Origin of the sequence: Herbaspirillum sp. Sphag64, assembly GCF_014192645.1 — a bacterium.
GTDB lineage: Bacteria > Pseudomonadota > Gammaproteobacteria > Burkholderiales > Burkholderiaceae_D > Herbaspirillum.
Genome location: NZ_JACHYE010000014.1, coordinates 1 through 57671, shown reverse-complemented (window position 1 = coordinate 57671; position 57671 = coordinate 1). Strand labels below are relative to the sequence as shown.

55 protein-coding genes (1 of these 55 running past the window's edge) are annotated in these 57671 nt (G+C 55.3%); 33 read left to right on the top strand and 22 right to left on the bottom strand.

Features of this window, described 5'->3' with window-relative positions:
- On the top strand, positions 1-108 hold the final stretch of the coding sequence (locus FHW66_RS17855) for a CaiB/BaiF CoA-transferase family protein (protein ID WP_183381182.1). 1101 nt of this gene lie to the left of the window's left edge; 108 of the gene's 1209 nt are visible here — the last part of the coding sequence; its start codon lies beyond the left edge, outside the window; its stop codon occupies positions 106-108.
- 63 nt (positions 109-171) lie between these two features.
- Here the strand turns inward: FHW66_RS17855 and FHW66_RS17850 are convergent, their stop codons facing one another.
- A complete protein-coding gene (locus FHW66_RS17850; protein ID WP_183381181.1) occupies positions 172-1365 on the bottom strand; it encodes an acyl-CoA dehydrogenase in 1194 nt (397 codons plus the stop codon).
- Between the two features lie 130 nt (positions 1366-1495).
- Complete coding sequence (locus FHW66_RS17845; protein WP_183381180.1) at positions 1496-2386, bottom strand: LysR family transcriptional regulator; 891 nt, start codon at positions 2384-2386, stop codon at positions 1496-1498.
- A 404-nt stretch (positions 2387-2790) separates the two neighbouring features.
- Here FHW66_RS17845 and FHW66_RS17840 point away from each other — a divergent pair, with 404 nt between their 5' ends.
- The gene (locus FHW66_RS17840) at positions 2791-3126 is read left to right on the top strand and encodes a hypothetical protein (protein ID WP_183381179.1); all 336 of its coding nucleotides are present in this window, start codon (positions 2791-2793) and stop codon (positions 3124-3126) included.
- Between the two features lie 94 nt (positions 3127-3220).
- On the opposite strand, the gene FHW66_RS17835 is transcribed toward FHW66_RS17840, so the two are convergent.
- The 4 genes from FHW66_RS17835 to FHW66_RS17820 form a co-directional block, all read right to left on the bottom strand.
- Positions 3221-4147 carry a LysR substrate-binding domain-containing protein gene (locus FHW66_RS17835; protein ID WP_183381178.1) on the bottom strand — a complete coding sequence of 309 codons (927 nt, stop codon included), beginning with the start codon at positions 4145-4147 and terminating at the stop codon, positions 3221-3223.
- 62 nt (positions 4148-4209) lie between these two features.
- The gene (locus FHW66_RS17830) at positions 4210-5133 is read right to left on the bottom strand and encodes a DedA family protein/thiosulfate sulfurtransferase GlpE (RefSeq protein WP_183381177.1); all 924 of its coding nucleotides are present in this window, start codon (positions 5131-5133) and stop codon (positions 4210-4212) included.
- Positions 5134-5236: 103 nt separating this feature from the next.
- Positions 5237-6535 carry an MFS transporter gene (locus FHW66_RS17825; protein ID WP_183381176.1) on the bottom strand — a complete coding sequence of 433 codons (1299 nt, stop codon included), beginning with the start codon at positions 6533-6535 and terminating at the stop codon, positions 5237-5239.
- Between the two features lie 69 nt (positions 6536-6604).
- Positions 6605-7075, bottom strand: coding sequence for a MarR family winged helix-turn-helix transcriptional regulator (locus tag FHW66_RS17820; protein ID WP_183381175.1), 471 nt, complete (start codon positions 7073-7075; stop codon positions 6605-6607).
- Positions 7076-7204: 129 nt separating this feature from the next.
- Here FHW66_RS17820 and FHW66_RS17815 point away from each other — a divergent pair, with 129 nt between their 5' ends.
- Positions 7205-7678: a MaoC family dehydratase gene (locus FHW66_RS17815; protein WP_183381174.1), complete on the top strand. Its 474-nt coding sequence runs from the start codon at positions 7205-7207 to the stop codon at positions 7676-7678.
- On the opposite strand, the gene FHW66_RS17810 is transcribed toward FHW66_RS17815, so the two are convergent.
- From FHW66_RS17810 to FHW66_RS17790, 5 genes are all read right to left on the bottom strand, one after another.
- Complete coding sequence (locus FHW66_RS17810; RefSeq protein WP_183381173.1) at positions 7629-9602, bottom strand: bifunctional diguanylate cyclase/phosphodiesterase; 1974 nt, start codon at positions 9600-9602, stop codon at positions 7629-7631. The genes FHW66_RS17815 and FHW66_RS17810 overlap by 50 nt on opposite strands.
- 389 nt (positions 9603-9991) lie before the next feature.
- Positions 9992-10645 (bottom strand): maleylacetoacetate isomerase, encoded by a 654-nt coding sequence (gene maiA, locus FHW66_RS17805; RefSeq protein WP_370543485.1) that lies wholly within the window; start codon positions 10643-10645, stop codon positions 9992-9994.
- Between the two features lie 45 nt (positions 10646-10690).
- Positions 10691-12064: a fumarylacetoacetase gene (fahA, locus tag FHW66_RS17800; protein ID WP_183381171.1), complete on the bottom strand. Its 1374-nt coding sequence runs from the start codon at positions 12062-12064 to the stop codon at positions 10691-10693.
- Positions 12061-13422 carry a homogentisate 1,2-dioxygenase gene (gene hmgA / locus FHW66_RS17795; protein WP_183381170.1) on the bottom strand — a complete coding sequence of 454 codons (1362 nt, stop codon included), beginning with the start codon at positions 13420-13422 and terminating at the stop codon, positions 12061-12063. The genes fahA and hmgA overlap by 4 nt, the downstream gene beginning before the upstream one ends.
- Before the next feature lie 48 nt (positions 13423-13470).
- Positions 13471-14787 (bottom strand): MFS transporter, encoded by a 1317-nt coding sequence (locus FHW66_RS17790; RefSeq protein ID WP_183381169.1) that lies wholly within the window; start codon positions 14785-14787, stop codon positions 13471-13473.
- 198 nt (positions 14788-14985) lie between these two features.
- On the opposite strand from FHW66_RS17790, the gene FHW66_RS17785 reads away from it, so the two are divergent.
- The 3 genes from FHW66_RS17785 (at position 14986) to FHW66_RS17775 (ending at position 19642) form a co-directional block, all read left to right on the top strand.
- Positions 14986-15894 (top strand): LysR substrate-binding domain-containing protein, encoded by a 909-nt coding sequence (locus FHW66_RS17785; protein WP_183381168.1) that lies wholly within the window; start codon positions 14986-14988, stop codon positions 15892-15894.
- A 34-nt stretch (positions 15895-15928) separates the two neighbouring features.
- Positions 15929-16786 (top strand): alpha/beta hydrolase, encoded by an 858-nt coding sequence (locus FHW66_RS17780; protein ID WP_183381167.1) that lies wholly within the window; start codon positions 15929-15931, stop codon positions 16784-16786.
- 231 nt (positions 16787-17017) lie between these two features.
- Positions 17018-19642 (top strand): PepSY domain-containing protein, encoded by a 2625-nt coding sequence (locus FHW66_RS17775; protein ID WP_183381166.1) that lies wholly within the window; start codon positions 17018-17020, stop codon positions 19640-19642.
- A gap of 25 nt (positions 19643-19667) precedes the next feature.
- On the opposite strand, the gene FHW66_RS17770 is transcribed toward FHW66_RS17775, so the two are convergent.
- From FHW66_RS17770 to FHW66_RS17750, 5 genes are all read right to left on the bottom strand, one after another.
- Entirely contained in the window at positions 19668-20027 is a 360-nt protein-coding gene (locus FHW66_RS17770) for a hypothetical protein (RefSeq protein ID WP_183381165.1), read from the bottom strand.
- Positions 20028-20149: 122 nt separating this feature from the next.
- Positions 20150-22354, bottom strand: a complete 2205-nt coding sequence (locus FHW66_RS17765) for a bifunctional diguanylate cyclase/phosphodiesterase (RefSeq protein WP_255459046.1) — start codon at positions 22352-22354, stop codon at positions 20150-20152.
- A 269-nt stretch (positions 22355-22623) separates the two neighbouring features.
- Positions 22624-22869, bottom strand: coding sequence for a hypothetical protein (locus FHW66_RS17760; protein ID WP_370543483.1), 246 nt, complete (start codon positions 22867-22869; stop codon positions 22624-22626).
- Positions 22870-23053: 184 nt separating this feature from the next.
- Positions 23054-23437, bottom strand: coding sequence for a response regulator (locus FHW66_RS17755; RefSeq protein ID WP_183381163.1), 384 nt, complete (start codon positions 23435-23437; stop codon positions 23054-23056).
- 209 nt (positions 23438-23646) lie between these two features.
- Positions 23647-25173 (bottom strand): acetyl-CoA hydrolase/transferase family protein, encoded by a 1527-nt coding sequence (locus tag FHW66_RS17750; RefSeq protein WP_183381162.1) that lies wholly within the window; start codon positions 25171-25173, stop codon positions 23647-23649.
- Positions 25174-25386: 213 nt separating this feature from the next.
- Here FHW66_RS17750 and FHW66_RS17745 point away from each other — a divergent pair, with 213 nt between their 5' ends.
- A complete protein-coding gene (locus FHW66_RS17745; RefSeq protein ID WP_183381161.1) occupies positions 25387-26280 on the top strand; it encodes a LysR family transcriptional regulator in 894 nt (297 codons plus the stop codon).
- A 127-nt stretch (positions 26281-26407) separates the two neighbouring features.
- Entirely contained in the window at positions 26408-28540 is a 2133-nt protein-coding gene (locus FHW66_RS17740) for an FUSC family protein (RefSeq protein ID WP_183381160.1), read from the top strand.
- 7 nt (positions 28541-28547) lie between these two features.
- Here FHW66_RS17740 and FHW66_RS17735 read toward each other — a convergent pair whose 3' ends face one another.
- From FHW66_RS17735 to FHW66_RS17720, 4 genes are all read right to left on the bottom strand, one after another.
- Positions 28548-29477 carry an HDOD domain-containing protein gene (locus tag FHW66_RS17735; protein WP_183381159.1) on the bottom strand — a complete coding sequence of 310 codons (930 nt, stop codon included), beginning with the start codon at positions 29475-29477 and terminating at the stop codon, positions 28548-28550.
- Between the two features lie 182 nt (positions 29478-29659).
- Positions 29660-30634: a DMT family transporter gene (locus tag FHW66_RS17730; protein WP_183381158.1), complete on the bottom strand. Its 975-nt coding sequence runs from the start codon at positions 30632-30634 to the stop codon at positions 29660-29662.
- 81 nt (positions 30635-30715) lie between these two features.
- Positions 30716-33826, bottom strand: a complete 3111-nt coding sequence (locus FHW66_RS17725) for an EAL domain-containing protein (protein ID WP_183381157.1) — start codon at positions 33824-33826, stop codon at positions 30716-30718.
- On the bottom strand, positions 33823-34797 hold the full coding sequence (locus tag FHW66_RS17720) for an ABC transporter substrate-binding protein (RefSeq protein ID WP_183381156.1): 975 nt from the start codon (positions 34795-34797) through the stop codon (positions 33823-33825). The genes FHW66_RS17725 and FHW66_RS17720 overlap by 4 nt, the downstream gene beginning before the upstream one ends.
- Before the next feature lie 392 nt (positions 34798-35189).
- Here FHW66_RS17720 and FHW66_RS17715 point away from each other — a divergent pair, with 392 nt between their 5' ends.
- The gene (locus FHW66_RS17715) at positions 35190-36146 is read left to right on the top strand and encodes an endonuclease (RefSeq protein ID WP_183381155.1); all 957 of its coding nucleotides are present in this window, start codon (positions 35190-35192) and stop codon (positions 36144-36146) included.
- On the opposite strand, the gene FHW66_RS17710 is transcribed toward FHW66_RS17715, so the two are convergent.
- Positions 36029-36838: a YceI family protein gene (locus FHW66_RS17710; RefSeq protein WP_183381154.1), complete on the bottom strand. Its 810-nt coding sequence runs from the start codon at positions 36836-36838 to the stop codon at positions 36029-36031. The two genes, FHW66_RS17715 and FHW66_RS17710, sit on opposite strands and share 118 nt — an antisense overlap.
- Before the next feature lie 72 nt (positions 36839-36910).
- Positions 36911-37546, bottom strand: a complete 636-nt coding sequence (locus FHW66_RS17705; protein ID WP_183381153.1) for an SRPBCC family protein — start codon at positions 37544-37546, stop codon at positions 36911-36913.
- A gap of 258 nt (positions 37547-37804) precedes the next feature.
- Here FHW66_RS17705 and FHW66_RS17700 point away from each other — a divergent pair, with 258 nt between their 5' ends.
- The 24 genes from FHW66_RS17700 to FHW66_RS17585 all read left to right on the top strand — a co-directional run bounded on the left by FHW66_RS17700 (position 37805) and on the right by FHW66_RS17585 (position 57290).
- Entirely contained in the window at positions 37805-38860 is a 1056-nt protein-coding gene (locus tag FHW66_RS17700) for a 2-oxoadipate dioxygenase/decarboxylase family protein (protein ID WP_255459045.1), read from the top strand.
- A complete protein-coding gene (locus FHW66_RS17695) occupies positions 38841-40259 on the top strand; it encodes an FAD-binding oxidoreductase (RefSeq protein WP_370543484.1) in 1419 nt (472 codons plus the stop codon). The genes FHW66_RS17700 and FHW66_RS17695 overlap by 20 nt, the downstream gene beginning before the upstream one ends.
- Positions 40260-40329: 70 nt before the next feature.
- Positions 40330-41214, top strand: a complete 885-nt coding sequence (gene gcvA / locus FHW66_RS17690) for a transcriptional regulator GcvA (RefSeq protein WP_183381152.1) — start codon at positions 40330-40332, stop codon at positions 41212-41214.
- A gap of 344 nt (positions 41215-41558) precedes the next feature.
- Complete coding sequence (locus tag FHW66_RS17685) at positions 41559-43070, top strand: aldehyde dehydrogenase family protein (protein WP_183381151.1); 1512 nt, start codon at positions 41559-41561, stop codon at positions 43068-43070.
- A 99-nt stretch (positions 43071-43169) separates the two neighbouring features.
- A complete protein-coding gene (locus tag FHW66_RS17680; RefSeq protein ID WP_183381150.1) occupies positions 43170-44243 on the top strand; it encodes an ABC transporter ATP-binding protein in 1074 nt (357 codons plus the stop codon).
- Entirely contained in the window at positions 44236-45114 is an 879-nt protein-coding gene (locus FHW66_RS17675; protein ID WP_183381149.1) for an ABC transporter permease, read from the top strand. Before FHW66_RS17680 ends, FHW66_RS17675 begins: the two co-directional genes overlap by 8 nt.
- A gap of 11 nt (positions 45115-45125) precedes the next feature.
- A complete protein-coding gene (locus tag FHW66_RS17670; protein WP_183381148.1) occupies positions 45126-45923 on the top strand; it encodes an ABC transporter permease in 798 nt (265 codons plus the stop codon).
- A complete protein-coding gene (locus tag FHW66_RS17665) occupies positions 45920-46231 on the top strand; it encodes a (2Fe-2S)-binding protein (protein ID WP_183381147.1) in 312 nt (103 codons plus the stop codon). The genes FHW66_RS17670 and FHW66_RS17665 overlap by 4 nt, the downstream gene beginning before the upstream one ends.
- Positions 46228-47658 carry an NAD(P)/FAD-dependent oxidoreductase gene (locus tag FHW66_RS17660; protein ID WP_183381146.1) on the top strand — a complete coding sequence of 477 codons (1431 nt, stop codon included), beginning with the start codon at positions 46228-46230 and terminating at the stop codon, positions 47656-47658. Before FHW66_RS17665 ends, FHW66_RS17660 begins: the two co-directional genes overlap by 4 nt.
- Positions 47655-48782 carry an FAD-binding oxidoreductase gene (locus tag FHW66_RS17655; protein ID WP_183381145.1) on the top strand — a complete coding sequence of 376 codons (1128 nt, stop codon included), beginning with the start codon at positions 47655-47657 and terminating at the stop codon, positions 48780-48782. Before FHW66_RS17660 ends, FHW66_RS17655 begins: the two co-directional genes overlap by 4 nt.
- A 56-nt stretch (positions 48783-48838) precedes the next feature.
- The gene (locus tag FHW66_RS17650; RefSeq protein WP_183381144.1) at positions 48839-49879 is read left to right on the top strand and encodes an ABC transporter substrate-binding protein; all 1041 of its coding nucleotides are present in this window, start codon (positions 48839-48841) and stop codon (positions 49877-49879) included.
- A gap of 77 nt (positions 49880-49956) precedes the next feature.
- Positions 49957-51171, top strand: a complete 1215-nt coding sequence (locus tag FHW66_RS17645) for a PLP-dependent aminotransferase family protein (RefSeq protein WP_183381143.1) — start codon at positions 49957-49959, stop codon at positions 51169-51171.
- 475 nt (positions 51172-51646) lie between these two features.
- Positions 51647-52039: a VOC family protein gene (locus FHW66_RS17640; protein WP_183381142.1), complete on the top strand. Its 393-nt coding sequence runs from the start codon at positions 51647-51649 to the stop codon at positions 52037-52039.
- A gap of 300 nt (positions 52040-52339) precedes the next feature.
- Positions 52340-52591, top strand: a complete 252-nt coding sequence (locus FHW66_RS17635) for an AbrB/MazE/SpoVT family DNA-binding domain-containing protein (RefSeq protein ID WP_183381140.1) — start codon at positions 52340-52342, stop codon at positions 52589-52591.
- Between the two features lie 60 nt (positions 52592-52651).
- Entirely contained in the window at positions 52652-53005 is a 354-nt protein-coding gene (locus tag FHW66_RS17630) for a site-specific integrase (protein ID WP_183381141.1), read from the top strand.
- Positions 53006-53176: 171 nt separating this feature from the next.
- Positions 53177-53428, top strand: a complete 252-nt coding sequence (locus FHW66_RS17625) for an AbrB/MazE/SpoVT family DNA-binding domain-containing protein (protein ID WP_183381140.1) — start codon at positions 53177-53179, stop codon at positions 53426-53428.
- Positions 53422-53772: a type II toxin-antitoxin system ChpB family toxin gene (locus tag FHW66_RS17620; protein WP_183381139.1), complete on the top strand. Its 351-nt coding sequence runs from the start codon at positions 53422-53424 to the stop codon at positions 53770-53772. Before FHW66_RS17625 ends, FHW66_RS17620 begins: the two co-directional genes overlap by 7 nt.
- Before the next feature lie 152 nt (positions 53773-53924).
- Entirely contained in the window at positions 53925-54206 is a 282-nt protein-coding gene (locus tag FHW66_RS21280; protein WP_183381138.1) for a SymE family type I addiction module toxin, read from the top strand.
- A 507-nt stretch (positions 54207-54713) separates the two neighbouring features.
- The gene (locus FHW66_RS21045) at positions 54714-55010 is read left to right on the top strand and encodes a DUF3800 domain-containing protein (protein WP_183381212.1); all 297 of its coding nucleotides are present in this window, start codon (positions 54714-54716) and stop codon (positions 55008-55010) included.
- Between the two features lie 97 nt (positions 55011-55107).
- Positions 55108-55389: a SymE family type I addiction module toxin gene (locus FHW66_RS17605; RefSeq protein WP_183381137.1), complete on the top strand. Its 282-nt coding sequence runs from the start codon at positions 55108-55110 to the stop codon at positions 55387-55389.
- 302 nt (positions 55390-55691) lie between these two features.
- The gene (locus tag FHW66_RS17600) at positions 55692-56069 is read left to right on the top strand and encodes a type II toxin-antitoxin system RelE/ParE family toxin (protein WP_183381136.1); all 378 of its coding nucleotides are present in this window, start codon (positions 55692-55694) and stop codon (positions 56067-56069) included.
- Positions 56059-56382 (top strand): DNA-binding transcriptional regulator, encoded by a 324-nt coding sequence (locus tag FHW66_RS17595; protein WP_183381135.1) that lies wholly within the window; start codon positions 56059-56061, stop codon positions 56380-56382. Before FHW66_RS17600 ends, FHW66_RS17595 begins: the two co-directional genes overlap by 11 nt.
- Positions 56383-56662: 280 nt before the next feature.
- Complete coding sequence (locus FHW66_RS17590; protein ID WP_183381134.1) at positions 56663-57154, top strand: hypothetical protein; 492 nt, start codon at positions 56663-56665, stop codon at positions 57152-57154.
- Positions 57141-57290, top strand: coding sequence for a DUF4113 domain-containing protein (locus FHW66_RS17585; RefSeq protein ID WP_183381133.1), 150 nt, complete (start codon positions 57141-57143; stop codon positions 57288-57290). The genes FHW66_RS17590 and FHW66_RS17585 overlap by 14 nt, the downstream gene beginning before the upstream one ends.
- Positions 57291-57671 lie beyond the last annotated feature (381 nt).

Genomic DNA, 57671 nt, shown 5'->3' with positions numbered 1-57671 from the left:
CGCAATGCACCGCCGCAATTAGGTGCCAGCACGGCAGAGGTGCTGGAATCCTTGCTCGGCTATTCGTCTGAAAAGGTTGCCGCGCTCAAGGCGGGTGGTGTGGTGTGAATGATATGTGGCAATGCAATGACTAACCGCTTCCGTACAGGAGGCGGTTAGTCGCTACCTTGCTTAGTTGGAGAACGCAGCAATACCGGTAATGGCGCGACCGATGATCAATGCATGCACATCATGCGTGCCTTCATAGGTATTGACCACCTCCAGATTGACCAGATGACGGGCCACGCCAAACTCGTCACTGATGCCATTGCCACCCAGCATGTCGCGCGCCATGCGGGCAATATCCAGCGCCTTGCCGCAGCTATTGCGCTTCATGATTGATGTCAGTTCCACGGCCGCATTACCGGCATCCTTGAGTTGACCCAGTCGCAGACAACCCTGCAAACCCAATGCAATCTCGCTGAGCATGTCGGCCAGCTTCTTTTGCACCAGTTGGTTAGCTGCCAGTGGACGACCAAACTGTTGCCGGTCCATCGTGTATTGACGCGCCCGGAAGAAGCAATCTTCGGCCGCACCCAGCGCCCCCCAGGCAATACCGAAACGGGCGCTGTTGAGGCAGGTAAAAGGTCCTTTCAAACCGCGCACGTCAGGGAAGGCGTTTTCCTCAGGGCAGAACACTTCATCCATCACAATTTCACCGGTCACGGATGCACGCAAACCCACCTTGCCGTGAATCGCCGGGGTCGACAAACCCTTGGCGCCTTTCTCCAGAATAAAGCCGCGAATTTCACCGGCATCATCCTTGGCCCAGACCACAAACACATCCGCAATCGGGCTATTGGTGATCCACATCTTGCTGCCGCTCAGGCTGTAACCACCCGGCACCTTGCGCGCCCGTGTCACCATGCTGCCCGGATCGGAACCGTGATTGGGTTCGGTCAGGCCAAAGCAGCCAATCCATTGGCCCGAGGCCAGCTTGGGCAGATATTTCTGCTTTTGCGCTTCGGTACCGAACTCGTTGATCGGCGTCATCACCAGTGAGGATTGCACACTCATCATCGAGCGATAGCCAGAGTCGATCCGCTCCACTTCACGCGCTACCAGCCCGTAGCTGACATAGCCCAGACCGGCACCGCCATAAGCTTCAGGAATGGTCACACCCAACAGCCCCAGTTCGCCCATCTCACGGAAGATACCGGCATCGGTGGTCTCATGCCGGAACGCCTCCAGCACGCGCGGTGCCAGGCGATCCTGACAATACGCCTGCGCCGCATCACGCACCTGCCGCTCCTCATCGCTGAGTTGCTGGTCCAGCAGCAAAGGATCGGCATAGTTGAAGGTAACGCGATGGTGCGATGTCGTCATGACAGCCTCTTGGTCAAAAGAAAGACAAAATATAAAGATTCCTGCTGAGGCAGACAAACGACTTGCCTGCATAGCATTGTGCGTAAAACGCACTTCAAACGACGCACTTCAAGCAACGTACTTCAACGCATCAGGTCGCCGTAGCCTGCTGTACCAGCCAATGTTGAAACGTGCGTAACAAAGGCCGCTCGGCCCGCCCCTCCGGGTAGATCAGGTAATACGACTGCGCGCTCAGATATTCATGCTCCACCGCCACCACCAGCAAACCGCGCCGTAGCTCATCCTCGATCAGAAAGCGCGGAATCAGCGCCACGCCCATCCCCAGAATCGCCGCCTCGGTCAACATCGAAAACAGCTCCATCTGCGGACCGACCAGATCATTTTCTGCCTGTATTCCCTGCGACGCCAACCATTGCCGCCAGACATACGGGCGCGTGCTTTGCTGCAACAGCGGATAGGCCAGTAGCGCATTGGCAGTCAAGGAACGATGCGGCGCAATCAGCGCCGGACTAGCGACCGCCACCATGCTCTCGCGCATCAGGAAGATGCCCTCGGTACCGGGCCAACTAGCCTGCCCGGCGTAGATTGTGGCATCCAGACTGGTTTCATCGAACAGAAAAGGCCGGGTGCGCGGCCGCAGATTGACCGTCACATCGGGATGCGCCTGTAAGAATACCTTCAGGCGTGGCAACAGCCATTTGGTGGCAAAGGTCGGCATCACACCAAGCTCCAGCGTATCGCCATGACCTTCCCGCGCCATCAACTGCAGCGCATCGCGCTCAATCTCATCAAGCCGCACACTTACCTGCTGGCTATAGCCGATACCGGCATCGGTGAGCAACACACCACGCTTGGTGCGCCTGAATAGTTTAAGACCGAGGAAGTCTTCCAGACCGGCAATCTGCCGACAGACTGCACTCTGCGTGACCGCCATTTCTTCAGCGGCCTTGGTAAAACTCTGATGCCGGGCAGCGGACTCAAAAACGGCCAGTGCCTGGGTAGAAGGGATTTTTCTGCGCATGGAGTGAATAAGCTACAGGAATGACTTTAATGCACATGGTAGTGCATATTGGGCCTGCAGGGGTGCGCTTGGGGTGGGGTAAATGCGGGAGCGGGTCAGACGAGGGGCCGTCGCGATTGTTACCGGTGAAAATCGCTTGACGCTCCTCCTTCAAAAAGTAAATACTTCGTTCGTCCCTGATAAAGAGGGGACCAGGTATGAGAGCCTGAATTACCTACTACGCATGAGCGGTGCAATGCCGTTTTTCGTGCGTGCACGCCATTGTTGCCCCGTCTACGGGCGGCAGTGTCGGGGAGGCTTCGGCCTGCCGGGTGCTGTAGGTACCGGTCTCTCAACCCTGTCATTTGCCGCCCACCCCCGTTTGAGAGCGGGGAGCGGCTTAACCGCTACCTACGGAGGCTCATATGCCTAGTTCCACCACGTCTGACCAAAAAACCACTCCCCCCAACCACGAAGATTTCCACTGGATTTCCGGCCCCGGCCGCGAGGAAAGTTTCGCCAGTTTTGTCGAACTCGCACGCGACATCAGTGCAGGCATCAGCTCCTGCATGCAGATTATCTACACCCGTGATCTGGTCAATGAGGTCAATGAAGATGGCGATCCAGAGCAGGTATCTGCGCCTTCCATCGGCAAATCTGACAGCGCCAATCTATATCGTCTGTCGATGGCCGCAGCAGGCTTGCTGCGCCATGTGTCGGATGAACATATTGCGCGGATGAACAAGTTCTGGGACGAGTAACCAAGTCGGTTGCCCGGGCTATCCTTTAGCAGATAGTCCGGTCATTACTCACCACAACCTTAGGCAAGGAACGATCATTTAACGCATGATGGGTCTATCCCCCTCCGCGCACCATCTCCGCTAACAACCGCTGCAACACATCCCCCTCCCGCAGCCGCTGCAACCACCACTTGAGTGCTGCGCCATCCTCCCCTACCCGCCAGGCCAGCGAGAAGGTCTCATCCAGACGCTGCTCCTCAACCTCTTTCTGCACCAGCGCACCGGAGGCTAGCGCAGCTCTGGCCAGTGGCTCGGGCAAGAAACCAAAGCCGACCCCGGCGACCTGTAGTGCATATTTGCTGCGCATGTCGGGTACCGTCAATGTGTCCTGACCAAATAACAGCCCGACCGTGCGCGAGCTCAGGCGACGTGCTGAATCGGCAACAGTGATGGCGCGGTAGGGATGCAGATCCGCCTTGCTGAGTACCTTGTCCATGGCGGCTAGCGGATGGCTGGGCGCGACCACGAAGACGAAGCGTACGGTACCGATCGGCTCGGCAATGTAGCCACCGCCCGCGGGGCCGGTGCCGGGGACGGCAATCAATAAATCAACACGGCGATCCAGTAATGCCTCCCAGTTGCCGTCGAGGGATTCATGCAGGATGCGCAGCCGGGTCTTGTCGGCGACCTGATAGAAGGCGGCAATGTCTGCCTGCAGCCAGTCAGCCGGGAACATCGAGTCGAGGCCGATGCTGAGCTCGGTCTCCCAGCCGCTGGCGACGCGCCGTACGCGTTGCTCCAGATCGTCGGCCGCGCGCAGCAGGTAGCGCCCTTCCTTGAGCAGCTCGGTACCGGCTTTGGTCAGGATCACCTTGGGACCCTGACGCTCAAATACCTGCACGCCAAGGTCTTGTTCCAGCTTGGAGACGGTGTAGGAAATGGTCGAGGGCACGCGGTGCAACTCGGCACCAGCGGCTGAAAAGGACCCGCGCCGGTCAATCGCATCCAGGATCAATAGCGCATCAAGACTGATTCTGAACATCGCAGCGTTCCGCAGAAATGGAGGATGAGTGGTTGGTGGCGTTGATCGATGAGCGTCGCACGTTAATGCTCAACGGTATGCCCTGCCGCTTTCCAGGCGTCAATACCACCGGTCAATGGACGCACCCGGCGGTAGCCACGGCGCATCAATTGCTTGGCGACCATGGCGGCCGAAGCTTCGTTGGGGCAGGCGCAGTAGACGACAACTTCGCCATCGATCGGGGCATCAAAGTCAAAGGTATCGATCTCGCGGTGGGTAATCGTCTTGGCACCGGGAATACGCCCCAAGTCTTGCAGGTCGGTGGCGCGCACATCGATGATGTTCGGCTGCTGACCACTCTGCAACAGTGTGTTGAGCTCGTCCACCGAGATACGTGCCATCTGTAGCGACTTGCGAAAGCGCAGGCGTTGCCACCATTTGTAGGCAATGAAAATACCGAGCGCGATAACGATCAGCAATAATCCGAACTCGCCCAGCTCGGCCAGCACAGTGAGCACGTCATCGATGGCATCGTTGAACAATGCACCAAGAAAAATGGCGAGGCCTGACCATAACGCAGCGCCGATACCGTCGTAGATCAAGAAGCTGGTACGCGATGTGCCAACCGAGCCTGCCAGCGCACTGGCAATCGATGCAAAGCCAGGAATGAATTTGGCCAGCAGCAACGAGCGTGCGCCCCAACGGGCGTAGATGGATTCAGTCTGGCGAACGCAGGAATCAGGAGAAAGGGAGATGCGGCATAGCGTGGACATCACACGCCGGCCAAACCGGCGGCCGGCGAGAAACCAGATATAGTCGGCAATCAGGGCTGCAGCAACGGCCACCGGTAGCAGCAAGGCTAACGGATATTGACCACGGTAGGCAAAAGCACCGGTGATGACGAGCGTAGGGTAAGTTGGTACCGGTGCGCCAAGTTGCCCTGCCAGCACGTTGGCGAAGACGATCAGCAGACCGTACTGTTCTATCAGATGGTACAAATAATGCATCGTCGCCCCGTTCGCCCTGCGCTTGTTGACTGCTGTTGATCCGTTTTCCCCGGCCGCTATTATAGGGTTGAACGGCAGCAGTCACAGGCGCATTGCGCCAGTTTTATGCGGCAACCGGTACCGGTGTGGCGTGTTGGTCACCGCGAATACGCAGCACCAGCACCGCGCCAATCAGACAGGCACAGCCCATGAGCACCGACGACAGCGTGTAGTTGCCCAATGTCGAGCGCAGGTAGCCGGCAATCGTGGTAGCGGTAGCCGCCCCCAACTGATGGCCTGCAACAATCCAGCCAAATACGATCGGTGCCGCCAAACGGCCGAATACATCATTGGCCAGACGTACCGTGGGCGGCACGGTGGCGATCCAGTCAAGACCGTAGAACACGGCAAAGATGGTCAGACCGAAATACTGCAAGCCAAATGCATACGGCAGGAAAATCAGTGCCAGACCGCGCAGACCGTAATACCAGAACAGCAAGACACGGGGATTGAAGCGGTCTGACAGCCAGCCTGACAAGGTGGTACCCACCAGATCAAGCATGCCCATGGCGGCCAGGATACTGGCACCACCGACTTCGTCGATGCCATAGTCATTGCACATGGCGATGAACTGGGTGCCGATGTAACCGTTGGTGCTCAAGCCACAGATGAAGAAGCTGAAGAACAGCAACCAGAAGTCAGGAATTCGCACTGCACGGCGTAGGGCATCAAACGCGATGACCAGCGGATTGCGATTGGCAACGGCGGCCTCTACCGGTGCGTCAGGGGCTTCACCATAGCGGCGCAGGCCAACGTCGGAGGGGCGCTCCGGCAGGAACAGGAACACCAGCGGTATCGCCAATGCGGCTACAGTGGCCACCAGGAAGGCGACGGAGCGCCAGCCGAAGTGCCCGACCATGGAGGCCATCAGGGGCAAAAACACCATCTGGCCGGTGGCCGCGCTGGCGGTCAGCAAGCCCATGGCGAGCCCGCGGCGCTGCTCAAACCAGCGACCGACAATGGTGGCACCCAGGGTGTTGGCAGCCACACCGGTGCCACTGCCAACCAGCAAACCCCAGCTCAACAGCATATGCCAGGGCATCGTCATGAGGGTACTTAACGCCGTACCGATTGACAGTAATGCCAGCGCGCCAATGACCACCGGCCTAATACCAAAACGCTGCATGGCAGCGGCCGAGAAAGGTCCGATCAGGCCATACAGGGCGATATTGAAGGAGATCACCAACGAGATCGTTGAGCGGTTCCAGCCGAATTCGTGCTCCAGCGGCAAAATCATCACCGAGGGTGTGGCGCGGATGCCCGCTGAAGTCAGCAACACCAGAAAGATGAGGCCCACCACAATCCAGGCGTAACTGAAGCGCTGGCTGGTGCGGGCGGCGATGGCTTGTGTGAGTTTTTGCATGACCTGGCCGGTGAAAGTTGAAAAATGAATGTTGTAGGTAAAGAGAAAAAGGAACGGCGAACGAGAATTTCAAGCCACAGAAATGTCTTCGACTTGCAATTTCCCGTAGGCATCTTCAATGATGCCGATCAGCGATTTTTGTGTCTGGTCGCCCAGCAGGGTATTGATTTTTTGTTGGGCCGCTTGCCAATGCGGATAAGCGGCTGCGCGCTTGGCCTTGCCTGCCTGGGTCAACACCAGCGCAAAGGAGCGCTTGTCGAGCCGTTCTGCGGCAGGTAAATCAGCGGTCTCAACCCAGCCAGCCAGCATCAGTGGCTTCAGGTTGCGGCTCAAGGTGCTGCGCTCCATCCCCATTTCGGTAGCCAGTCGTAGATTGGCAATGGGCCCCTGCCGCCCGATCCATGACAGCAGCGAATATTGACTAATGGTGATCTCATCGACTGCCAGATGATGGTCGTAAATGGCGGTAATCCGCCGGGTAAGCCGCCGTAGCGGCGAACAGGCGCACTGCATCAGCAGAGGATCCGTGTTGCTTTTCATGCCATCAACCGGTTGATTGGTAAAAATAGTGCATATACATCGATGCATATGCATGCTAATCTTCATGTCCCACCCTGTCAAGCAACAGGTGTTGCATTCCATCACCTGCAACAACATCGAGGAGACACTATGACAAACAGCACCCCACGCTTGCTTTATCTGGAAGATTTCAGCGCCGGACAGATTTTTCACTTTCAGTCTGATGAACCGGTCAGCGCTGCAGCTATCAAGGAATTTGCCAGTGCTTACGATCCTCAGCCATTCCATCTGGATGAAGCCGCAGCGGCCGCCAGTTTTTTTGGCGGACTGGCCGCCAGCGGCTGGCATACGGCGGCATTGACCATGCGCATGCTGGTCGACACCTTGCCCATACAGGGCGGGATCATTGGTGCTGGTTTTGAGGAATTTCGCTGGCCGCGACCGACGCGGCCTGGAGATGTCTTACGGCTGGAGGCTGAAGTGCTGGACTTGAAGTTTTCTCAATCGAAGCCGCAGCAGGGATTTTTGAAGCACCGCCTGACCACCTTCAATCAGGACAATCAGCCGGTGTTGATCATGACGGGTAACTTGCTTGTGCCGCGACAGCCTCAGTCGGCACAATGATGTGATCGAACATGAACTGGGTTGCCTTGTCGGACGGTAACGGCCTGGCATACAGGTAACCCTGAATCTGATCGCAGCCCCAGCGATGCAGTAACTCACGCTGGGCCTCCGTCTCCACCCCTTCGGCAATCACAGACAGACCAAGGTGATGCCCGAGATTGATCACGGCCTGCACAATAGCGGCGTCCTCGGTTTCGGGACGCAGGTGCCGTACGAAGGATTGATCGATCTTGAGCTTGTCGATAGAGAAGCGTTTCAGGTAGGCCAGACTTGAATAGCCGGTACCGAAGTCATCAATTGACAGTGCCAATCCCCGGGCGCGCAGATCCTTGAGCAGTTCGATGGTGCGCTCGACATCGCGCATGACGATACCCTCGGTGATTTCGAGTTCGAGGAAAGAGGGATCGATCCGGCTTTCATTCAAGGCCTTGGTCACACGCCGCAGGAAAGAGGGATGGTGGAACTGGCGTGGCGAAATGTTGACTGCGATCACAAATTTTTGCGTTGACTCGATACTCCATACCTTGGCCTGACGGCAAGCCTCGGCCAGTACCCAATCGCCAATCGGCACAATCAAACCACACTCTTCGGCCAGTGGAATGAACTCGCCGGGCGGAATCAGTTCTCCGTTACGACGCCAGCGTACCAGTGCCTCAAAGCCGACCAGTTGATTGTCTGACAGACGTTGTTGTGGCTGGTAATGCAGTTCAAGCTCATTGCGTTCGATCGCATGACGCAATTGCGCTTCCAGCGTGAGACGCTCCTGAGCGCGGGTATTGAGATCATTCGAGTAGCTGATGTAGCAGTCACCACCGGCATCGCGGGCGGCCTGCAAGGCAGCATTGGCATTTTGCAGAAGATCACTGGGTTGTGCACCATCGCGTGGATATTCAGCACCACCAAGGCTCATGCTGGAAAAAATTTCATGCTGACCAAACTCGAAAGGACGCCGCATGTGCTCCTGCAGATTGGTCAACGCCTCATGAAAATAAGGATTGTCGCCACGTGCCTGATAAAGGATAGCGACATTGGCACCATCGAGACGGAAGACTTCCCCACCATCACGCTCGACCACCTGTTTGATGCGATTGGAAAACTCCAGCATCAGGCGATCACCGAAGGCATGTCCCAGCCCACCAATGACGCGTTCGAAGCGGTCAATCATGCCTAACACCACGACATGTGGCTGCCCGGCCAGATTGCGCAGACGCCATTCAAAGGTACCGCGATGGGCCAGCCCGGTCAGCGGGTCGTGGGCCGCCTGATGGGCCAGCTGATTCTCGGAGCGAAACCGCGCCCACACGTGATACAGCATGAACAGTGTCACGCTGACCATGCCGACGCAATACAACTTGATCAGCAGCGAAATACGGTCAACGCCAGCATCAATGGAGGCGCTGACCTCGTCGCGCGATACATCCAGATCCTGGGTAATCTGGTCGAGCAGTTCGTGAATATTGTTGGTGCGCAGATTCAGCTCTGCCAGCACCGCACGCACACGGTCATGCGTAGCACCACCTGTAGTGATGATCTGTTCGATGGCAGGTCCAATGCCCAGGATGGCCTGATAATTACCGACCAGTGCCTGCCATTGCATGCCTTCTGGCACGTCATGACGCAGTAGATCAAAACCCTGGTTCAGCTGGGTTAGCTGCGTCAGCGTCTGCGTTTCCAGTGAGGGTGGATTGGTACTGTCGGCGGCCAGAACATAGCTGTTCAATGCCACTTGATAACGCAGCAAGACGCTGTCAAAACTGGCAGCATGGCGCAACGTGGGAATATTGCTCTTGAGCAGTGGCTCAGCGGCGTTACGAATCTGGCGGGTAGAGCTTGAGAGTGCGAAAAACAAAAAAACCCCCGCCGCTAGCACCAGCAGCAGCAAGGCATAGATTGCCCAACGATAAGGACGGCCAACAACTTGCATAGTCAAATCCTGGAAAACAAAGCGCCTTATCAAAACAGCTACGAACAATATTTACTGCCAAAAAATAATATTGTTGACCGACGACCATGGGCCGCCATCCCTGATTATATTGCGTGATGATGTTGCCAGAATGTTCAGTTTTGCAATCGGCCCTCAATGATCGCCGTGCACGATGCAGTGCAACATAAGGACCAATGAAAGGAGCTTATCGCAAAAGCGCCGAGGACTGAAGCCGCGTACGTTTGTATTATTTCATGAGTTGCAAAAAACGACAGTAGGCACATCATCCTTTTCGGTAGGATGATGTGCCCTTGATGCTTTTACGGTGTGAAGATTGGTCGTTGGCGACTGATACACGGCGCCGACGCCCCCCTCGGGGCTTGTCGCTGTCAGGCGGCATCCGGCTGAGCGCCCGGTGCAGCCAGACGGAAAGCGTCCAGCGCTTCACAGGCTTGTTCGATACTCACCAGAGTTGGATAGGGTGTCATATCTACTTCAAAGCGACGCGCATTGAATATTTGCGGAATCAGGCAGCAATCGGCTAATCCCGGCGTATCGCCGACACAAAAGCGGCCGCGCTGCATATCAGCGGTGCCTGCTGCCAGTTGCTGCTCCAGCGCGGCGAATCCGAGCTTGATCCAGTGCGCTATCCAGGCATTCTTTTGCGCTTCCGCGATCTCCAGATCCCTTTTGAGATAGCGCAAGACCCGCAGATTGTTCAGCGGATGGATATCACAGGCGATTTCCAATGCCAGCTGCCGCACCCTGGCGCGTTGCAATGGGTCGGCGGGCAGCAGCGCAGGAGTTGGAAAGCGCTCTTCCAGATATTCCAGAATTGCCAATGACTGAGTCAGGTGATGACCATCCTCCTCCAGTACCGGCACCTGCGATTGTGGATTCAGCGTGCTGAACTCCGGCAAGAACTGTTCTCCGCCCTGATTGAGTAAATGCACCGGCACTGTCTCGTAGGTCAATCCTTTGAGATTGAGTGCAATGCGCACCCGGTACGACGCGGAACTCCGGAAATAGCTGTACAGATGCATGGTCATGGGTTTGGTCTCCTTCAGCTTGGCATTCCAGCCTTTTATTTAAGCCTGAACGTTCCGGGCTGGCAAAATGCTTCCTGCGACTTCACCAAAGCCGATACGCGGCAATCCCGGAGCCTGTGCCCAGCCACGCATGATGATGGTATCGCCATCCTCAAGGAACAAGCGAGTCTCACCGCCAGGCAAATTGATTGACTGCTTGCCGCCCCGCGTCAACTCCAGCAACGAACCGGCAGCCTCTGGTTCAGGGCCGGACTGGGTCCCGGACCCAAGCAGGTCACCGGGACGCAGATTGCAGCCTCCCACGGTGTGATGCGCGACCAGTTGCGAGACGGTCCAATAGGAATCCCGGAAGTTCGACAGCGACAGTGAATGTGGCGCCAGGCCAGCAGCACGCATGGCTGGCGTTTGTATCAGCACCTCAAGCTGGACGTCGAAGGCGCCGCTGGCGCGCAGACTTGGCGAGTCGAGATAGGGCAACGGTTGCGGATCGCCGGCATCACGGCTCCAGGGGGCACGGTAAGGTGCCAGCGCCTCAAGCGTCACGATCCAGGGCGAAATGGTGGAGGCAAAATTCTTTGCCAGGAATGGCCCCAACGGTTGATATTCCCAGGCCTGTACATCACGTGCCGACCAGTCGTTCAACAGGCACAGCCCGAAGACATGGGCTTCAGCCTGCGCGATGCCGACTGCATCACCAAGCGCATTGCCGGTACCGATGAAGACACCGACTTCCAGTTCATAATCGAGCCGCTTGCACGGACCGAATACCGGTACGTCGGCATCAGCAGCTTTGGTCTGGGCGACGGGACGGCGAAATTGCTGGCCGCTCACCGCAATCGAAGAAGCCCGGCCGTGGTAGCCGATTGGTACCCATTTGTAATTCGGCAGCAGTGGATTATCGGGACGGAACAGCTTACCAACCGCAGTGGCGTGGTGGATCGAGGTATAGAAATCAGTGTAGTCGCCAATCTGTGCTGGCAGCGCATATTCTGCTTCGGCCTGGGAGACCAGACAATCCTGCAACTGGGACTGATGCACCGAGTCTTCCCGCAGCAGCAACGACAGCGCCAGACGCAAGGCTGACCAGGCGGCGCTATCGAGCGCCATCAACGGATTCAGACTGGGGCCCGCCGTAGCTGCTTTGATGGCACGATGCGTCGGCTCACCAAAACCACCGAAGGCACCACTGGCAAACGCTTCTTCCAGATCAAGGATCTGGTCACCAATAGCAACACCCGCGCGGAACGCTTCTGCACTACCGGCGCGACGAAAAATACCATACGGCAGATTCTGGATCGGGAACGGATGGTTGCTCTGATTGGCCGAGGTGACCCAACTGAGTAATTCAGGGGCGTGGGTCTCGTTGAGCCCGACGGCGACGATGCCGGCGCCGGGATTGCTGGGGTTACTCATACTTGCTCCGGGTTGAAATGTTTCTTGATGTCCATCCAGCACTGATAGTAATTCTTTTGCAGTGTCGGTGACGACAAGGCAAAACGGGTCGGTTTGATGACATCACGGGTTTCGAACATGAAGGCCATGGTGTCCTCGACCTTGTGTGGTTTGCTGGTATCGATCTGGCTGGCCTTCTCGAAGGTTGCCCCATCCGGACCATGACCGATCATGCAATTATGCAGGCTGGCGCCGCCAGGGCGGAAGCCATCGGCCTTGGCGTCATATGCACCATGAATCAGCCCCATGAATTCGCTAGCTACATTGCGATGAAACCACGGTGGACGGAAAGTATTTTCTGCTGCCAGCCAGCGCGGCGGGAAGATCACGAAGTCCAGCGTATCGACACCAGCAACGGCGCTCGGTGATTGCAAGACGAGAAAAATCGATGGATCGGGATGGTCGTAGCTGATCGAACCAATCGTATTGAAATGGCGCAGGTCATATTTGTAAGGCGCATAGTTGCCGTGCCAGGCGACGACGTCCAAGGGAGAATGATCAATCTGGGCCTGCCACAGCTTGCCGCCAAACTTGGTGATCAGGGTGAAGTCGCCTTCGCGGTCTTCGTACCAGGCATGCGGCGTCAGAAAATCACGCGGGTTGGCCAGACCGTTGGAGCCCAATGGTCCCAGATCCGGCAAGCGCAAGAGTGAACCGAAGTTCTCACATACATAGCCCTGCGCATGGCCATCCGGCAGGCGTACCTGAAAGCGCACACCACGGGGAATCACAGCAATTTCCTGCGGTTCGATGTCGATCAGGCCCATTTCTGTGAACAACTGCAAGCGCCCTGCCTGCGGTACGATCAACAATTCACCATCCGACGAATAGAAGTAGGAATCTGTCATCGAGCGATTCGCTGCATACAGATGAATCGCACATCCGCTTTGCGCCTCTGGCGAGCCATTGCCTGCCACAGTCGCCAGACCGGCCACGAAATCGGTCGGCGTGGCAGGTAATGGTTGCGGATCCCAGCGTAACTGGTTTGGCGGCGCCTCCACCTCATTGAAATGCTCGGCAATCAACCCGTTATCGATACGGATAAATGGCTCATGCATGGCGGCGGGACGAATCCGATACAGCCAGCTACGACGATTGTGGCTACGCGGTGCAGTAAAGGCGGTGCCTGAAACCTGCTCCGCATACAGCCCATAGGGAGCGCGCTGCGGGGAGTTTTGGTTGGCGGGCAAAGCACCAGGCAAGGCCTCGGTGGCAAACTCATTGGCAAAACCGGACTGGTAACCAGTTGCCACCGAGGCAACCAAGGCAGCTGTCGTCTTACCGGGTTGCACAACAGCGATATCTGCAAGCGTATTCATGATGCGTCCTTCAACAAACAGAGAGTGACGAAAAGCGGTTTAATTGATTCAGCGTGGACGATAGGCATGCAAACGCACCACGGTCAGCGCCGAGATCACAGCCGGTACAGCTGCCGCCATGAACAGTGCGCTATTGGCCCATTGCAATGCAATCAGCTGGCCACCGATCACCGGCCCCAGTACCGAGCCGATACGGCCGATGCCGAGCGCCCAGCCAATGCCGGTCGAACGCAGTGTCGTGGGATAGTAGGTACCCGCCAGCGCATTGACTGCCGGCTGACCACCGACCACACAAAAACCGGCAACCACCACGCACAGCAACAACAATGCCGGCATCGTCGCAACATGGCCGATCAGCGCAATAAAGACGCAAGCTGTCACGAAGCAGCAACCCAACACTTTGGTAAAACCAAAGCGATTGATGAACCAGCCCAACGTCAAGGTACCGACAATACCGCCGACCTGGAGCGATGTTCCAATCAATACGGCAGTACCGGTGGAGTAGCCTGCATCCTTGATCAGGGTTGGCAGCCAGTTGGAGAGAAAATACAGATTAATCAGATTCATGAAGCTGATCAGCCACAGCAGCATGGTGACGCCAGCACGACCCGCGCGGAACAACTCCGCCACCGGCATACCATCGTTACGCTGCTCCTTGACCACGATATTGCTGTCGCTACTGATCTGCAGACCTGGCTGCAATTTGGACAACCAGCGCGCTACTTGGGCTGCTCCACGCTTGCGCAAGATCAGGAACTGAATCGACTCGGGCAACCAGAGCAGCATGGCCAAACCCAGCGCTGCAGGTACCAGACCACCGACCAGAAATACCGACTGCCAGCCAAAAGCCGGGATCAGCGCGGCACTGACAAAGCCGCCAACCGCTGCACCGACAGTAAAACCACACGACACCAGCATCATGCGCGTCACCCGCGCCCCGGAGGGGCTGAACTCACCGACCAGCGCCATCGCGTTGGGCATGATGCTGCCCAGACCAAGGCCGGTGATAAAGCGCAGCACCAGTAATTGATCGATGCTGGTGACCTGGGTGGTCAGCAACATACAGAGCGCAAAGAAAAAGGTCGAGGCGATCAGCACCGGACGACGGCCGAACTTGTCGCCAACTGGTGTCAGGCTCAGTGAGCCCAGCAACATCCCGAATAAGCCTGCTCCAAACACCGGACCAAGACTGGCCTTGCTGACATGCCAGTCGGCAATGATGGCCGGTGCCACATAACCCATCGCCTGAATATCGAAGCCATCGATAATCAGGCAGGCGCCGCATAGCAACAGCAAACCGATTTGAAAGGCGCCAAGTCGGCTTTGCTCCACGATCTGATCGACATTAATGGTGTCGGATGTCATTTGTCTTCCTCCTGATTGAGTCTGGGGCGCACAGGTCCGGATTGCCGGCTATGCCTATTGATGCGGCACCGCAGCAAGGATCAGGATGCGATCGCAGATTTTTTTATTGATCGTCACTGTAGTGCAATGCTTGATTTTTTACGATATAAATACTGAAATACATATCATTGATTTCATGAATAAAGGTAGAAGCACAGCATGATTGAACCACATGACATTGATCTGAATTTGCTGGTGGTATTTCAGGAAGTGTTCCAGGAGCGCCAGATTTCTGCCGTGGCACGTCGTCTCAAGCTGTCACAGCCTGCGGTCAGCAATGCACTGGCACGCCTGCGCCGGACCTTCGATGATGAATTGTTTGTGCGCACCTCACAGGGTATGCAACCGACACCATTGGCCTCGCAACTGGCCGAGCCGGTGGCTGCCGCGCTGGCCCATGTGTCGCAGGCATTAAACCGGCAGGAAGCCTTTACGGCGGCCAATAGCGAACGACATTTCACGATTGCCATGACCGATGTCGGCGAGGTGTATTTCATGCCAGGCCTGATTGAGAAATGCCGCCGACTGGCACCCGGCATACAGATCAGCACGGTACGTGCCGGTAATATCGATATCAAGGCAGATATGGAGTCTGGCCGGGTTGATCTGGCTATCGGGGCCTTTGACAATGTCTCTGGCGCGCTATATCAGCGACGGCTGTTCCGGCAAAACTACGTGAGCATGTTCCGGCGCGGCCATGCCTTGTCGGGCAAGAAGGTAACCGGCAAGGACTTTCTGGCGGCGCAACATCTGGTCGTATCTTCCCGCGAGAGCCCGTATGACCGCATCAATCAGTTGCTCGAAAAGGCCGGCATACGAACCAGTTCTCAATTCAGCGTCCCGCATTTTACGGCGGTACCCTATATCGTCAGCACCACGGATCTGGTAGTCACCGTGCCGCAAAAGCTGGCCGATAGCGCGGCCGCGCCATTCAATCTAGAATACATCCGCCCGCCATTACGTTTGCCGTCGCTACAGACCAATATATTCTGGCACCGGCGCTTCAATCAGGATCAGGGCAATCAGTGGTTACGCGGCTTCATTTCTGAACATTTCGCCGAACAATGAGAAACGTTGGCGAAAACATACGGAGGCAGTGGAGATGACACAGTACCTGCACTACGATCGCGATCAGCTAGACCGTCAATACAATGTACGCGCCGCCATCCCTAAAGTGCAAGACGTCTTTGAACGCTGGCGCAACCACGCCGAGCTGTATTGCGCAGAGCATCCTGCGCGCCTGAATCTGCGTTACGGCAGCCATCGCCTGCAAACGCTCGATTATTTTCCGGCGGAGAAAAGTGGCGCTGCGCTGCTGGTTTTTATTCATGGCGGCTACTGGCGCTCGCTGGACAAGAGTGACTTCAGCCATCTTGCCGGTCCATTGCGCCAGGCCGGTATCGCTACAGCGATAGTCAATTATCGGCTAGCCCCCGAAGTGGATATGGCCGCCATCGTTGCCGATGTGCGTGCGTCATTTACCTGGCTGGTACAGGAGGCATCCAGACTTGAATTTGATGCTGGCAACATCGTTGTGGCTGGTCATTCAGCAGGCGGTCAACTCGCGGCATTACTGGCGAATACCGACTGGCGCGAGACCAATGTGCCGGAGGATGCCATCAAGGGTCTATGCGGCCTCAGCGGCGTCTACGATCTGGAGCCGATCCGACTCTGCTATCTCAACGATGCGCTTCATCTGGATAGTGCACAAGCCGCACAGTTCAGCCCGCTGCAACATCTGCCCCACACCAAGATACCAGTGTTGCTTAGTGCCGGCCAAGGCGAGTCGACAGAGTTTCACCGTCAACTGGCGGCCTATGCGCGACGTTTGCTAACTGAAGGCTATCCAGTGCGCCCGATTGCGCTGGGCAATGGCCACCATCTCGATATCATCGACCAGCTGGCAGACGCCAACAGCACCTTGACCCAATCGCTGATTGCAATGATCAAGGGACAATAAGACAACAAAGCAGGAGCAGTTTGCTCCAGCCTCAGTGCGCTTCGGGCAAGTCCTGAGGCACATTCTTGCCTGCCCCAAGGGCACTGTACGTGACCATCTTTCAGGCTACAAAGCAGATACAAATTAAACTTAATAATAACGATTCTCATTAGCATTATAATTTATAATGCATCGCTTCCGACTTTGACTTCTTCACGCCGCAAGGTGCCCCACGCCACGGCGATCCACAACATGTTCAAAAAAATCTGGTTCCAGGTGCACTGGTTCATTGGCATTACTGCCGGCACCGTCTTGATGGCGATCGGCGTGTCCGGAGCGATCCTCTCCTTCAGTGATGAGATCATTGACTGGATCAATCCCGGCATCGTCCATGTCACCGTCCAGCAATCCCCCATGCTGACACCTCCGCAACTGTTGGCGCAGCTGCAAGCGACATTACCGGAACGCCGCGTCAGTATGGTCACGGTGTATGCTACACCCGGCGCGTCGGCGCGCATCATGTTTACGCCGCCGCCTGGCGTCCGCCGCGGCGAAATGCGTTACGTTGACCCTTACAACGGTACGCTGCTGGCAGCACCACAGGGCGCTGCCTTCTTTCAGTTTATAGAACGCTTCCATCGCTGGCTGCTGCTGCCGGTCGAAACCGGCAAGATCATCAGCGGCAGTTTGTCGCTTTGCCTCTTGTTGCTGGCGCTGTCGGGGTTGTACCTGCGCTGGCCGCGCCGTATCGGCAATTGGCGCGCCTGGTTCAAGCTCGATTTTGGCTTGTCGGGACGCTCCTTTTTGTGGAATCTGCACTCGGTCGTCGGCACCTGGTTACTGGTGATGTATGTGATTTTCGCTGGTACCGGTGCGTACTGGAGCTTTGACTGGGTCAAGCTCGGTGTTAATACGCTGGCCGGTGAGAGTATGCCCAAGCGCCCGGGTGAAGGTAATGGTCGAAAGCAATCTGCGGGTGAGCGCGGCGATAAGCGCAACAACCCTGCTGAGACTGCACCCGTCCCAGATCTCAACGTAGCGTGGAACAGCTTCGTCACCGCTGCCGGCCCTACCACCATGGTCAATCTGCGCATACCTGACAAAGCCGGTGAACCAGTACAGTTTAACTATCTGACCGATCAGTCGCCGCATGAACGTGCCCGCAATCGTATGAGTATCGCGGTGCAAAACGGCGAGATCAAACAAGTCGAACTATATGCCGACAAGTCGCGCGGCAGCCGTTTCGTCGGCGCTATCTATCCTCTGCATATGGGCAGCTATTTCGGTCTGCCTGGACGTATCATTATGACGTTGGCAGCACTGCTGATGCCCTTGTTTGGCATCACTGGGTGGATGCTGTATCTGGATCGCCGTCGCAAGAAAAAAGCCATTCGCGCGCAACGTGCAAAGCTGTCGCCGTCACGAGTCAACAACCCGGACAATCAAGCATCGGACGTGCTGCTGGCCTATGCCAGCCAGTCTGGCCATGCAGAGCGACTAGCGCTGCAAACTGCTGCCATGCTGCAGCAGACCGGGGTGGCAATCCGCGTACGTTCACTGGCAACGCTGGAGTTGACTGAACTGGCTAGCTTCCGACGTGCGCTGTATATCATCAGTACCTTTGGCGAGGGAGAACCACCTGATCCCGCGCGCCCGCTTGCGGCAAAACTGTCAGCAGCAATCAAGGGTAACAAGGCGTCACCACCAGCGCAGCTGCATGATCAGCAATTTGCCGTGCTGGCATTGGGCGACCGTGGTTATCCATGTTTCTGCGGCTTTGGGCATCAACTGGATAACAGTCTGCGTGAACTCGGTGCAACTCCTCTGTTTCCGCTCATTGAGCTTGACGGTGAGGATCCTGCTGCGCTGGCACAATGGCAACAGGCACTGACTGTCTTCAGTGACGGACGGACATTAACGCCGGTGACTCAGCAACTGGATTCGTCCACCTCATTCATGCCGTGGACGCTTCGCAGCCGTAGTGTGCTCAACCCCGGCAGTTGTGGCCAGCCGCTTTACCATCTGGAACTGGAAGCAGACGCCGGTATTACTCCACACTGGCACTCAGGCGCATTGGCCGAGATTGCGCCGCGCCATCGCCGCGAGCGCGTTAGCAACTGGCTGCTGCAAGCCGGGCTTGATGGCGCGTTACCGGTACATCTCGGTGGTGAGCAGATCTCGCTGGCGGAGGCATTGGCACGCAGTGAACTACCACCGGTATCGCCTTCAGTCGACACGCTGCCGCAAGGCATCGTGGATCAGCTCAAACCATTGGGAACACGACGCTATTCGATTTCCTCGATTGCCTCGGATGGCCGCCTGCATCTCCTGGTACGTCAGGTTCGCCAGGCTGATGGCGTGGAACTGGGAGTAGGCTCAGGCTGGCTGACAACCGGTATCGACATCGGCGATCAAGTCGCGCTGCGTATCGTTGAAAATCCACAATTTTCACTGATAGCCAATCCGGCTCCAGCGATTTTTATCGGCAATGGTTCCGGTATGGCCGGATTGCGCGCCCACTTGCGGGCACGTGCAGCGCAAGGACATCAAAGTAACTGGTTGCTGTTTGGCGAGCGCCAGCGCGCCTGCGATTTCCTGTATCAGAACGAAATTACTGCCTGGCAGAACGATGGCACGCTCAATCGCGTCGATCTGGCATTTTCGCGTGATCAGCCAGAGCGTATTTACGTGCAGGAAAAGCTCCGACACGCTGCAGACCAGTTACAGGCCTGGCTGCACGAGGGTGCCGTGGTCTATGTCTGCGGCAGTTTGCAAGGTATGGCCGCAGGCGTGGACGCTGTGCTGACTGACATCATCGGTGCAACTGGTGTGCAGGAGCTGATTCGTCAGGGCCGTTACCGACGTGATGTTTATTGATGCGTACTGCGGTGGTGAAGACTAATTAGTGGGCGGTGCCCGGCAGGCCGAACTCGGCCTGCGGAAGCGCTGACATCACCGCATCAATCAGGGTTGAGATGGCAAACAATGGCACCGACAGACGTAACTGCATGCGCCGCGCATGATCGAGCGGTGACAGGCGCATCAGATTCACACTGGACCCGCAGCTTTGCATGATGACCTGACGCAGATGCGTGACATCGGCACGATCGACGGTAATGAGCATGGTCTGTTCACGCGTGTCGCTGAGCGACGCGTTTGCATTCGGATGACGCATGACAGCGGCGGAGGATCCCGGCATGATCTGCGGGAACAGACATTGATGTATCAGTGCCGAACATGCTTTCCAAGTGATCTGTTTCATGATGCGCCCGTGACGTTGATTGGGAGAGCTCAGCTTATCCGTGGTGGCATCAAGCTAGTCTAAAAAGATCAGGTGGCGGCATAAAAACTGCATAAACAAAGCAGACGAAGAAGCAACAACAATCAGCTCTCCGCCTGATTCCCGCCAAGATACCAGCGACTCTCGATTTCGCTCGCGGGCAAGGCTTGTGCGTGCAGGTAACCTTGCACGACATCGCAGCCAACCTCCTGCAGGAAGCGTTGCTGCTCTGGCAACTCCACCCCTTCGGCCACTACCCGCAACTGCAGTTTATGCGCAATCGCAATGATCGCCTCAGTCAGCGCGGTGTCGTGACCATCATGGGGAATACCTTGAATGAAACTGCGATCAATCTTGAGCGTATCCAGCGGATATTGCTTGAGACTGGCCAACGACGAATAGCCGGTACCGAAATCATCGACCGAAATACTCACCCCCAGGCGTCGCATGCGTTTAAGCAGCACTGCAGCATCCTGTGGATTCTGCATGATGGCACCCTCGGTGATTTCCAGCTCCAGCATGGTCGAAGGCAAACCACTTTCGGCCAGCGCATCATCGATGGTGCGCAACAGATCCCCGGCAGAAAACTGACGTGGCGACAGATTCACAGCAATCCGGCCGAAGTGATAACCCCGATCCAGCCACATTTTGCCCTGACGACACGCTTCGCGCAGCACCCAGGCACCCAGCGGCACGATCAGACCAGTCTGTTCCGCGAGCGTGATAAACATGCCCGGCGCGACCAGTCCACGGGTGGGATGACGCCAGCGCACCAGGGCCTCGACGCCACAGACCGTGCCATCGTTTGCCGCAAACTGTGGCTGATAGAAGAGCTCAAATTCCTTGCGCTCAACCGCATGGCGCAAACTGTTTTCCAGCAGCATCTGCTCCAGCGCGTGCTGGCTCATTTCCTGATTAAATAACTGGAAGGCATTCTTGCCACCATCCTTGGCACGATACATGGCAATGTCGGCATTTTTCAGGATACTGACAGCGTCATCGCCATGCTCAGGAAAGGCTGCGCTGCCGATGCTGGCGCTGATGAACATCTCATGCCCATCAATCACGAAGGGCTGGGCAATGCTGTTGATGAGTCGCTGTGCCAGCGTCGCGATCATTTCCTGTGGTGGCGAACCATGCAGGACCACCACAAATTCATCCCCGCCAAAACGCGCCAGCACATCGGTAGGTCGCAATTGCTGGCGCAAGCGCTCGGCAGCAGCGACCAGCAACTGATCACCCGCGTGATGCCCGAGCGTGTCATTGACGGTCTTGAAGCGATCCAGATCGATGAAAAACACGCCCAGTCGCTCACCCCGCTCCCGCGCTTGCGCGATCTGCTCCGACAGCGATCGCATGAGACTGCTGCGATTCTGCAGTCCGGTCAGACTATCGTGATCGGCGAGAAAGGCGAGTTTGGTTTCGGCTTCCTTGCGAATGGTGTTGTCGGTAAACACGCCGACGTAGTGTGAGATACCATGCTCAGGGTCACGAATTGCCGAGATCGCCAGCCAGGCCGGATACCAGTTGCCATCCTTGCGCCGGTCCCGCATTTCGCCCTGCCAATGACCATCAGCCGCCAGCCGTTGCAGCATGCCGCGGTTGATCTCGGCCTGCGCTGCCGGTCCGGTGAGCATGCGTGAGCGCTTGCCCATGGCTTCTTCAACACGATAACCGGTGATCCGGGTAAAGGCCGGATTAACTGCCAGAATACGAAATTCCTGATCCGTAATCAGAATGCCTTCACTGGTTGACTCAAACACCCGATCGGCCAGCCGGGATTGCCATTCGGACTGCACCTGACGGTTCACATCAAGCAGCATTTCCACCAGCAAGGTCGCACCTTCCAGACCCGGGCGCCAGTCTTCACAGACGCTACCCTGCACCTGTACCCAGCGCTGGCTGCCGTCCTGACGCTGTAACCGGCAGCTATAGCTCACCTGCTGTTGTTGTTTTAATAAACGTTGATGGTGCTGATGTTCAACCGCCGCCAGATCGTCGGCAGCTATCAGCTCATGTAATGCCATACCCTGCAAGGCATCGCCATGATTGAGCCCAAGCATCTGCGCCATCTTGTCGTTGGCCTGCACGATATGGCCGCTGCCGTCGAGCAGGTAGACACCAATCAGCGATTGTTGCATCAGATAGTCAACGCCACCTCCCGGCTGTGCCGGCAAGCTGACTGGTGGTGGCTGTACACTGGAACGCAGAGTACGCTGCGCAAGCCGTTGCGGCGACAGACGTCGGTAGCGCGACTGTGCGGCGACTGCCACATACGATAGGCGTCTTTGCAATGCTCTCAAAGTCATGTCCATGTCAGGCAGGACCGGTACGCTGCGGCGCCGGTCAGGGGTGAGCGGCTGCGGTGTGCGTCAATACTGCCTGTGTCTCCGTCATCAATGAATTTTCCGGTATCCGGAAATATCCGCGTGGCAATTTATTTATATTGCCTGTCTTCTACCAACACTATTTTTTATGGTGATTTTTATGCAGGCGGTAGAGTAGCATGCCGCCCGGAGAACGGGCGCGGTTTGCGCAAAAAACCCCGCAATTCAAACATTAATCTTGTTGCCTGACATCAAGTTGTACTTGCTGCTACGGGTGCGGGTGGCGCAGCCGCTTCCAGATCTTCCTGGGTCAAGACGATATAGGGCACCAGTTTGCCCTGCGCCAGCTTGCGCTTGACCGCCTCGGCGATGCGCGGCCGATGTTCTGTGTACAGCGCGACGATATTGTTGCTGGTCAGCCCACCCACGGCAATTAGACTCTTGCGCGCCACAAAGCCAGGTAACACGGTGCCATTGCTACGAATAAGGAAGCTCACGCGGTCATCACCGGTGTCCTTTGGGCTCTCAATCAAAAACTGTTTCAACATGCGACAAATTAAACAAGACGGGGACAAAGGAGGATGGCGAGTGCCATCAAGGGGCGGCATCGTAGCACACCGAGGCGGGGGACGGGTTAAGACAGCGCTGCTCCTGATGATGTTTTCGACGAAGCTGCTTTAATCAGCCGGGCGGCTGCAACATGTGCATGATCTGTTGCGGCAGTTTGTCCAGATAGTCTTCGGTCTTGGATAAAATCTCCGTAATGCCTTGCTGCCGGGCCTCATTAGCATGCGCTTCATCCGAAAAGCCGCTGCACATGATCGCTGGAATATCACGTCCCTGCGCGCGCAGTTCAGCATAGAAATCGAGCCCGGTCATATTGCTATCGAGCTGATAATCAATCACCAACAGATCAAAATAACTGTTATCGAGCAAGGCGCGTGCCTGTTCGATACTGAGCGCACCACTGACAGAGAAACCACGGCGCTGCAAGTGACGACACGCCAGCATCAGCAAGCCTTCATCGTCATCAACAACCAGGATGGTCAATGCGTTGCTGGTCATGGAAACCTGACGCTCCTTTCCTGTCTTTTACTGACTTTTATGCAGAGGAAGCGACTTCCTGAAAATGAAACAATATGGCTCTGCCGACTCAGGTCATCCTCTCATAACCAATTTCAAATCGCTAATATTTTCTCGATGCAAATATCGTATGGTCAACAAACAGCAACGCGGCGAAAAATCCTTCCCGGTTTGTTAAATAGAAAAACTAATCAGGCCACTCGCATACGCTTGGTTACGCTGTAGTTGACGTGCCAGGACAAGGCTTCGGCCATGACATGCGGTGTATGGCCACCCTGTGTGCAGGCGCGTGCAAAGTAGTCGCGCAAGGCGGGCCGATAGTCAGGATGGACGCAGTGCTCGATGATCAACGGTGCACGTTCACGCGGGGCCAGTCCGCGCAAATCAGCGAGACCGAATTCGGTCACCAGCACATCAACATCATGCTCGGTATGATCAACATGCGACACCATGGGTACAACGCTCGAGATATCACCATCCTTGGCAGTTGCCTTGGTCACGAAAATGGAAATCTGCGCATTGCGCGCAAAATCCCCCGAGCCGCCGATGCCATTCATCATGTGCGTACCACCAACATGGGTGGAATTGACATTGCCGTAAATATCAAACTCTAGCGCGGTATTGAGTGCAATGATGCCGAGCCGGCGCACCAGCTCCGGATGATTGCTGATCTCTTGCGGACGCAACACCAAGCGTGAACGGTAACGCTCAATGTTACGCAAAAAATGCGCATTCATCGCTTCAGAAAGCGTGATCGAGGAGGCCGACGCAAACGCCAGTTGGCCAGAGTCCAGTAACTCGATGGCGCTATCTTGCAGTACCTCGGAATACATCGTCAGATCGCGGAATGAAGAGTCAATCAAGCCATGCAGGACGGCATTGGCGATGGTGCCGATACCCGCCTGCAATGGCGCCAGATTGGTCGGCAGACGTCCAGCTCGGACTTCGCCTTCGAGAAACGCAATCACATGCGTAGCGATTGCATCGGTTTCGGCATCGGCGGGCAAGATAGTCGAAGGGCTATCCGGCTTGTTGGTGGCGACAATGGCAACGATGCGTCGTGGATCGATCGCAATCGTACTGCTGCCAATCCGCTGATCAGGACGGGTCAGCGCAATGGGCTGACGTGCAGGCCGGACCTCTGGCAAATAGACATCATGCAGTCCGCACAACTCCAGCGGCACGCTGGTATTGAGCTCAATAATGACTTGTCGGGCCTGTTCCACGAAACTGGCAGAGTTACCAACCGACATGGTCGGGATGATGCCCTCTTCGGTAATCGCAGCCGCTTCAATCACGGCGATATCGATGGCAGCAGGGCATTGGGAGCGCAATTGCTCAACCGTCTCCGACAGATGCTGGTCAATAAACATGACTTCACCGGCATTGATTTTTTTACGCAATACGTTATCAACCTGAAATGGCAGACGACGTGCCAGCAAGCCAGCCTGCGCCATCAATGCATCACTGCCATTGCCCAGTGAAGCGCCAGTAATGACGGTGAGCTGAAACGGTTCACCTGTGGTGCCTTTAATGGCTGTTGCACGCTCGGCCAGTGCTTGCGGTAAAGCCTTGGCATCACCAGCGCGAGTAAAACCGCTGAGGCCCACGGTCATGCCATGTCGAAACAGATTCGCAGCCTGCTCGGCGCTCATGACTCTGTCGGCCAGTGCGGGGGGAATACGGCTCAATACTGACTGTTGTGGATGTCGTTCCATGGCTGCTCCTGCTCCTATTCCTGTTTTACGCTCTTCAAGATGAGATCGATTGGCTCTGTGGCTGGCTGGTCAACCCGAGCGGCTGCCAGTTTTTTGAATCAAGTATAGAATCGCAAAATCATGCGAAGTATGATTTAAACAGCGATCATTCATTCCTTTTATTCATACTTCCCACACCCCTTAATACTTACCTTTTCTTCCGGGATGCACTCCATGGATATCCGTGCGCTACGTTACTTCTCTGAAACAGTGCGACTCAACAGCTTTAGCCGTGCCGCCGATTTATTACATGTGACGCAATCAACGGTCAGCAAAATGGTGCGTCAGCTGGAAGACGAGATTGCCTCGCCGTTGTTGATCCGCAATGGGCGCAATCTGGAGCTGACCGATACCGGACGCGTGGTCTATGACCAGGCGCAACAGATTCTGGCCAGCGTACAGCGTCTCAACAGCGAAGTGCATCACACCCGCACCCTGCGTCAGGGCCATCTGGAAATCGGCATTCCCCCCATGATCAATATCCTCTGCACACCGGTACTGAAGACCTTCCGCGAACGCCATCCCGATATCACCTTGACCTTGCATGAAGACACCGGCCCGCAGATAGAACAGCGAGTAGCAACAGGAGCGCTAGAGATCGGGATGACTATCCTGCCGGCTGACCCTGCACTGGAATTGACATTGCAGCCGGTGGCAAGTTATCCGATCTGGGCCGTGGCGCGACGCGGACGTTTCCAGAAGCAGCGTGCGACGCTGCCCTGCAAGGCATTGGCGGAGATGCCCCTCTTGTTGCTAAACAATGAATTCGGCCTCACCCGCAGTGTGCGTAATATGTTCCGCCAATGTGCCATTACGCCGCAGATCGTGGCACAAAGCAGTCAATGGGATTGGCTGGTCGGAATGGCATTGGCGGACATGGGCGTAGCTTTGTTGCCGCAGCCGTTTGTCGGCCGCCTGGCCAGCGACCAGTTGCATGCGGTTCGGCTAGTGGAGCCAGAAGTCCCCTGGCAGGTAGCCTATGCGATGCGCCCGGCTTATCTCTCCCATGCGGCAAAAGCCTGGCTGACATTGAGTGAAGAATTATTCGCAGGCGGTCTTCCATCATGAATTTTACGACTTAATTCACAGCAATTAAGTCATACCAGCACTGCAGGGCAATTTCTATACTGTGGCATTGATCGGTATCGATCGTATTCCAACGTTCCATCTCATCTGCCGCCAGCAGCCCGCCAGCATGCCACCGAGCTCTACCCTTGCTCCCTCCCCCGGTCCTATCCAGGCGCTATTACGCTGGGGTCGTGGCTTGCCATTGCGACATGCTAGTCTGTCCGAGGGCTTACGCGCAGCCTGTGGTGCCGGCACCATGCTGCTGTTGGGCGAATTACTGCACAACCCCTTGTTTTCTTGGGCGGCGGTGGGTGCCTTCCTGACTTGCCTGGCCGATAGTGCGGGCTCCAATCGCGCCCGACTGGTATCGATGGGTGGCTTTGCACTGGCCTCGACGCTCGCTGGGTTATTTGCGGCAAGCCTTGCTGGTGACGGTCATCTGGCGGGCTTGCTGGCCATCATGCTGTGTGCAGGCATTGCCGGTTTTGCCCGGATCTATGGTGCGGCGACCGGGCTGGTACTGATGCTGGCAGCCGGTGTGTCGGCGATTCTGGCGGATTTTCCCATCGTATGGTGGCCGTGGCAGGACAGCCACATCCTGATTTATTTTGCTGGTTGCGCGTGGGCCACGCTGCTCGGTCTGACGGCATGGCGTATCCATCGTTTCGGCCCGGCGCGCCAGGCCATCGCGCGGGTCTATGCAGCGCTTGCCGAGCTGGCAACACAAGCGGCAAGTTCGCGTGACGAAGCCGCCGCTGTTACGCGTGCTCATGTGCGCAGCGATATTGCCAATGCCCGCACGATCCTGATACGTATCGCTGCACGTGCAGATATTCGCCACGTCTACGAAAATCTGCTGATCAAACTGGCACGCGCTGATGACCTGTTGCATACCATCACGGTGCTGGGTGATCTGCGCTTGGGCCAATATCAGCACGCCACGGCACATCGTCGCATTGCACGGATACTCGATGGCTTCGCGCTCCTGCTGCAGGATATCGCCCGCGCTGTCAGCACCAATACGAATGACAGCAATGTCGAAGATGCCAAAGTAACGCTACGCTTGCGCCAATTGATCGGCCGCCTTCCGACGCTGGCAGCGCAACAATTGACGCTACCTGAACTGCAAATGGATAGCATGGCGCATCAAGCCTTGCTGGCAGAGTGGAAGCGTTCGGTCCATCCTGCGACCGTGACATCCGGATTGATCATAACTGCTCTGGAGCATCTGCGCACCGCCGTCGCACACTTGCAGAGCGGCTCGGCAGAAGTCCGTCATGGCTTGCGCTGCGCCGTTGCCGCTGGCACCACCTACCTTCTGCTCCATCTGCTGAATCTGCCCTTTGGTTATTGGGCCACCATGGCAACTATGCTGGTGATGCAGCCTTCCATTGCCGATAGCTGGACGCGTTGCATGGAGCGTGCGCTGGGCAGTATCGTCGGTGGCGTTCTGGCCGTCCTGTTATGCCTGTTCATTCACACGCCGCTGATGCTGGCCTTGCTGGTGTTCCCGCTAGCGGCGCTGGCAATGGGGTTAAGGCCCGTGAGCTACGGCTTGTATTCCACGTTCCTGACACCGGTCTTTGTGCTGGTCGCTGATGTCGCCAGCACGCCACAACAGCAGTTGAGCAACGCCTTGCTGCGTGCCGGTGACAATGTCATCGGCGTACTGGTGGCGATTGTCGCCAGCTATCTGCTGTGGCCACGACCGCATCAGGTCAATCTGCAGCAGGACGTTTCACAACTGCTTACCCGCCATCTCGATTATGTGCGCAAGGCCTTACAGGTTGCGCAGACCCTGCAACAGGGGCAGCCCTTGTCACCCGCCGTGCGCAGTCAACTGGCGCTACGCCGGCGAGACGCCTGCGTCATGACGACCGAAACCGGGATATTGATGGAACGACTCTCACGTGAGCGCGATCATGATCACAGGCAGTTACACCATGCACGTACCTGCGTGGCACTGTCACGTCGGCTGGCAGCGACGGCAACGCATCTCTGTCTGCCACAAGGCAGCGCGACAGTAGAGTGTGGCAGCAACCACCGTGTGGATCAGGATCAGGATCTGGATGCGTGGCTGGGGCAGATCCGCGTGTTATTTGAGAGCGACATTCGTACTGGCGACATCCACACGCTGCTGCAAAAAAGACCAAGCTGTCATGAACTGGCGCGCGCAGATGTCGTGGAAACGCTGTGCCTGCTGGTGCAGGCGATGCACCAGCACGTCATGCCGGCGGCATTGCCAACATCGCCAACATAAGCAGCGCTTATACGTGATGCAGCAATTGCTGCATCACTTCACGCGCCGGCGGCAAATGCTGGACCCGGATCTTGACCATCGCGCCCCACTCCACCCAGTCACGCGTCACCCGGTCGCACAAGGCAGTGACATGGGCAATCTCGCTATGCAGAGGCTGGCCCGCATCCACCACTGCCTGTAATGCCGGCAAGCGTTCCTGATCAGTGGCAACGCAATACTCAGCAATGGCGCTGGCCATGTGAAGCATCTGCGCCAGTCGCAAAGTACGCGACTCGCCGTCGATCCCGGACTCATCGGGGTAGGAATGATGTAAAACAGCATCACAGAACAACAGCGGGATTTCCCAATCCTGCATCATGGCCGCGGCCAGTTCACGGTGATTGAAACCAAAGCTGGCCTTCTCCGCCGCGGTCAAGGTTTTATCGTCGGGACAAGAGACCAGCAGTTTGGCATAGGTTGCAGTTTTAGTGGCTGCCAGGCCAAGCTGTCCAATATTGGCCAGCAATCCACTGGCAAACATTTCACCCGGTGGCGCTTCGCCGTAATACTGCGCCAGCGCCTGTCCTGCACACGCCATCGCAACCGTGCGTGCCCAGAAGCGCTGGTAGTCGAAACCGGCACAGGACTCCTGTTTGCGTTCTGCTGTCAGGGAAACCGCCAGCGCCAGTTGGCGCACGGTCTGCAAGCCGATCATCAGCAGGATGTCCTTGTTGATCGAGGCGATCGGACGCCCCTTGTTGACACCTGCAGCATTACCGATCTTGATGATGCGTCCACTGAGTAACGCATCGGCCTGAATCTGCACGACCAGATCCGGCAATGAAACATCTTCCTGACGGCACATGCGCATGATGTTCAGTCGCACACCGCTCGGGGATGGCAGGCTATCGTCCTGCTTCAGTACCTGGAAATCGATAGGATCAATAAAGTTTTGCATAATTCCGACAACATCCAGCAAAAAACCTGCTCATCAACGGCCTTGGCGATCACGCTTGCTGATCAGCCCAGTAATAATGAATCATGTTATCAGTTCGCGCTTGCGCCTGACGTCCACCGACAGCGCAAAGCAAGAATATTTCAGCAGACAAACAACACCGGCCATCACGTTGCCCGGAAGCATCACCCCCCGACCACTGTCTTGCGGGTTTCCAGTCCATGCGGATCATGCCCATGATGCAGCGAAGCACACCACAGCACGCCAGCGACCAGGCAGGTAATGGCCAGCAGTTCCAGCCGGCTGGGCAAGCGTTGTTCCCACAGAAATCCGTAGACCAGTGCGAACACTGTTTCAAACACAATCATCTGCCCCATCAAGGTCATTGGCAACAATCGGCTGGCGCGGTTCCAGCAGGCATTACCGACCACCGACGCCAGTACCGCCACGCCAGCGCTGACAGCCCAGAAGCGTGACCATGCCGCAATGCCATGTGCAGCGGCTTGCCAAAAGGCCGGCACAACCAGCAGCAGCGCCAGTGCACCGGTCACAATACCGGTCAGCAGTGACCAGTCGTGGGAAGAAATATCCGGTCGTCGCTCAAGCCAGCGGGTATTGCCAATCGAATAAGTAGACCACGAAAGCAGCGCCGCAAAAGCGCATAACATTCCGCCCACACGCAGCAGTACGTTACCGCCCTGCCCTGCCTTGGCGAGCTCATTGAGTACACCATCAATGCCTACCAGCGCGACACCGGACAAGCTCAGTAACAACGGTGGCAACAGTGCAGAGACTCGAATTGCACCGGCCTCACGTGCGCCCACCATGGTCACGACCAGCGGCAGCAGGCCGATGATCAGCGCGGTCGACGCCCCACCGGCCCATTGCACCGCGGTTGCCAGCAAAACGTAATACAGAATATTGCCGAGCATGCTCAGCCAGACCAGTGCACGCCACTCGGCGCGCTCCATTTGCGGCAAAACCTTGCGCCAGCGTGGCAGCAGCAATAACAACGCGACCACACCGTAGGCCAGATAACGTGAAGCCGCCAGCTGCATCGGGGCAAAGTCACCCAGCACCAGCGGTGCCAGAAATACCAGTCCCCAGAACGCGCCCGCTGCCGCACTGTGGCTTACCCCCTTGACGATCTCTTTACGCATGTTCCATCCGTTTTTTCATCAAGGGCGCAGCATAGTGCAAGCGCGACTATTTGTCTCGGCGCGTGCAGACAAGTGCCAGGATCAATTTGGCAATACCACCGGCGTGCTCGCATGGATGAACTTTTCAAACTCGGTCAACGGCAGCGGGCGACAGAAGTAATAGCCCTGATAGGCATGACATCCTGCATCCGCCAGGAAGCGCCACTGGGCTTCTGTTTCCACACCTTCGGCGATCACCTCAAGACCGAGACTTTGTGCCAGCGCTACGATGGTCTTGGCAATGGCAGCATCATTCGGGTCGATCAGCACATCGCGCACGAAGGATTGATCAATCTTGAGCTGATCAAGCGGCAGCAGCTTGAGGTAAGACAAGGAGGAATACCCGATCCCAAAATCATCCAGCGAGAACTGAACACCTTGCACCTTGAGAGCACGCATTTTCTGGATAATATCTTCGACGTTGTCGACCAGCACACTCTCGGTCAATTCGAGTTTGAGACGGCGTGCATTGGCGCCAGTTCTGGCGATGATGTCGGCTACGGTATCAACAAAATCAGGTTGACGGATTTGCTTGACGCTGACATTGACGGCAATGCTCAGCCCTGCCATCTCAGGTTGATCGGCCCAGCGAGCCAGTTGGGTACAGGCGGTTTCGAGCACCCAGTTTCCAAGAGGCAGAATCAGGCCGGTTTCCTCGGCCAGCGCAATGAATCTGGCCGGCGACACCAGCCCGCGCTGCGGATGCTGCCAGCGTACCAGCACTTCAGCGCCGGACATGCAGCCTTCGGCACCAAGTTGTGCCTGGTAATGCAACACCAGTTGCTGCTCGGCGATGGCAGTACGCAGCCCCGCCTCTATGTCAGCCCGTTCGATCACGGCAATCTGCATTTCCGGATCAAAGAAACGCAATGCATTACGACCACTCTCCTTGGCCCGATACATGGCCAGATCAGCTTGCTTGAGCAATTCATCAATGCTGCTTTCACGCCCCTGAAAAACGGTCGCACCAACGCTGGCGGTGGTACGGTATTCCACGTGATCCAGATGATAGGGAGCATCGAGCACGCTGAGAATTTTTTCACCAATGAGGCGAGTCTGGGTCGCGGCCTCGCCGCTGTACTGATGCAGATCTTCCAGCACTACCACGAATTCGTCACCGCCCACCCGTGCCACCGTGTCATTGGCGCGGACACTCGAATTAAGTCGCAGTGCCACCTGTTTGAGCAGCAGATCGCCCTGGTCGTGACCGAGCGTGTCATTGAGCGTCTTGAAATGATCAAGATCAATGAACAGCAAAGCACTACAGGTCTTGTGACGGTGACTGACCATGATCGCCTGCTTGAGACGATCAAGTAGCAGTGTGCGGTTGGGCAAGCGCGTGAGCGGATCAAAGAAAGCCAATTCCTTGATCCTTTCCTCCGCGATTTTACGTTCGGTAATGTCCTGATGGGTGCTGACGTAATGGGTGACCACGCCATCCTTGTCCTTGACCGCAGAAATTGTCATCCATGCCGGATAGGCACGACCACTCTTGCGCAGGCTCCACAATTCACCCTGCCAGCCACCAGTTCGACGCACGCTTTCCCAGATTGCACGATAAAAGGTCGAGCCATGGCGCTCTGATCGCAATCGACGTGAGCTCTTTCCCACCAGCTCTTCTGCGCTATAGCCACTGATCTGAGTAAAAGCATAATTGACACGCAAGATCTTGCTATGCGGGTCACTCACCATGATGCCCTCAATCGAGTCAAAGGCAACTGCAGTAATGCGCAACTCATCCTCAGCCTGCTTGCGTTCGGTGATATCACGACCACTGGTACGAAACCCGGCAAACTCACCATTGGCGTCCGTGATCGGCCCCCATGACGCCAGCAGCCAGAAGACCGAGCCATTTTTGCGTACACAGCGGAACTCCAGATCACGCCCCTGTCCGCCCTGCAAACCGTTGCTCAGTGCAGTGACAACCTTTGCCAGATCCTCGGGATGGCAAAGTTGCGCCCACAAGTTAGGCATGGTCATACATTCTTCGACGCTATAGCCGGTGTAGCCTGCTACGGAAGGATTGATCCAGCGCGGCTGACCGTCAAGTCCCCACCATATTTCCCAGTTCACGGTACAGTCGGCAATCGCTCTGAACTGTTCCTCGCTAGCACGCAATTCACTGGTCATCTGATGCGCCAGATACAGTGCCCGACGTCGACTCTCAATCAATGCACGCGCAAACAGCGCCAGCAACAAGCTGAGAATGAGGCCACCCGCGGCGGTACGCCACTCTGGGGCACGCCCGAAATAAGGACTGAACTGATCGGTAACCGACATCTCCAGCAACCAGTTGTGCCCGGCCAGTACCAGATACTCGGCGCCTGCCATTCTGACCACGTCAGACTTGCCTGCATCCGAGTCGGAGCGATACATGCGCAACTTCTCGTCAGGCAGCACACCATCATAAATAGCGAAATTGACGCCCTGCGGCCACTCGCCATAGAGGCTTGCCATCACGTCAGACATACGAAATGCAGCATGCACCCAGCCAATCAGACTGCTACGTCGTTGCGCGACCGTGGACTGCGGCTTGCCGTGGGCATAGACCGGCAGATACATCAGAAAACTGGGCTTCTTTTCGGTCTCCAAATCCGCATTGAGCGTGACCATGCCTGTAATGGCTGCCATGCCGGAATCGCGAGCCTTGTCCATTGCATAACGCCGCGCCGGCTCGGAGTAGGGATCATAGCCAAGACTGCGCCGATTGCGCCCCATATCCGGCTCGCGAATGATGATCGGTGCGTACACGCTGCGCTCACCATCCGGATGAATTGCATACTCGGTCAATCCTGCTGCACGCATGGCAGCAATATGAGCACTCTTGCTGGCATTGGTGACGAGCTGATCGACACCAATGGCTTCCACACCAGAGAAGTTGGCATCCAGATTCAGTACTGCAACATAGTCGCGGAAAATATCACGATCAAACTTGCCAGTTGCCACAAACAAGCCTTGCACACCGTGCAGCATTTGCTCATAACTGACAATACGCTGTTCGATCCGGCTGACCGCTTCATGCAGGGAATAATCGAATTCTGAACGCAGCGCCTTGGAGGCCAGCTCATGCTCATGATGCCAGGCCCCCCAGGTTACGCTCAAGCCAACGATCAGGATAAACAATGGCAACAGATGTCGGTAAAAACGATTCATGGTGCCACCTGAAAGTCGACCATTGTGCCGGCCAACGCAGCGGAGAAATACTTCTCAAAGATGCGCTTGACCGTCCCATCCGCACGCATGGCATCCACCAGTGCCCGCCACTTCTCGCGTTCACCTGGCGAAAGTGACTTGTTGGACATGATCAGTCCATGCGATGTGGCAGGATCATTGAATTCGACGATGGTAGTCTGTTCGCGAATATTCTTTGCCTGCAGTGCCGGATAATCAAAAGGCTCCATGATCATGCCCTGGATCCGGTTGCTCAGCAGCGCTGCATAGAGCGGATCAAGACCGCCGGCCAGCACCACCTGATCGCGGGAACTGAGCACATCGACCAGACGGTTGGCAGCGTCACTGTAGCGAAAGCTGCGAATCACGCCGAGCTGAAAACGGGGAATATCTTCGACCTGCGAGACCTGACGGATACCGCTATCTTTACGTACCAGCAGATAATATTTATTGCTGAAATACCAGGCGAAACTGGCATAACGCAAGCGCTCCGGCGTCGCAATTCCTGACAGGCTGAAGTCCAGCGCACCCGACTCGATGAGCTGCCAGATCCGCGCCCGCGACATCAGACTGATGATCACATTGCAACCACTGCGACGACTCAGTTCATCGGCAAAATCACGATCTATGCCGCTATCCGTATCGGCTGAATACAACAGACCATGATCGTGTAATGCCAACGTGTAGGGACGCGAACAATCCGGCCCGGCAGCACGACTCACTGTACTGAAACAGATGGCACTCAACAACCAGACACTACAGAGTTTCAAACCCAACGCTGAGAAACGCCTGAGGAGAAACGGACAAAACGAACGACCATGATGATCGCGACGAAAAAAACGATTGATGCAGCACCAACCCGCCGCTCGGATGGTAATCACTAAAAACCCTGCCTCCAGATAGATACACTGCGACCCGCAACCGCTGGTTGCTGCCAGTCCTGATGTTGCCATGGCATCGCAATAATGCTTGTTATTTTTGATGCTTGTTATTTTGACATTTATTTTTTGTCAGACAAACGTGACTACAGTTGCCGATTCAACATCAGTCTGATAATCGGTTGCAAGGATACCCTCCCAAGCATCACTGGAAGTTGATGTTACCCGAGCGCCAGTCAATTCGCAATCACTGGCAAGCCCAGTCTGGTAGTGGCTTACAGCATGAATAGCAGCTTGGATAGCAGCAGTCGCCAATGACAAAGATGACAACAGGCAACACTTGACTGACTTGCGCAGTGGTTCGGGGCCATTTCTGCACATTGTGCAAATCACCGCTACACTTTGCGCGTGATTCCATTACTCCACCACCGCGAACATCAGGGGCACAACGTGAGCAGGAATACAACATGCCGCGCATGACATCGGCAAGCCTCGATGGGCAATTCATTGCCAGTGAGCCATTTGTCTATCCAAGTCATATCGACGCTGCCAGCCTCAAGCAACTACCCAACAAACCGGGCATCTACATTTTTCGCGGTGAGCAAGATGCACCTTTATACATTGGCAAGAGCATCCATTTGCGCAGCCGCGTGTTGACGCACTTACGTAACCCTGACGAGGCACGCATGCTCATGCAGAGCAGGCGGATTGAATTCCAGCGCACCGCCGGTGATATTGGCGCGCAGTTACTGGAAGCACAACTGATCAAGCAGTTACAGCCTCTACACAACAAAAAACTGCGTCGTACCCGCCAGATGTGTGCATTGCGCCTGAGTCCTGAAGGGGTACCGGAGATCGTGTTCGCCAGAGACGTCGATTTTGCCACCACAGCAAATCTGTTCGGCGTATTTGGCAGCCATCGTGCAGCCTTGCAGACCCTGCAGGAGCTGGTCGGCGCGCATCTTCTCTGCGGCGTGGTGTGCGGCGTTGAAACCGGTCGCTCCGGTCGCCCCTGCTTTGCCCATCAGCTCAAACGCTGTCATGGCGCCTGTATCGGTGAAGAATCTCTGGCGGACCATGGGCTGCGACTCCGACAGGCACTAGACAGCCTGCGCCTGATTCAATGGCCGTTTCAGCGTGCGATGGGTATCGTTGAGGAGTGTGATGGCTGGCAACAAACCCATGTCATTGACCACTGGATGTATCTGGGATCGATTGACCGCAAGAACCGTAAGCTCGTGCTACCCAAACAACGCAGTTTTGACATTGACACTTATCGCATCATCATCAAACCCTATCTGGAAGGTCAGTTTGTGGCGCTTGACGAAGGCGCATTCACACTGTCACGCGCAACACGCCCACGTAAAGTGAAATCAATCACAAGTGCATCAGCGACTGCCAATATGCCACCCAGTGCTGAATAAGGATGGATCCCGAAATCCGACTGGCGCAATACCATTGATCCACTCGCCATCAGACTATCTGGCAAACCAGTGACCGTCAGTGGTACCCACATCTCACGTACCTGCCCATGTAGTTCCACACTGAGCCTGGCAGCAAAGCGGGGAGATTCACCGATAATCTGCAGCGAATGAATGCGGACAAACGGATACTGTTCAGCCTGCAGGTTGGCCTCGCCAAGCATATGCTCACGGGTACTGGCGATCATGTCTGGCGATATCTTGCTGGCGAATGCCGGACCCAGCGCAGCACGATATTCCGGCTGGTCGATATCGAGTGCATCCAGCCTGAATGCAAGATCAAAACGTGCCGCATCGGTACCGCTACCTGGCAAATAAAAATACCCGGTGAATTGCGGTGCCGAGAGCACATGGTTATGCCCGAATCGCGCCGCCGCCCCCGCGCGAAACACATAAATGCGTACCTGCGACTGTGCAGGATCAAGCGTAAACAGTTTGCCACCCTCTTTCGCCAGCGCCGCATAGGTCGCCTCCAGTGAAGCCGACGATGACCCCAGTGTGCTGGCCGTTGGTGCCGACGGCGGTGTAGATGTTGCTGCAGAAGAGGGGGCCACCGTACTCGGTGACGAACATGCATTCAAGGCACAAAACAATGTTGCGGCAGTGATCAGTTTTCTTGTCTTACCAGCTTGCATGCAGACTCCAGCCTTGATGTGTTAATGGGGTATCGATTAATGCATTGATCAGTACATTGATCAGCGCTTCAATCATGGATGCGCCACTGCCTGCGGCAATTGCACCGGTCCGCTCAGCGGCCCCGGTAGCTCACTACCCTGCTCGATTTTGAGACTGACTGCGTCCAGCATTTTGTGCAGATCACCCTTCATCATTGTCACACCAATAATTGGTGGTACAAAGAAAGTCGGCGCCAGCCTCGCGTTATACAGGATTCTGGTGTGCAGGGTATCGACCGGAATCAATTGCCAGTGCGCCTCATAGTGACGCATATTTCCCTGCAGCAAGTTCAGGTCGACTTTGGAATAAGGTTCTTCGTGTACATCGAGCAGCAGGTTGATCGACTGTTTGATGAACAGAAAGCGGACAAAGCCCTCCTGCGCCAATACGCCATCATTACCGATCCGCGTCACCATATGGGATGAAGTAAAACCAGGGACAAACGTAGCCAGATGATCGTAGTCCGTCATCACCTGCCAACTGCGTTGCGGGGTAGCTTCGACTATCATGCTGGCCTGCACCGCATAGAACTCTCCTTCGCTGCCGGGCTCACGCTGGACGCTAATGTCGATGCTGCCATTGCTTCCAGGCGTACTTGATTGCGCAACTGCCAGCGCAGATACCAGACACGACGACACGAAACACGTCAACAAAAATAGCTTACGCATACGGCAGCTGCCTGGAAAGAGTGAATGAATTTCAACACAGATTATAGGTGCAAGCTTGCACCAGGATGACAAGCTGTCCCTTTCCACACCGATCGCATGCGGAATGTGAAAAAGTCATCATCAAGCAGGAATTACCGCACTTTTTACCTTTACTCATTAATTTTTAATGAGTAAAAGACATGAAAACATCAAATTAAATCGTTTTGTGAGGTCACCAAGACATTTTAAGATGCCGTCATCTTCCCTCAAAAGGCAATCATGATGCACTCCATCACAGGCAGTAATCTGCAGGCATTGCTGCATGCAGTACTCGATACCAGCACAACGGAGCAACTGTTTGATCGGCTTGAGATTCCGGCCAGCACGATTCGGCCAGCAGCAGACCAGATCACACGTCTGGAGCTGGCACAAGCACTGAATATGGCACTATTCCAGCAATTGCTAGGACACGTCCCCAGCGGTCGCGCCTACGTCGAGGATGCTACTGCCGCCGGTATCCGTATCTGCTTCGATCATGGCGCCGTGCGTACCGTATTGCGCCAGCAAGCCAGTGACTTCCCGAACGGCGAGGCGTTTTTCACCCGACTACTGTTGCCACTGGGCTATCAACGCAATGGCGTCTATCCTCTGCCACGGCTGCACATGACGGGTCGGGTCTATACCCATCTTGATGATCCGGAAAACATTGCCCAGTTCTTTGTCAGCGAACTGCATCCGGAACATTTTTCAGCCCCCTTTCAGGCCGTGGTAGAAGAAGTCCTGTCGAGCGCCGTCGACCCTCTTCCAGCTGCGATGCAACAATTACTGACGCAACTTGCCAGCACCGGAACGCTACCATTTGCGGCTGCCAGCCTGTTGTTGCCTGCCATGCTGAACTGCTTTGCGCGTCACCACAGATTGCCAACCCAGACCCAGTATCAACAGTTGCTGGCCGAATCCGCCGAGATGGCGTGGATCGCGACCGAAGGCAGCGTCTTCAACCACGCCACGGATCGGGTCAAGGATGTCGAAGAGACCGCCGCACAGCAACGTGCACTAGGCAGACCAATCAAGGATCTGGTGGAAGTTTCACGCAATGGCCGCGTCCGTCAGACCGCCTTCCGGGCCGACAAAGTCAGCTACCAGTTGTCCGATCAACACGGCCAGCTGACGCCAGTTGTGGTGCCCGGTTCTTTCTATGAATTCATCAGCCGCGACAGCTATACCGATCCGGTAAGCGGCGTGAGCAAGCTGGATTTGAGTTTCGACAGCGGTAACGCCCAGGGAATTTTCAAAATGACCGCCGGAGACAGTCGTGAAGCCAGTGTCTGCTGAACGGGCACTCTCGCGTATTACCGCCTTGCTAGGTGCCGAGGCCTGTCTGGTCAAGCAAGACGCCCGCGCCCCCTATGAACACGGCCCTCGCTATGGCGCTGGCACCGCATTGTGTGTTGCCAGACCAGCTGATGTCGCCAGCGCCGCCGAGTTGATGCGCCTGTGTGCGGCTGACCGGATCAGTCTGGTGCCACAAGGCGCCAACACCGGTCTGGTCGCTGCCGCCTCGCCGGACAACTCGGGGTTGCAAGTCATCCTGAGCATGGAACGGCTCAAAGGCGTTATCGATATTGATCCGGTCGATGGGGTGATCCAGGCCTGGGCCGGAACCCGGTTATCAGAACTGAATCAGGCACTGGAACCACATGGCCTGTGCTTTCCGATTGACCTTGGCGCTGATCCCTCGGTTGGCGGCATGCTGGCCGCCAACACCGGTGGTGCACGCCTGATCCGCTATGGCGACGTGCGCCACAACACACTCGGATTGCAGGCTCTGCTGATGGAACCGGCCGGTGAATTACTTGACCTCAATAACCGGCTACGCAAGAACAATACCGGCCCGGACTGGAAGCAACTCTTCATCGGCAGTGCTGGCAGCTACGGTATCGTCACGCAAGCGGTACTGCAAACCCACCCTTTGCCGCAGCAAACTGCCACCGCACTGATCGTCCCCAACAGTCTGCCAGTCGGCTTGCAATTGCTGCAGGATGCCGAACGCCGGTTCGGTGATTTTCTGAGCGCCTTTGAAGGCATGTCACGCAATGCCATGGAATCGGTTCTGCATCATCTGCCGCAAGTGATCGCGCCCTTCAATCCACTGCCGCCTTATGCCCTATTGATCGAACTCAGTTCGTCAGCACCAGCCAGTGCGCATTGCAATCTGGAGCACCTGTTCATGCCGTGGCTGGAGCGACATCTGGAGCAAGGCAACATCCTTGACGCTGTTGTCGACAAACCGGAAAGCCTGTGGCGTATCCGGCATGCGATCAGCGACAGTATCAAGCAGGAAGGCAAGATCGTCGCCTTTGACATCGCCGTCGCACGTTCTCATCTGCCCGCATTTCGCACTGCCGCTATCGAACTGGTGGAGCGCGACTTTGCCGGCGCCGTGGTGTGCGATTTCGGACATTGGGGCGATGGTGGCCTGCACTTCAATCTGGTGATCCCGCCGACGCATGCACAGCAGTTTCTACCAGCGCGTATCGATGCGCTGCGCACCGCCATCTACGATCTGGTGGTCCGTGATTATCGTGGTAGCTTCAGTGCCGAACATGGTATCGGGCCGTTCAACCAGCACTATTACGACCGCTATCTGAGCACCCAGAAGCAAGCGCTGGCGGCGCGTCTGCAACCGGCTTTCGATCCGTATTATCTGCTGGGCAATACCCGTTTTTCCTGAGGTGCAACGAACTCCTGTGCAGACACCTTTGCTATAGTGCCGATGTATTCACACTGACAAATCCGGCACTATGCGTAGATTCATTCCTTCCACCTCCTGCCTGATTGCATTCGACACTTCGGCGCGGCATCTCTCGTTTACCAAGGCCGCGCACGAGTTGCACATGACGCAAGGCGCGGTCAGTCGTCAGGTTGCGATCATGGAGGACTATCTGGAAGTCAAACTGTTTGAACGCATCAACCGCCGTCTGATCCTGACCGAGGCCGGCCGCGAATATGCGGTACAGGTCTCCAGTATTCTCAAGCAGATCGAGATGGCGACCTTTCAGGTCATGACGCATAACAGCCTGTCGAGCGTGCTCAATCTGGCGATCCTGCCGACTTTCGGTATCAAGTGGCTGATTCCACGCCTGACCAAATTTTCAGCAACCTACCCCGATGTGCTCCTGAACCTGAGCACGGAAGTGCTGCCCTTTGATTTCAATACGCGGCAAGTCGATGCGGCTATCCACTTTGGTGAGCCGGACTGGCCTGAAGCGGTGATGGTGCGCCTGATGGGCGAAGAAGTGGTACCGGTGTGCAGCCGCCAGATGCTCGACCGTATCCAGTCGGTCGAAGATCTGGCACAAGCGACCCTATTGCAGCACACTACCCGGCCACAAGCATGGCAAGACTGGTTCCGCCATGTCGGTGTCGATTGCCCCAACGCCCTTGCCGGGCCGCGTTTCGAGCAACTCAATATGGTGATTCAGGCCGCCATGGTCGGACTGGGCGTGGCACTGATGCCGAAGTTCCTGGTCGAGACCGAGCTCAGTCTGGGCCAACTACACGTGCCCTTCCCATTTGCCGTGAAAAGTCCACAAGCCTATTACCTCGCCTATCCAGAAAAAAACGCCAGCAAACCGGCTGTGATCAAATTTCGCACCTGGTTGTTGAGCGAACTGCAAAACAGTTGACCAGCAATCTTGGTCGCATAAACGACTAAACATACAAAAAGTAATAGCGAAGTCGCTTTTCCCACCAGTCAGGCAACGCCTCAAAATGGTGCAACGCAATCTATCCGGCATTGCGCCAACCCCCATATTCCTCCTTGAAACACAGGCCAACAAAGGCCCTGGCTCCACCCATGTTTTGCGGCAACGCACCATCAAAGCGCATACTATCCAGGCGCAGCCGAACATTTTTGTGCATGAGGATAAGTAATGATGTCGTGATATTTTTTGACTTTAACAAGGGCCCACTTCCTCCTTATACTCGGCGACGAATACGACCGTTTTTACCTATCGCCGCAAAGGAATTTATGCAATTCGCCCCTGTTTTTGCCGCCCTGAACCTCGATCTCTCCAGGCACATTGGTACCGACCTGTCGGTCCGTTCACCACGCGATGGACAAATGATTGCCACCCTCAAGACCCACACCGCAGCGCAAGCCGAAACTGCCATCGCGGATGCCCATACGGCTTTTCAGTCGTGGCGTCAGGTACCGGCACCGGTGCGCGGCGAGCTGGTGCGCCTGCTGGGTGAAGTCCTACGTGAACATCGTGAAGACCTGGGACAGCTGGTCACACTGGAGTCCGGCAAGATCTTGTCTGAAGGGATTGGCGAAGTACAGGAAATGATCGACATCTGCGACTTCGCCGTTGGCCTGTCACGTCAGCTCTACGGCCTCACCATCGCCTCCGAACGTCCCGGCCATCGCATGATGGAAACCTGGCATCCACTAGGCGTCTGCGGTGTCATCACGGCGTTCAACTTCCCGGTCGCGGTCTGGGCATGGAATGCGGCATTGGCGCTGGTGTGTGGCAACACCATCATCTGGAAGCCTTCGGAAAAAACTCCCGTCGTCGCACTTGCGGTCCAAGCCCTGTTTGCCAAAGCAGTGGCGCGTTTTTCTCAACAACGCCCCAACACTGCACCAGCACATCTGAATCAGGTCCTGATCGGTCACGCGGACATCGGCGAAGCACTCTCGCGCTCACCGCTGGTGCCGCTGGTCAGCGCCACCGGCAGTGTACGCATGGGACGCCAGGTTGCCAGCGTGGTCGCACAGCGACTGGGCCGTAGCCTGCTGGAGCTGGGCGGCAATAACGCCATGATCGTGGCACCGTCAGCCGATCTCTCGCTGGCACTGCGCGCTATCACCTTTTCGGCCGTCGGTACCGCAGGTCAACGTTGCACCAGCCTGCGTCGTCTGTTCGTCCACAGCAGCATCCATGATCAGGTTGTGACACAGATCAAACGCATCTACGCCAGTGTCAAAGTCGGCGATCCACTTGAGGCCGATACACTGGTTGGCCCGCTGATTGACGTGCACGCCTTCGACGCCATGCAACAGGCATTGACCCAGGCTCGTACTGAAGGTGGTGAAGTCACCGGCGGCGAACGGGTCAGCGTACTCGGCAATGCTGCTTATGTGCGCCCTGCGCTGGTCTGCATGCCAGCGCAAACCGCCATCATGCATCACGAGACCTTCGCGCCAATTCTGTACGTCGTTAAATATGATGATCTGGAACAAGCGATTGCACTCAACAATGCCGTTCCGCAAGGTCTGTCCTCGGCGATCTTTACCAATGACATGCGCGAAGCCGAGAGTTTCCTCTCTGCCACCGGCAGCGATTGTGGTCTGGCCAACGTCAATATCGGTACCAGTGGCGCAGAAATCGGTGGCGCTTTTGGTGGAGAAAAAGAAACCGGTGGTGGTCGCGAATCGGGCTCGGACGCCTGGAAAACCTACATGCGACGCGCTACCAACACCATCAACTACAGCAAGACCTTACCGTTGGCACAGGGTGTCCGGTTCGATATTGACTGAGTATCTCGATCTTCGCATAGCTGATGCGCTGAACAGTCTCGCGCATCAGCACTCCGCTTCACCAAAAGAATCCGCTAATCAATCACCGGAGATGGATTGATGTCATTCCTGAAGTTAGAAAACCTGAGCAAGCAATACGGCGACTTTCATGCCGTGACCAATATTGATCTGAGTGTCGAGCAAGGTGAATTTGTCTCCCTGCTCGGTCCCTCAGGTTGCGGCAAGACCACGACACTGCAAATGATTGCAGGCTTCGTCGAAGCCAGTGCTGGCCGTATCCTGCTCAACGGACGAGACATCACCCATGAAAAACCTAACCGCCGCGGGCTGGGCATCGTGTTCCAGAGTTATGCGCTGTTCCCGCATATGACGGTGAGCGACAACGTGCGCTTCGGACTGGAGATGCGGCACGTCGATGCGAAAGAGAGTGCGCAACGCGTCGAGCAGGCTTTGGCGCTGGTCCATCTGGAGAAATTTGCGCACCGTTATCCGCGTGAGCTCTCCGGTGGTCAGCGACAGCGGGTCGCGCTGGCACGCGCACTGGTGATCGAACCACCCATCCTGCTGCTGGATGAACCGATGTCCAATCTGGACGCCAAACTGCGCGAAGAAATGCAGATCGAACTGCGCGACATTCAGCGCAAGGTTGGTACCACCACCATCATGGTCACCCACGATCAGGCCGAAGCCTTGTCCATGAGTGACCGCGTGGTGGTCATGGAAGCCGGTCGTGCGGTGCAGATCGGCAAGCCGCTCGACACGTATGAAAATCCCGTCAATCGCTTCGTCTCGCAATTCGTCGGCAAGGCCAATCTGCTGGAAGCCGACATCGTCTGGCAACGTCCAGGCAAAGTAGGCTTGCGGATTGGTCAGCATGAACTGGAAGTTGATACTGACACTACGATTGATACGCCACAGGCAACCATCTGCATCCGTCCCGAAAAAATCGAACGCTGTAGCACGCAGGACGCCATGCTGACCGGCGAAGTAGCCTCCTGCTTCTTCCTCGGCAATCAATGGCTATATCGTATCCGCACCGAGTGCGGTGACATTCTCGCGATCTGGCAAAACGATGGTCAGACCGCCTGCCAGCAAGGTCAATCGGTTGCCCTGCGCTGGCCAGCATCAGCAACACGTTTATTGAACGCTACGTTGCAAGAAGCCCATGTTTAAGCGCCGTCCACCACGCCGCGGGGCGCATCCGCATGCGTTGCCCTATACGCTCTCGTTTCCCGCGCTGATACTGTTTACCACCATGGTATTGGTGCCACTCCTGCTGACCGGCTTGCTCTCGCTCAACAGTTACGACGATAGTCTCGGTATCAAAGCCACCTATGATCTGCATAATTACGCGGCGATCTTTGGTGACGATTATTACCTGCGTATTTTTGTCCGCACCTTCTGGATTGCCGCCCTGACGACATTGATCTGCGTATTGATCGGCGCACCCGAAGCATATGTACTGAGCCGCATGCGTGGCAAATGGCGCAGCATCTTTCTGATCGTGATTCTGGCGCCGCTACTCGTCTCGGTAGTGGTCCGCGCGTTTGGCTGGAGCATGCTGCTCAGTGCTGACGGTCTGATCAACAAGGCACTGGTTGCGCTCGGCATGGCGCCGGTCAAGATGCTCTATACCTCCGGTGCAGTCGTCGTGGCACTGGTGCATGTGATGCTGCCATTCATGGTAATCCCGGTCTGGACAGCACTGCAGCGCCTCGACCCGACGGTTGAACACGCTGCGCTCTCGCTCAATGCGTCACAGGCCACGGTGATGCGCCGCATTCTGCTGCCACAGATTTTGCCGGGTGTGCTGTCTGGCAGCCTGATCGTCTTTGGTTTGAGCGCGAGTGCTTTTGCGATCCCCGGCCTGCTTGGTGGGCGTCGTCTCAAAATGGTCGCCACCACGGTTTATGACGAGTTCCTCGGCTCGCTCAACTGGCCGCTCGGTGCCTCGATTGTGGTGGTGTTACTGGTCGCCAATCTGATCATCATGATGAGCTACAACCGTATTCTGGAACGCAAGGTTTCCAGAACCCTGGGCTAACGGAGAAACAGATGCAACGCAACGGTCCCCTCGCCCTCCTGTTCCACACACTGGTCGTCTGCTTCATGCTGGCACCGCTGGTGATTGTCTGCCTGGTCGCCTTTACGCCGCAGGATACGCTGTCACTGCCAACGACCGGCATCTCGCTACGCTGGTTCAAGGCGGTTTTTGATCACCCGGATTTCTTGCAATCATTCAGCAACAGTCTGCAACTGGCGTTGTTATCGGCAACCCTGGCAGTCGTCATTGCCTTACCTGCCGGACTGGCACTGGGCCGCTATGACTTTCCCGGTCGTACGGCGCTCAATGCATTGTTCCTGTCGCCGCTGATCATCCCCTCGCTGGTACTGGGTGTCGCGTTCATGCGCCTGTTTTCGGTGATGGGTATTACCGGTTCGTTTTTCTGGCTGGTGGTATCGCATACGGTCGTCATTACGCCTTACGTGCTGCGACTGGTACTGGCAGCTGTGGTCGGTATCGACCGCAGCACCGAGCAGGCCGCTGCGTCGCTGGGTGCCAGCCCATGGATCGTTTTCCGGCGTGTCACCTTGCCGGCGATCCTGCCCGGTCTCAGTGGTGGCTGGATGCTGGCCTTCATCAACAGCTTCGACGAGCTCACCATGTCGATCTTTGTCACCACGCCTGCGACCGTGACCTTACCGGTGCGCATGTACATGTATGCGACAGAATCCATTGATCCGATGATGGCATCGGTATCAGCACTAATGATCCTCATCACCGGTGCTGCCATGCTGATTCTGGATCGCCTGTATGGACTCGACAAAGTGCTCATCGGAGAACGTGCATGAGTCTGCTCCGTCGCATCTCAACAGCACAAGGTGCACCGGTCCGGTTCTGGCTGGATGGCCAAGCGCTGACAGCCATGGCCGGCGATACAGTCCTCACCGCCGTACTGACACAGACAACGCAACTGCGCCGCAGCGAGTTCAGCGGCATGCCACGCGCTGGTTTTTGCCTGATCGGCAGTTGCCAGGACTGCTGGATGCGACTCGAAGACGGTACACCCCTGCGCGCCTGCAGCACCAGCATCGTCGAAGGCATGCGCCTGCTGAGCGGCACCCCGGCCACGCCCCTGCATCAGAAAGCATCCTCATGAGCGACACTGCTTTGCCTCAGGTCGTGATAGTCGGTGCCGGACCGGCTGGCATCCGTGCGGCCGAAGCATTGGTCGCCGCCGGTATTCGTCCACTGATGATTGACGAAGGCAGCCGCGCCGGTGGCCAGATTTACCGCCAGCCGCCCGATGAACGTCAACGCAGCAAGAAGTCACTCTATGGTTTTGAAGCCGGTAAAGCAGCCGCTTTGCATGCACGCTTTGCCCAACTGCTTCCCAGCATCGACTATCGCCCGGATACACTGGTCTGGAACTGCACGCCGGGGCAACTCGATCTGCTACACGCCCAGCGTCACGTCGAACAGCCGTATACCCATCTGATCCTGTGCACTGGTGCACTGGACCGTGTGATGCCCTTCCCCGGCTGGATCCTGCCCGGCGTCTACACACTGGGTGCTGCCCAGGTAGCGCTCAAGGCGCAAGCCTGCGTACTCAACGGACGCATGGTCATTGCCGGCTCTGGCCCCTTGCTGTATCTGCTGGCGTATCAATACGTCAAAGCCGGCGCCAATGTCGTTGCCGTTCTCGACACTGCCAGACTGCACGATAAATTGCGCGGATTTCCCTCCTTGCTGCGACAACCGGTAACACTAGCCAAAGGCTTGTACTTCATCGCCTGGTTGCGCAGCAAAGGAATCCGTCTGCTCGACAGTGTGCAAGCCATTGCTGCCAGCGGCGATCAACAGATCAGCCGCCTGCGCTGGCAGCGTCACGGCAAGACCACTGACATTGATTGTGATGCACTGGCAACCGGCTTTGGCTTGCGCAGCGAAACACAACTGGCTGATCTGGCTGGTTGTGAATTCGCCTTCGATACCCTCAATCAACAATGGCTACCGACCTCAGATGCGGATGGCCGTAGCAGTGTGGAAGGCATCTATCTGGCCGGTGACGGTCACGGCATCGCCGGAGCCGACGCGGCTGAACTCAGTGGCCGGGCCGCTGCACTTGCACTGCTTCAAGATCTACAGCCATCCCGGTTTGGTACAGGCGATGCACTTGCCACACAGGCGCAACTGCGTCAGGCGCGCGCCAGTAATATACGCTTCCGCCAAGGACTGGAAACCACCTTCCCGACACCGGTGCACTGGGCCCGTCACTGCCCGGACGAGACCATCATCTGCCGCTGCGAAGAGATCACCGCCGGTCAGTTACGTCACAGCGTGGCACAGGATGGCACCCGCGAAATCAACCGTCTGAAAGCACTGACACGGGTGGGTATGGGTCGCTGTCAGGGCCGTGTCTGCGGTGCAGCCGCTGCTGAAATTCTGTCGCATGCGAGCCAGCAAGAAGTCGCAGCCGTCGGTCGTCTGCGTGGTCAGGCACCGATCAAGCCGATTCCCGTCAGTGTGGCGCTGGCTGCGCTGGCGCAAGGCAATCCAAATCATGCCAAGGATGGGCAGGAATGAGTACCACCACAGACATCCTCGACACCGACGTCGCCATCATTGGTGGTGGCCTGATGGGTACCTCCGCCGCCCTCGCACTGCGTCGCCAGCAACGCTCGGTGATCGTGCTGGAACAAGGTTGGTGTGGCGCACAAGCCAGTGGCGTTAATTATGGCGGGGTACGACGTCAGGGACGATCCGCCAGCCAGTTACCACTCAGCCAGCGTGCCCACACGATCTGGCAGCAGTTACCCCAGATCATTGGCTGCGATGGCGAATATCGCGCCACCGGGCATCTCAAACTGGCGCGCAGTGAATCCGATATGCAAGAGCTGCTGGCGTATCGCGACATGGCTGCCAGCCACGGACTAGTGCTAGAGGTACTCGACGCAGCAGCCCTGCGCCAGCGCTATCCCTGGATTGGCGAACGCGCCTTTGGCGGCTCGCTATGCGCCGACGATGGCCATGCCAATCCACGTCTGATCGCCGCTGCCTTTGCCAGCGCCGCCGAGCGTGCCGGTGCCAGACTGCTGCAACAGAATGCGGTCGAGCAATGCCATTTCGATGGCAATTATTTCGGTTTACAGACCCGGGCTGGTCTACGCGTACGTAGCCGCTTCCTGCTCAATTGCAGCGGTGCCTGGGGCAAACAGATCGCCCAGCAATTTGGCGAAGTCATTCCCGAGCAGCCGATCTATCCCAACATGTGCGTCACCGAACCATTGCCACCGATCATGAACCTGAGCCTCGGCGTGGTTGGCGGTGGCTTCTACGCACGCCAGGTCGAACGTGGCAATGTGGTACTCGGTGGTGGTCGCGGCACCGGCAATCTGGCCTTGCAAGGGACCCGACCGCGGGTCGCCTCGACCTTTGCCGCACTCGGTCATCTGGTCGATATGGTGCCCGTATTAGGGCACGCCACCATCATCCGCAGCTGGAGTGGTGTCGAAGGTGAAACGCCTGACCACCAGCCAGTCATCGGCCCCAGCGCAAAAGTACCCGGATTGCTGCATGCATTTGGTTTCTGTGGTGCCGGCTTCCAGTTGGCACCCGCCGTTGGCGAAGTGCTGGCAGAGCTGGTCACCTCCGGCGAGAGCACGACGCCGATCGACGCCTTTTCCGCACAACGTTTCGCAACCCAATAGCTATCGTCACCACAAACCCCATGTCTATTCACCGTTACCGCCTAGGAGATTTCAAGATGAAGACCCTGATGCTCAGCACCGTTATTGCGACCGCACTGTCCGCCACAGTGCCGGCCCATGCCGATACCAAAACCATTTACGTCGGCATGAATGGTGGCACCATGGAAAAAAATTTTTCCGCCTCGATCTTCCCTGATTTCGAAAAGGCCAATAACGTCAAAGTTGTGGTCGTCCCGGGCACCTCTTCCGACATCATGGCAAAGATGCAGGCGCAAAAAGACAAGCCGCAAATGCACGTGGTATTCCTTGACGATGGCGTGATGTACCGTGCCACCAACATGAACCTGTGCGAAAAAGTGCGTGACAGCGCTGTCCTCAAGGAAGTCTATCCATTTGCCCGCATGGCCAATGATCAGGCAGTCGGCATTGAAATGGGCGTAGTCGGCATCGGTTACAACAAGAAACTGTTCGATGAAAAATCCTGGCCAGCACCCACTTCCTGGATGGACTTCAGCGATCCCAAGTACAAGCAGAAAGTGGTGTTCCAGTCGATCCCCAGCAGCACCTTTGGCCTGCACAGCTTCCTCATGATCAACCGCCTCATGGGTGGCACTGAAAAAAATGTTGAACCAGTGTTCAAAAAATGGTCCACCTCGGTCGGTCCGAACGTTCTTGAGTATCTGTCCAGCTCAGCCAAGATTTCTGAAATGATTCAGACCAACGAAGCAGCGATTTTCCCGCTAACCGTCACCGCTGTCGCTAACCTCAAGGCCAAGGGTATTCCGGCCGAATTTGCCATCCCCAAAGAAGGTGGTGTGACATTGATGGTGGGTGCCTGTGCGCTCAAGGGCAACAGCGAGCCAGAACTATCGCAAAAGTTGATTGAATTCCTGCTCAGTGCCTCGGCGCAATCGAAGGACATGGAGCTGGCCAATGCCATCCCGGTCAATCGCAATGTCAAAGTCAGTGACGCGGTACAAGCGCGCATTGGGAAGCTTGAAACATTGACCAAGGGCATCAATACCGTTGACTGGAACGTCATCAACGAAAAGCGCACCGACTGGAACAATCGCTGGAACCACGTGATCGAGCAATAAGCCCTTTATGGCGACACCGGGCTCCGTGCCGGTGTCGCTTGTGTTTCCACGATTGCCACTGCTGATCCCCACTCGCCATGCCTCCCCTCTATCATTTCAACCCATCCTTTCAGGCACCGCAAGGTTCACCGATTCGTGAAATGTTCAAATACATGGCACAACCCGGCATGATTTCCTTCGCCGGTGGCTATCCGGCAGCCAGCCTGTTCGACGTCAACGCACTGGCACAAGCCAGTACCGAAATCCTTGCACAGACACCTTCGAGTTGCCTGCAGTACGGCGCTACAGAGGGTATGAATGGTCTGGCAGAGGCGTTACGCGCGGTGATGCAGCAACGTGCCCCCAGCGCCGACGCGACGCCTTTATTGGTCACCACAGGTTCACAGCAAGCGTTTGAATTGCTGCTCAAGGTATTGATCGGGCCCGGTAATTGCGTTGCCATCGAGCGCCCGGCGTATCCGGCAGCAATACAGGCATTGCGCTTGAGCGAGGCCAAGATTGTTGACATCCCCAGCGACGCGCAAGGCATGGATACACAAGCCCTGGAGCAAACGCTAGAAGCAGGTGCGCGCCCCAAGCTTCTGTATATCGTCCCCACCTTCGCCAATCCGACTGGCGCCAGTCTGCCGCTGGAACGACGCCAACACCTACTGGCGCTGGCGCTGCGTTACCAGTTCCTGATTGTTGAAGATGATCCTTACGGTGCATTGCGCTTCAGTGGTGAGCCACAAGCCAGCTTGCTGGAACTGGCAGCCGATATTCCCGGCGCCAGTGAATGGGTGATTTACCTGTCGAGTCTCTCCAAGATCATGGCCCCTGGCTTACGTATAGGCTGGATGGTCGCGCCCGCAGAAATCCTGCGCCGCTGCATCATCGCCAAGCAAACCGGTGACCTCTGTACCGCACCATGGATGCAACTGACAGCAGCGCAATATCTGCGTAGCGGCCGGCTGGAACAGCATCTACCTAAAGTGGTCGGCATCTACAAGGAGCGTTGCAATGCCATGCTCAATGCCTTGCACAAGCATTTTGGACAAACGCTGGAAGTCACCGCGCCAGACGGCGGCATGTTCATCTGGGCACGCTGGCGCGACGGTAGCGAAGCAAGAGCGCTGCTGGAGTACGCGATTGCCGAAAACGTGATGTACATCCCTGGTAGCGCCTTCTATGCCAGCGCGCCAGACCCGGCGCAATTGCGCCTGTCGTTTGCGACTGCTTCACTGGAGGAGATTGCTGAGGGTGTGGCAAGGCTTAAACGTGCGCATGATGCTTATCGAGCGAAGGAGCAGTAAGTTTACATTCTGCTGTTTTCTCACTCTGAGCGTCAGAAAACATACCAACCGCCCTATTGACGGCCAAGCAAATGCTAGGCTAGACTCACCTCCGCAGTTTGCAATCAAGCTGCCGTAAGCGTTACCGTCATTCAACGCGTCCGATTCGGAAAAAGCCCCGCAGGGCCGCTTCCGTTTATATACGACGCCGTTTAATGACTACATATTCTGCTTTTTTTGCTGCTTTTGCTCCTCCCGGGTTACATCTATCCTGGATATCTGAGCATCAAGACTCCCACTTTTTTTTTGCGATGGCGCAATACGCGCCCAGCTGTCACGGCCTTGTCGTGAGAATCTCCGCTATTGGCTTAAACGCCAACTACGGAGGTGAAGTGTCGTTCTTGCTGCTCATCTGCATCAGATCCCGGCTGAGCGGGCTGAATCATGTCAATCAGGTTTGCGGCGTTATCGCAATCCAACTAATGTGAAAGACCTTATGAAAACACAATGCACCGGCACGCTAAACCATCTCAGCCTTCCGACAAAAGATCCGCTTGCCACCGCGCACTTCTTCGAGAAATTTTTCGGCTGCACGATCGTTGCCGCAGGCGAGAGCATTCTCCTGAAACGCGATGGCTTCGACCTTGTGCTCGATCACATCGCCGAGAATCAGGTATGGCCAAGCAACTTCCACTTCGGTTTTGAAATGGCCACATTAAAGGAGGTACAAGAACTGTATCAAACCTTCAACGAAGCCAAGGTACATATGGAAACTGCCGTATTCAACAACTCGCGCGGCTCACGTTTCTTTTGCCGCACCCCGGAAGGGGTACTGCTTGAAATCAACACGCGCGAAGACAAGGAGGATGGCTGGAAAAAGCTGTTTTAAATACCCCAACGATGAGCGCTTGCACGGCGACTGCAACAACCGAGCAAGCGCTTCGCCAGTTATGCCCACTTTTCTACTGACAATCTGGCGAAATATGCCGGTCAGCTACCCGTGTTTGTAGTCAGCTAAAACTTGCAATTTGCATTGCCATCAAGAACTAATTCGATCCATACAACGACTTCTTTCTAGTCTCGATGGCAATATTTTCAATCAAAATATCGTATATACATTGTTTATACAATTTTTCTTGACACCACATCAAATGGTTCTAGAATGTATCGACATCAAGGAGACTTACACATGGAACTTTCTATTCAAAAATGGGGCAATAGTGCAGCAGTACGCCTGCCCACCGAATTGTTGAGTCTGCTGAAGGTTAAGCTGGGAGACAAATTGGCCGTTGACGTAGGTCCGGAAGGTGCATTACTGAAGCCCAAGCGCCATTCTTATGCTCTCAAAGATCTCGTTGATCAATGCGATCTAAATGCGCCAGAGCCAGCAGACATGGCTGCCTGGAATAAGGTCGAGCCTGTGGGCCGCGAAGTATGGTGAAACGGATTAAATTTGAGCGCGGCGACATTGTTGCGGTGAATCTGGAACCAAGCCGATGAAATGAAAGCCGGTAATCCACAAATCGTTCCATTGAATCAAGACGCTATGCGCATCTTACTCACCCGCAAAAACATCCATCCCATCTTCGTTTTTACGTACAAGGGAAATCGCATTTTGCAATCCAGTACAGCAGCTTGGTACAAAGCACTTCAACGAGCCGGTATCCGAGATTTCAGGTGGCACGATCTTCGACATACCTGGGCCAGTTGGCATGTGCAAAATGGCACACCGCTGTTGGCGCTGCAAGAACTTGGCGGTTGGGAATCTACAGAAATGGTAAGAAGGTACGCCCACTTCTCAACTGACAATCTGGCGAAATATGCCGGTCAGCTACCAGTGTTTGTAGTCAGCTAAAACTTGCAATTTACATTGCCATCAAGAACTAATTCGATCCATACAACGACTTCTTTCTAGTCTCGATGGCAATATTTTCAATCAAAATATCGTATATACATTGTTTATACAATTTTTCTTGACACCACATCAAATGGTTCTAGAATGTATCGACATCAAGGAGATTTACACATGGAACTTTCTATTCAAAAATGGGGCAATAGTGCAGCAGTACGCCTGCCCACCGAATTGTTGAGTCTGCTGAAGGTTAAGCTTGGAGACAAATTGGCCGTTGACGTAGGTCCGGAAGGTGCATTACTGAAGCCCAAGCGCCATTCTTATGCGCTCAAAGATCTCGTTGATCAATGCGATCTAAATGCACCAGAGCCAGCAGACATGGCTGCTTGGAATAAGGTCGAGCCTGTGGGCCGCGAAGTATGGTGAAACGGATTAAATTTGAGCGCGGCGACATTGTTGCGGTGAATCTGGAACCAACCGAAGGGAGAGAACAGCGCGGCGAACATCGACCGGCGTTAGTGCTCTCAACATCAGTATTCAACGTCATGGGAACTGTATTAATCGCCCCCATTACTCAAGGCGGTGGTTTTTCTCGATACGCAGGTTTTGCTGTGACTCTGAGCGGTACCGGGATGAAAACTCAGGGAGTCGTCCTGGTCAATCAAATCAGGATGCTAGATCTCGAAGCCCGTGGCGCAAAGAAGATCGAGAGTGCACCCGATGTTGTGATCGATGATGCGCTTGCGCGGTTGCAAGCGATTTTAGATTGAGAAAAGCAGGAGCGATTTGTAGTTTTTCTCAGAACAGGGAGAGGTCGGCGCGAGTTGCGCGCCACATTTCAGGATATCAGTAACAAGACGCGGATTACATGGGTTGCCGCCCATGCGATCCGCTAACCACCACCAACTAGCAGGAGTTGATAATGGCTAAGCAAAATCATACGCGAAAAATATCCGCGTCTCAAAACAGTAAACAAGTGCGTTTTTTAACAGTGCAGCTTTCGAATTCAAAAGTACCATGGCTGCGCTTACATGGACTGTGGCTTCAGCAAGCTGGGTTTTCACCGAGATCTCGCGTTCAGGTGCGCGTTATGGATGACTGCTTGGTGATCACACGAGAGCAAGCACCGCCCAATTTGGATGATGCCTGCACTCACACGCTTACTGAGATGCTGCGGAAAATAAAGCTTCGCAAAGCGGTTTAGTTTCTTGAGTTGCTCAGTCGGCTAAGCTGAAATGACTCTTGCTAATCATTTCACCTAGTGCCACTATCGCACGCGAAAATGTTTCCTGTTTCCATTTGAAAACAAAAAAAACACAGCCATGTGACGAGTTCCAATTTTTCTCGCTTGCTAAATACACGCGAGTCGATTGTTATAAAACGTGAAAGCCATGCGAAACGCCCTAGTAGCATGACTCTCAAGTTGTTATCTATTGCACAATAGCATGCGCTAAGGAATTGACATCCTGCTACGTGGATTGTGGCAGATTCATAAGTAATTTTCGTGACTACCATCGCAGTATCCGTTTGCCTCGGTAAGTCGGATGTCATCGAAAACTCATCGCAATGTATATTTTTGTGTATAATTTTAGGCTTGGGTCGGGAGCGCTGCCTTTGCGGTGCGTTGAACATATGTGTCACCTGGCTCACCTTTCTTTTACGGGCTGCCTTTGGCAGCCCGTTTTCGTTGGTACGGAAAGAAAGCAATCCAATGCACCTTCTCTACGTTGATGAATCCGGATCTGTCTCGGATATCAGTCAAAAATTCTTTGTGCTGGCCGGGGTTTCAGTATTTGAGCGAAACACTCATTGGGTTGAGCAAAATCTCAATCAATTAGCAATTTCGATTGACGCTACAACTCCCAACGAAATTGAACTTCACGGCTCACCGATTCGAAGTGGTAAGGGGGCGCCTTGGAGAAAGATGCCCCAGGAACAGCGCTCACAAGTTATTAAAAATGCCCTCGACGAGGGTAAGAGACGATTTCACCGTTGTACAGATCCATGATGGGCGAGAGGTAGAGCTTTTCGCCACCAACGTTGAACTCGGTCACATCGGTAACCCATGCAATCCGCTAACCACCACCAACTACCGAGAGTTGAAAATGGCTAAGCAAAATCATACGCGAAAAATATCCACGTCTCAAAACAGTAAACAAGTACGTTTTTTAACAGTGCAGCTTTCGAATTCAAAAGTACCATGGCTGCGCTTACATGGACTGTGGCTTCAGCAAGCTGGGTTTTTACCGAGATCTCGCGTTCAGGTGCGCGTTATGGATGACTGCTTGGTGATCACACGAGAGCAAGCCCCACCAAATTTGGATGATGCCTGCACGAACACGCTTACCGAAATGCTGCGGAAAATTAAGCTTCGCAAAGCGGGCTAGATTCTTGGGCCACTCACTCGGTCCAGTTTCACTGAATTGCCAAAGGAAATCTGAATCCAGATAGGCGAATGGCCCACCAAGGCGGGCCATTCTAACTCTCTTGTTTCTAGGGGGAGGCTCGCGCCAACAAGTCCTAGAACTCACGATGGGCACTGTATACCCATTGAGGTGCCCATACAAGCGAACAGGAGCATACCGACTATGGCGCTCTCAAAGAAAAAATTGTAGCCATTGCAACCACTGTTCCATTTCACTGCGCTAACAATACCCTTGCCACTCATAGCACCTAGTGCTACTATTTTATGCATAAAGATACGCTTCCAACAATTCGCGTTTTTAAGACCGCGTGGTTTTCAAAAGCGTCCATGAAATCGCAGATTAACGACAACGAACTGTGCAGGGCCATCCGCCAAGTCATGCAATGTCAGGCTGATGATTTGGGTGGTGGGGTTTTTAAGAAACGTTTGAATGACAATATGCATCGGTCAATCATCCTTGCCAAAGGTGGACATTACTGGTTCTACGAGTATCTGTTTGCAAAAAAAGACAGAGAGAACATTGAAGAGGATGAGTTGGTAAATTTTCGTGCGCTTGCCAAGGTTTATGCGAAATTGACCAACACTCAAATTACCCAGCTGTTGCTTGAAAAAGATTTAATGGAAATTTGCCATGACCACTAAGAAGAAATTTAAAAGTGACGCGTTTGAAGCGATTCATTCGTCTGCTCAAGCTCTTTTAAAAGTTGGCGCTATCGACAAAGCGACGCTACGCAATTTCGATGAATCATGCCTGGTTGTACCAGACGAAATCATGCCAGAGCAGATCAAAGAAATTCGGGAACACAACCATGTGAGTCAGCCTGTTTTTGCTCGCTATTTGAACACAAGCGAGTCCACCATTCAAAAATGGGAGACTGGTGCGAAGCGTCCTAGTGGCATGGCTCTAAAGCTGCTATCTATTGTGCAAAAACATGGCCTAAAAATTCTTGCGTGAGTTGACCGCCCTCCAGCCAATATATCCCAATGTGGACCAATGAATGTGCTGATAGAAAGTTCAAAAAATCAACCCGAACAGGGCCATAGATTGTGAAAACGTTGAGTGGATCTGACCTATTCCGTTAGTTTGGGAAGAATATTCTCCAATAAGCAATACTGATAAAGTGAAACCTTGGAATGCATACGATGACATCAAACGTCTAAAAGAAAACCTGCATGGGGCCTAAAGTTCATAAATATGCTTAGCAACATAAGCTTCGGCTAACCGTGATTTCACTATGGAACCCCGTAACCGAGCTGAAATCTTGGTTCGAGATTTTTTATATTCAGAATTAACTAAGTCCGTTCAGTCAGCGGATCCCACAGGCTACAACTCGACCATTGCAATAGGATCAAAATTTCTTGGTGTAGGCGTGCTAGACCCACATAAAATCGACGACCAACTATCTCATGTTGGTGGCCTCATATATCCAAGTGTTCAGGGAAAAATCTCATCTAATGTAACGACATATAATTATGCGATTCAGCCGAGGTTATTTGACAAATGGTTTGAGATCATCGAGGCTAAAGTCTATTGTTTAACGTTCGAAACGACCCAATTTCGATTAAATGAACTCAACCGAAGCACTGCTATAGGTATGGATGGTGAGATCAGTTGGCTACTATCTTTCGAAGAAATGAAAGGGCGAACTTCGATAGGTTTGTGCTTAGATGGAAACAACCCTCACCTCATTGACTTAGAAAAAACCTGCCTTAATGAATGGCATTGATACGATAAACAAGCGCTACGGACGCGACACCTTACGCTTAGGGTCTAGTGCTGGTTTTGGACGATGGAAAGCCCGTTTCGACAATAAAACATTCCACTACACGACGGATTGGTCTGAGCTACCAAAAGTGTTTTAGTAAAAAACGTTGAGCCAGCTATTTTTTGTAAACTTCGCCTGCGCCTACTGTCGATATTTGTTGCAATTTAAAAGCAATGACGTGAAAATTTCGAACATCAAAACTGCACTAAAGGGCTGGTGGGTGGCATTACCGGGGCCGAAATAATAATTATATTCGCTAGCAATCCGACAAAATCCCTCAATTACGAGACCTGCATCTGAAGTATTCAGAACTAACCTCGACATATGCAGGAAATTCGAACCGTAAAATTCCGAATTTTTAGACGCAAAAAAAGGCCCTCACAAATGAACTGACCCCATAAAGTTGGACGGTTTAATTGCTAGGCAGCCAAAGGCTGAGTTCTGTATTGCACAGGACTCAGCCCTTTTAATTTGGTCT

What these genes read in the sequence shown, in the direction of transcription:
- FHW66_RS17750 (WP_183381162.1), bottom strand. Translation starts at nt 25,173, where the DNA reads ATGGAACGACATCCACAACAGTCAGTATTGAGCCGTATTCCCCCCGCA.
- FHW66_RS21045 (WP_183381212.1), top strand. Translation starts at nt 54,714, where the DNA reads ATGCACCTTCTCTACGTTGATGAATCCGGATCTGTCTCGGATATCAGT.
- FHW66_RS17635 (WP_183381140.1), top strand. Translation starts at nt 52,340, where the DNA reads ATGGAACTTTCTATTCAAAAATGGGGCAATAGTGCAGCAGTACGCCTG.
- FHW66_RS17605 (WP_183381137.1), top strand. Translation starts at nt 55,108, where the DNA reads ATGGCTAAGCAAAATCATACGCGAAAAATATCCACGTCTCAAAACAGT.
- FHW66_RS17740 (WP_183381160.1), top strand. Translation starts at nt 26,408, where the DNA reads ATGCCACCGAGCTCTACCCTTGCTCCCTCCCCCGGTCCTATCCAGGCG.
- FHW66_RS17840 (WP_183381179.1), top strand. Translation starts at nt 2,791, where the DNA reads ATGCCTAGTTCCACCACGTCTGACCAAAAAACCACTCCCCCCAACCAC.
- FHW66_RS17595 (WP_183381135.1), top strand. Translation starts at nt 56,059, where the DNA reads ATGACCACTAAGAAGAAATTTAAAAGTGACGCGTTTGAAGCGATTCAT.
- FHW66_RS17765 (WP_255459046.1), bottom strand. Translation starts at nt 22,354, where the DNA reads ATGACTTTGAGAGCATTGCAAAGACGCCTATCGTATGTGGCAGTCGCC.
- FHW66_RS17600 (WP_183381136.1), top strand. Translation starts at nt 55,692, where the DNA reads ATGCATAAAGATACGCTTCCAACAATTCGCGTTTTTAAGACCGCGTGG.
- FHW66_RS17810 (WP_183381173.1), bottom strand. Translation starts at nt 9,602, where the DNA reads ATGCAAGTTGTTGGCCGTCCTTATCGTTGGGCAATCTATGCCTTGCTG.
- FHW66_RS17745 (WP_183381161.1), top strand. Translation starts at nt 25,387, where the DNA reads ATGGATATCCGTGCGCTACGTTACTTCTCTGAAACAGTGCGACTCAAC.
- FHW66_RS17725 (WP_183381157.1), bottom strand. Translation starts at nt 33,826, where the DNA reads ATGAATCGTTTTTACCGACATCTGTTGCCATTGTTTATCCTGATCGTT.
- FHW66_RS17655 (WP_183381145.1), top strand. Translation starts at nt 47,655, where the DNA reads ATGAGTACCACCACAGACATCCTCGACACCGACGTCGCCATCATTGGT.
- FHW66_RS17845 (WP_183381180.1), bottom strand. Translation starts at nt 2,386, where the DNA reads ATGCGCAGAAAAATCCCTTCTACCCAGGCACTGGCCGTTTTTGAGTCC.
- FHW66_RS17730 (WP_183381158.1), bottom strand. Translation starts at nt 30,634, where the DNA reads ATGCGTAAAGAGATCGTCAAGGGGGTAAGCCACAGTGCGGCAGCGGGC.
- FHW66_RS17665 (WP_183381147.1), top strand. Translation starts at nt 45,920, where the DNA reads ATGAGTCTGCTCCGTCGCATCTCAACAGCACAAGGTGCACCGGTCCGG.
- maiA (WP_370543485.1), bottom strand. Translation starts at nt 10,645, where the DNA reads ATGCATCTGTACAGCTATTTCCGGAGTTCCGCGTCGTACCGGGTGCGC.
- FHW66_RS17685 (WP_183381151.1), top strand. Translation starts at nt 41,559, where the DNA reads ATGCAATTCGCCCCTGTTTTTGCCGCCCTGAACCTCGATCTCTCCAGG.
- FHW66_RS17660 (WP_183381146.1), top strand. Translation starts at nt 46,228, where the DNA reads ATGAGCGACACTGCTTTGCCTCAGGTCGTGATAGTCGGTGCCGGACCG.
- FHW66_RS17585 (WP_183381133.1), top strand. Translation starts at nt 57,141, where the DNA reads ATGAATGGCATTGATACGATAAACAAGCGCTACGGACGCGACACCTTA.
- FHW66_RS17620 (WP_183381139.1), top strand. Translation starts at nt 53,422, where the DNA reads ATGGTGAAACGGATTAAATTTGAGCGCGGCGACATTGTTGCGGTGAAT.
- FHW66_RS17850 (WP_183381181.1), bottom strand. Translation starts at nt 1,365, where the DNA reads ATGACGACATCGCACCATCGCGTTACCTTCAACTATGCCGATCCTTTG.
- FHW66_RS17630 (WP_183381141.1), top strand. Translation starts at nt 52,652, where the DNA reads ATGAAAGCCGGTAATCCACAAATCGTTCCATTGAATCAAGACGCTATG.
- FHW66_RS17625 (WP_183381140.1), top strand. Translation starts at nt 53,177, where the DNA reads ATGGAACTTTCTATTCAAAAATGGGGCAATAGTGCAGCAGTACGCCTG.
- gcvA (WP_183381152.1), top strand. Translation starts at nt 40,330, where the DNA reads ATGCGTAGATTCATTCCTTCCACCTCCTGCCTGATTGCATTCGACACT.
- FHW66_RS17830 (WP_183381177.1), bottom strand. Translation starts at nt 5,133, where the DNA reads ATGCATTATTTGTACCATCTGATAGAACAGTACGGTCTGCTGATCGTC.
- FHW66_RS17820 (WP_183381175.1), bottom strand. Translation starts at nt 7,075, where the DNA reads ATGAAAAGCAACACGGATCCTCTGCTGATGCAGTGCGCCTGTTCGCCG.
- FHW66_RS17675 (WP_183381149.1), top strand. Translation starts at nt 44,236, where the DNA reads ATGTTTAAGCGCCGTCCACCACGCCGCGGGGCGCATCCGCATGCGTTG.
- FHW66_RS17790 (WP_183381169.1), bottom strand. Translation starts at nt 14,787, where the DNA reads ATGACATCCGACACCATTAATGTCGATCAGATCGTGGAGCAAAGCCGA.
- FHW66_RS17590 (WP_183381134.1), top strand. Translation starts at nt 56,663, where the DNA reads ATGGAACCCCGTAACCGAGCTGAAATCTTGGTTCGAGATTTTTTATAT.
- FHW66_RS17815 (WP_183381174.1), top strand. Translation starts at nt 7,205, where the DNA reads ATGACAAACAGCACCCCACGCTTGCTTTATCTGGAAGATTTCAGCGCC.
- hmgA (WP_183381170.1), bottom strand. Translation starts at nt 13,422, where the DNA reads ATGAATACGCTTGCAGATATCGCTGTTGTGCAACCCGGTAAGACGACA.
- FHW66_RS17735 (WP_183381159.1), bottom strand. Translation starts at nt 29,477, where the DNA reads ATGCAAAACTTTATTGATCCTATCGATTTCCAGGTACTGAAGCAGGAC.
- FHW66_RS17755 (WP_183381163.1), bottom strand. Translation starts at nt 23,437, where the DNA reads ATGACCAGCAACGCATTGACCATCCTGGTTGTTGATGACGATGAAGGC.
- FHW66_RS17720 (WP_183381156.1), bottom strand. Translation starts at nt 34,797, where the DNA reads ATGGCAACATCAGGACTGGCAGCAACCAGCGGTTGCGGGTCGCAGTGT.
- FHW66_RS17645 (WP_183381143.1), top strand. Translation starts at nt 49,957, where the DNA reads ATGCCTCCCCTCTATCATTTCAACCCATCCTTTCAGGCACCGCAAGGT.
- FHW66_RS17705 (WP_183381153.1), bottom strand. Translation starts at nt 37,546, where the DNA reads ATGCGTAAGCTATTTTTGTTGACGTGTTTCGTGTCGTCGTGTCTGGTA.
- fahA (WP_183381171.1), bottom strand. Translation starts at nt 12,064, where the DNA reads ATGAGTAACCCCAGCAATCCCGGCGCCGGCATCGTCGCCGTCGGGCTC.
- FHW66_RS17825 (WP_183381176.1), bottom strand. Translation starts at nt 6,535, where the DNA reads ATGCAAAAACTCACACAAGCCATCGCCGCCCGCACCAGCCAGCGCTTC.
- FHW66_RS17710 (WP_183381154.1), bottom strand. Translation starts at nt 36,838, where the DNA reads ATGCAAGCTGGTAAGACAAGAAAACTGATCACTGCCGCAACATTGTTT.
- FHW66_RS17670 (WP_183381148.1), top strand. Translation starts at nt 45,126, where the DNA reads ATGCAACGCAACGGTCCCCTCGCCCTCCTGTTCCACACACTGGTCGTC.
- FHW66_RS17835 (WP_183381178.1), bottom strand. Translation starts at nt 4,147, where the DNA reads ATGTTCAGAATCAGTCTTGATGCGCTATTGATCCTGGATGCGATTGAC.
- FHW66_RS17650 (WP_183381144.1), top strand. Translation starts at nt 48,839, where the DNA reads ATGAAGACCCTGATGCTCAGCACCGTTATTGCGACCGCACTGTCCGCC.
- FHW66_RS17680 (WP_183381150.1), top strand. Translation starts at nt 43,170, where the DNA reads ATGTCATTCCTGAAGTTAGAAAACCTGAGCAAGCAATACGGCGACTTT.
- FHW66_RS17785 (WP_183381168.1), top strand. Translation starts at nt 14,986, where the DNA reads ATGATTGAACCACATGACATTGATCTGAATTTGCTGGTGGTATTTCAG.
- FHW66_RS17715 (WP_183381155.1), top strand. Translation starts at nt 35,190, where the DNA reads ATGCCGCGCATGACATCGGCAAGCCTCGATGGGCAATTCATTGCCAGT.
- FHW66_RS17770 (WP_183381165.1), bottom strand. Translation starts at nt 20,027, where the DNA reads ATGAAACAGATCACTTGGAAAGCATGTTCGGCACTGATACATCAATGT.
- FHW66_RS17700 (WP_255459045.1), top strand. Translation starts at nt 37,805, where the DNA reads ATGATGCACTCCATCACAGGCAGTAATCTGCAGGCATTGCTGCATGCA.
- FHW66_RS17780 (WP_183381167.1), top strand. Translation starts at nt 15,929, where the DNA reads ATGACACAGTACCTGCACTACGATCGCGATCAGCTAGACCGTCAATAC.
- FHW66_RS17775 (WP_183381166.1), top strand. Translation starts at nt 17,018, where the DNA reads ATGTTCAAAAAAATCTGGTTCCAGGTGCACTGGTTCATTGGCATTACT.
- FHW66_RS17640 (WP_183381142.1), top strand. Translation starts at nt 51,647, where the DNA reads ATGAAAACACAATGCACCGGCACGCTAAACCATCTCAGCCTTCCGACA.
- FHW66_RS21280 (WP_183381138.1), top strand. Translation starts at nt 53,925, where the DNA reads ATGGCTAAGCAAAATCATACGCGAAAAATATCCGCGTCTCAAAACAGT.